Source organism: Streptococcus sp. SCPM-O-B-15304 (M98) (assembly GCF_058200215.1).
This window is the reverse complement of record NZ_JBYQGQ010000011.1, coordinates 1-57,671: the sequence shown is the minus strand read 5'-3', so window position 1 is coordinate 57,671 and position 57,671 is coordinate 1. Positions and strand designations below refer to the sequence as shown.

Below are 57,671 nucleotides of genomic sequence, written 5' to 3'. Positions count from 1 at the left end.
TCTTACAGGTTTTGGATGATGGTGTCTTGACAGATAGTAAAGGTCGCAAGGTTGATTTCTCAAACACCATTATTATCATGACGTCAAACCTTGGTGCAACAGCCCTTCGTGATGATAAAACAGTTGGATTTGGAGCTAAGGATATTCGTTTTGACCAAGAAAATATGGAAAAACGTATGTTTGAGGAGCTGAAAAAGGCTTATCGTCCAGAGTTTATCAACCGTATTGATGAGAAGGTAGTCTTCCATAGCTTGTCAAGTCAAGATATGCAGGAAGTAGTTAAGATTATGGTCAAACCATTGATTGCAAGCCTAGCAGAAAAAGGAATTGACTTGAAACTCCAAGCATCTGCCCTTAAACTTCTAGCTCAGCAAGGCTATGATCCAGAGATGGGGGCTCGTCCACTTCGTAGAACTTTGCAAACGGAAGTAGAAGACAAGCTAGCAGAGCTTCTCCTTAAAGGTGAATTGGAAGCTGGCAAGACTCTGAAAATTGGTGTCAAAGCTGGTCAATTAAAATTTGAAATTGTTTAAAATTGTGAGGTTGGAACAGATTGTTTCAGCCTCTTTTTTGAAAAGTTGTTGCCCAAATAGCTACTTGGAGTGTGCATTTATTTTAAGGCTTTCAAAACAGAATGCTACTGATCAGGTTTTGCATATCAAGTAAAAAAAATCTTATCATGCAGCAATGTTTTTATAAAAAATAATAAAAAAGTCTTGACAAACAGAACAAGACAGAGTATAATGCAAAATATAAAAGTTTATAAAAAGGTTAAACAGATATGAAAAAGAGTATAGCGGTTGTTTTTGGCACCTTTGCTCCCTTACATCAAGGGCATATTGATTTAATCCAAAGAGCAAAACGTCAATGCGATGCTGTATGGGTGGTAGTTTCAGGTTATAAGGGAGATCGTGGTGAACAGGTGGGACTTACACTACAAAAGAGATTTCGCTATATTCGTGAAGCTTTTCGAGATGATGAGTTGACCTATGTTTGTAAACTTGACGAAAGCAATATTCCACGCTATCCGATGGGCTGGCAGGAGTGGTTGGATCAGATGTTACAGGCCATTTCCTATGACCAGACTAGTGAGGAGCTTATCTTTTTTGTAGGAGAGTCCGAATACCAACAAGAATTGTCAGAACGTGGTTTTGAGACTGTTCTACAGGAAAGAAAATTTGGAATTTCGGCTACCATGATTCGAGAAAACCCAAGTAGATATTGGAAATATATCGCTCAACCCTTCCGCCGTCAGTTTACGAAAAAAGTGTTGATTATGGGAAGTGCTAGTAATGGTAAAACAACTCTAGCCAAGGATTTAGCTCGCTTCTATGATGCGCCAGTCAGTCTGGAATATGCTCGTGAGTATCAGATAAAAAATAATGTCCGAGATGATGAGCTTACTCCAAAAGACTATTATTACCTTCTATTGGGGCAATATGACCAAACTTCCAAGTTAATCGATAGCAATGCCAATCGAGGCTTGGTCATTGCAGACACCAACTCATTGGTAACCAAGGGCTACTACGATTACTACATGGAAACTGAAGAGCAGGGGGACTTGTCCGTAGAAACATTTGATAATCTATTCGTTTCCATCTTAGCCAAGGAAAAGTGGGATTTAATCCTCTTTGTGCAACCTGTTGGCTCTTATGTTAATGATGGTTTTCGAGACATGACCATGGCAGAAGACCATATCCGTCATAGTTTTTCTCAGCATTTGGATATGATGAGGGAGCAATATCTGGCTACTATCCCTCATGTTTATCTAGCTGATGACTATCTAGGAAATTATGAAGCAGCAAAAGTAGCTATCGATGCCATTTACCAAGCAGATTAGGAGAAGAAAATGAAAAAAATAACTGAAAAAATCACTCGATTTATCGCAAACTTTAAAAATGTTCACGCAGAAGCTCGTAAAATTGGTTTTGCAGGAGTAATGAGTTTGCTTTGGAAAGACCTCTTTGTGGGACGCAGTCTTTTCCAGTGGCTCTATTTGATTGCTTTATCAAGTGTCCCTCTTATTCTGGAGTTTACACAAAACACGGAAAGTCATGATTGGGTTGGTCTTTTGGCCTCTTGGACAGGGATTGTCTGCGTTATCTTGGTAGCTGAAGGTCGGGCAAGTAACTACCTTTTTGGTGCTATTAACTCTGCTATCTACTTGGTATTAGCCATGGATGCCACTTTCTATGGTGAAGTATTGACCACAGTTTATTTCTTTGTGATGCAGCCTATTGGTCTTTATACTTGGTTATCTAATCGGATCAATGAGCAAGGAAAACCAGAGGAGTCTCACTTTGAAGCTAAGAAACTTGGCCTGATTGATTGGCTCAAATATTTGGCTTTGACAGCCATCATCTGGATTGGTATGGGCTTTGCCTACCAAAGTATCCATAGCGCTCGTCCTTTCCGTGACAGTGTTACGGATGCAACCAATGGTGTTGGTCAGCTCTTGATGACACGTCTTTACCGTGAGCAATGGATTTTCTGGATTGCAACCAATCTCTTTAGTATTTACCTCTGGTGGGGTGAAAATATCCATATCCAAGGTATGTACTGGGTTTATACCATCAATAGTTTAGTCGGTTGGTACCAATGGACAAAAGCTGTCAAGGAGGGATAAGATGACTGAAAGGATAATCCCGGCTGGAATGACAGAAAGAGAATATTTTGAGATTCATGCGACTGAGAAGGAATTTTTAGACTGGTACTGCAAACAGGATCTTCCTCAGTATGAAAAACCGAGCGTGACGGTGGATATGGTAGCTTATTGCTTTGTGGAAGGGAAAATCAAACTCTTGCTGATTCGTCGCAAGGCCCATCCTTATCAAAACTGTTTGGCTTTGGTCGGTGGTTTTATGGATAAGAGTGAAGATGCAAGGCATGCTTGCCAGCGTGAGGTGCGAGAGGAGGTTAACCTCGACCTTCCTTTGGAAAAAATCGAACAGTTGATGACAGTGTCTACCCCAGGTCGTGATCCGCGGGGCTGGACGGTTACTATCGCCCACTTGGTGTATCTACCTAGTCGAGCACTCGAACTCGTTCAAGCTGGAGATGATGCTAAGGATGTAGTTTTTGTCGATGTTGATTTTCAGACGGGCAAGTGCTTCCTAGAGGGACTAGAGTTGGAGGAGCACGCCTTCGCCTTTGACCATTATGCCATTATCCAAGAGTCTATTAAACGAATCCAAGGGCGTCTTGACTGGAATCCGACCTTCCTCTATCTGCTAGAGGAGGAGTTCACTGTCTATGAAGGGACCGAATTAGTCAATCTCATCAACCCAGGACGACCAATCGTCAGCAATAACTTTCTCGTAAAATACGGTGAGTATGTAGAAGAAGTTGGGCTCAAACGAGTGCCTAAAAAGAAACCAAGAAAAACCTATCGATTGAAATAAAAAGCTTTGGGACAGAAATCGATAGACCAAGTCTCGATTTCCTAGTCTCAGTCCTGAGAAGTTTCAACAAATCCGATGGCTAGTTGAAGCTTGAGAATAGAGAAAATAAAGTTTGCGTCACAAGCCAAGTCAGCTATCGTGTCAAAGGTTTATTATTCATAAAAAAGCGAGGTCGGGATTCTTCCCGGCCTCTTTTTGTTGTTATTTTTTGTTTAAGGATGTTTATCTTTTTTAGGATTACTCATAAAACGAATGAATAAATCTTTGTATTTATATTTTAAATAATGTTCGTGTAAGTACATTAGAGCCACATAAACAATCATGAAGATTGTGGTTAAGTAGAACAAATCAAATGTTGTTTGAGCGTAATGAGTAGCAACTCCATAAGAAGAGAATGCACCAATAATCAACCAAGGAAGATATGTGTAATATTTGCTTGACATAGGCCTACACCTCCAATATCCTATTTCAATTTTATTATAGTCCTTTAAGAAAAAAATGCAAGCGATTACACTTTAAAATATAGCACTTTATCAGGAAGAACTTTTGTGTTTTTTTTAAATTATTTACGAATAAAAGATATAGGAGGAGTAAGAAAACAAATGTACTAAAAAATAATTCTAAAAAATTTTAGATAAATAGTTGACAGATTTAAAAACAAATATTACAATAATGTTACAAAAATATTTCTTAACATTTCAAAAATGTTACAAAGGAGCATAAAATGAAAAATAAAACTTCTATCAAATTAATGGCCGCAACTGTACTTGCTTCAACATTGTTATTGGGGGCTTGTGGTAATAAGAAAGAAAACACCACAAGTGATAGTTCTAGCAAGACAACACAAGCATCTTCTAGTTCTAAGGCCAGTTCTTCAAGTCAAGAGAACAAGACTCAGAAATCCTCAAGTTCAACTTCATCAGAAAAAGCTAAATCATCATCTTCTGATCAGTCAACGACTACTGCTAATCAATCGCAAGCAACACCAGCACCAGAAACAAAACAAAATCAAGAACCTTCTGCTAAGCAAACCCCTTCTCAAGCTCCATCCAATCAACAAGGAACACAAGAAAAACAGAATCAGTCAGCTTATGATCCAGCAACTGATCGCAAACTTCAAGACAAGCAGGCAGAACATAACAAACGTTATAAAGGTGTCTTGACTATGGTGGACAAAGATTTTTCAGCTGCAGCTGGGAATTGGAAGGGTGCGAATGGTGAAACTATCACTGTCTCATCAGGCGGTCAATTTACAGTAGAATCTGCTGATGGCAAGAAAGAAAACTACTCTATTCAAAGCTATTCTTATACCCTTGATGATGGGAAATACAATGCTGAAGTAGGTGGTGGAAAAGTCATCCAAATTACAACAGGTGCAGATGGTACTGTTTCAAGTGTTACTTTGATTAAGCCATAGACTTCAGTACTGAAATAATTTGTTTAAAAATAGTTTAGTTGATGAGTACCTACAGCATTTGAAGTTGATAAGACGTCATAAATGAACTCCAGAGATGAGACTAACTTTGAAGTATATCTAATCATGTCTACCTGAACTAACCGTTTTTCACTTAGTTTCTTTTAGAGAAAGTGGTATAATGAAAAAATCAAAGGGAAACGAGTGATGAATCAATGTCAGATAAATTAATTTTACCTCAAAATACACGACTCATGGGATTGTTCCTTGGCTTTATCGGTGGTTCTTTGGATGTGTTCTGTCATATCCAGTACCATAGTTTGGTGGCAACACAGACAGGGAACATTCTCCTACTGATATCAGATTGGCACGATTCACATGTCACCAATACCATGTTGAGATTCTGTTCTATTATATTCTTTTCCCTAGGCTTTCTTTTCGCCTTGTACATGAAAGAATATCGCAAAACAGCCTATTGGCGGGTTAAGATGCTACTTCCCTTATTTATCGGTACCCTTGTTCTTCCCTTCTTTTCCCGCTTTCCTCTATTAGAAGTTCCTTTTATTGCTTTTGGAACTGGAATGATGATGCTAACATTTACGGGTAGTTTGATTGAAGATCATCCCTATGTCATTTTTATGACCTCTGGAAATTACCGAAAGATGTTGACTGCTTTGTATCGTATCGTTAGAGGAGAAGGAGATGTTCAAGAATATCGTCGTCAAGCCTTGAACTATGGCATTGTTGTAGGCAGTTTCGTAGTGGGCGCTATTAGCTTGGCTGTATCTATGCATTTTTTCCATGAATGGTCTATTTGGATTGTCAGCTTCAATTTGTTTGTGATCATGTCCTACTATATTGCTAGAGTGAAGCAGCTAGATTTGCAAGATGAAAATATATAAAAAAGGGCAAATCTCAATTTGAGATTTGCCCTTTTTTATACGTTTATGCTTTATCTAATTGCAATAGGGCCTCTATCTCTGCAAGTGTGCTTGCTTGTGAGATAGCTCCACGGAGTTTAGCTGCACCAGATGTTCCACGGAGGTAGTGAGGAGCGAGTCCACGGAATTCACGGACCGCAACCTTTTCTCCCTTGAGGTTGATTAAGCGTTTCAAATGCTCGTAGGCGATGTTCATCTTATCTTCAAAGGTTAAATCAGGAAGGATTTCTCCAGTTTCAAAGTAGTGATTGATTTGATTGAAGAGGTAAGGATTCCCCATAGCTGCGCGTCCAATCATAACGGCATCAGCACCGACTTCTTCGATGCGTTGTTTGGCTTCTTGGACAGTGCGAATGTCACCGTTAGCGATAAATGGAATTTTTGTCAGAGCTTGTGCAACCTTGTGAAGGGTCTCCAAATCTGCGTGACCAGTGTACATTTGTTCACGAGTACGACCGTGCATAGCAAGTGCAGAGACACCTGCAGCCTCAGCGGCGAGAGCATTTTCCACAGCTAGAGATGGATCAGACCAGCCCGTACGCATTTTGACAGTAAGTGGGATATCAAGGACAGATTGGACCTTGTTAATGATAGAGTAGATCTTGTCTGGATCCTTGAGCCACATAGCGCCAGCTTCGTTTTTGACGATTTTGTTAACTGGACAGCCCATGTTGATATCAACGATATCGGTCTTGGTGTTTTCTTGGATGAATTCTGCTGCGCGTGCTAGGCTGTCTTCATCACTACCAAATAGTTGGATAGAGACTGGGTTTTCTCCTTCATCGATATGAAGCATGTGAAGAGTCTTTTCGTTGTTGTATTGGATTCCCTTGTCAGAGACCATTTCCATGACAACGAGTCCAGCTCCAAGTTCTTTTGCGATAGTACGGAAGGCGGAGTTGGTCACGCCGGCCATAGGTGCTAAAACGGTACGATTGGGAATCTCAACATTGCCAATCATAAAAGGTGTATTAAGATTTGTCATGAATGAGTTCCTCCAGGTCGTTTTCATCAAAATTATAAGTAGTTTGGCAGAATTGACAAGTGATTTCTGCCCCGTGGTCTTCGTCCTTCATTTGCTGCAAGTCTGAGCTTGGAAGACTAGAAAGAGCCTTCATAAAGCGTTCTTTGCTACAGTCACATTGGAAACGAATCTCTTCTTCAGACAAGCGTTTGTATGGTTCGTCACCATAGATGGCTTTAAGAAGAGATTCGATATGGTCTTCACTCTCGAGAAGGGTTGAAATGGCAGGCATTTCTTGGATGCGTTTTTCAAAACGAGCAATCTCTTCTTCCTTGGCTCCTGGTAAGACTTGGACAAGGAAACCGCCTGCGACTTTGACCTTGTCTTCTTCGTCCAAAAGGACATTTAGACCAACTGCTGACGGCGTTTGTTGGCTTTCAGTCAGATAAAAGGCAAGGTCTTCTCCGATTTCCCCAGAGATGAGGGGAGTCATAGAGTTATAAGGATTCCCAGTACCATAGTCTGTGATAACGAGGAATTGACCATTTCCAACAAAAGGTCCGACTAGAACTTCACCAGTTGCAGTCTTTTTGATGTCAACACCAGGATTTTGAACGTAACCTTTGACATTCCCCTTGGTATCTGCGACAGTGATAATGGCACCGAGTGAGCTAGAACCTAGCACTTTTACTGTTAGTTTGGTATTTCCTTTTTCATTGGCTGCGAGAATCTGGCTGGCAATAAGGGTGCGACCAAGTGCTACAGTTGAGCTAGCTTGGGTTTGATGTTTTTCTTGAGCAGTGCGGACGGTTTCAGTGCTATCAAGAACATAAGCACGAAAAGCCCCGCTTTCTGATATAGTTTTAATAATTTTATCCATAGCTATTATTTTAGCATAAAAATGCCCAAAGGGGGAGTGGGGTGTCTACTATCGTTTTAAAGTGATTTATTTACATCAGTGAAATTATGAAGAAAGAACTAAAATAAGCTAAAATCAACTTCCAAAAAATGGTAAACAGTTGAAAATAGAGGGAATAAAGTGGTAAAATGGGAACAAGAAAAAATAGTAATTGTTTGTGGGAAAATTGACGGAAATTTACAGAAAAGAAATCGATCATGGATAGAAAGAAACCATTATATATTTTTTTAGGGCAAACGGTCCTGTATTTTATTGTTTTACTGGGTTTGCTTTATTTCTTTAGTTATCTTGGTCAAGGTCAGGGTGGCTTTATCTACAATGAATTTTAACTTTAAGGAGAAAACGAACTGTGTCTAATAAACCGATAAAAGATATGATTGAAGCGATTGAGTACTTCGCCCAAACTCAGCCTAGCTTTCCAGTCTATAATGTTCTTGGTGAGGAACGTACCTATGGTGATTTGAAGGCTGATTCGGATAGTTTGGCTGCAACCATCGATCAACTAGATTTACCTGAAAAATCTCCTGTAGTCGTTTTTGGTGGTCAGGAGTATGAGATGTTAGTTACCTTTGTAGCTCTGACTAAGTCAGGTCATGCCTACATTCCAATTGACAGTCATTCGGCCTTGGAGCGAGTTTCAGCTATTTTAGAAGTGGCAGAGCCAAGTTTGATTATTGCCATCTCAGACTTTCCATTAGAGCAGGTCTCTACACCAATGATGAATCTAGCTCAGGTTCATGAAACCTTTGCTCAAGGGAATAGCTATGAGATGACGCATCCGGTCAAGGGGGATGATAACTACTACATCATCTTTACTTCAGGGACAACTGGAAAACCAAAAGGGGTGCAAATTTCGCATGATAATTTGCTCAGCTTTACCAACTGGATGATTACGGACAAGGAATTTGCGACGCCAGAGCGTCCACAAATGTTGGCGCAACCGCCCTATTCTTTTGACTTGTCTGTCATGTATTGGGCACCGACCTTGGCTCTTGGAGGAACGCTTTTTGCCCTCCCATCAGCCATTACTCAAGACTTCAAACAACTCTTTGCAACTATCTTTTCTCTTCCGATTGCTATTTGGACTTCGACACCATCTTTTGCAGATATGGCCATGTTATCTGAAGATTTCAATGCTGAAAAGATGCCAGGGATCACTCATTTCTACTTTGATGGGGAAGAGTTGACCGTGAAAACCGCTCAGAAATTGCGCGAGCGTTTCCCGAATGCACGCATTATCAATGCTTACGGTCCAACGGAAGCAACAGTTGCTTTGTCAGCAGTCGCTATTACAGATGAGATGTTGGCAACCCTGAAACGTTTACCAATTGGCTACACCAAAGAAGATTCTCCAACCTTTATCATTGATGAGGAAGGGAATAAATTGCCAAACGGAGAGCAAGGGGAGATCATCGTATCTGGTCCAGCTGTTTCAAAAGGCTACATGAACAATTCTGAAAAAACAGCTGAAGCCTTCTTCGAATTTGAAGGTCTGCCAGCCTATCATACGGGAGATGTCGGAACAATGACAGATGAAGGTCTCCTTCTCTATGGTGGACGGATGGACTTCCAGATCAAGTTTAACGGTTACCGCATTGAGCTAGAGGATGTTTCTCAAAACTTGAACAAATCCAAGTACGTTGAATCTGCTGTTGCAGTTCCACGTTACAACAAAGACCACAAGGTTCAAAACCTCTTGGCCTATGTTATCTTAAAAGATGGTGTCAAAGAACAATTTGAGCGCGACATCGATATCACGAAAGCGATCAAGGAAGACTTGGAAGATATTATGATGTCTTACATGATGCCGTCTAAGTTCCTTTACAGAAAGGAATTGCCACTAACTCCAAATGGCAAGATTGACATTAAAGGCTTAATCAATGAGGTAAATAATAGATGATGGAGCTTCTCAAACAGCTTCCTCATATTGAGCCCTATGGAAATCTACAGTACTTTGTCTACGTGATTACCGCTACCTTGCCCATCTTTATCGGTCTTTTTTTCAAAAAACGTTTTGGCTGGTATGAAATATTGGTTAGTCTCTTCTTTATAGTCACTATGTTGACGGGAGGCAAGACCAATCAATTAGCTGCCTTAGGAATCTATCTAATTTGGCAAATGGTACTGGTTCTTTTTTACAAGCAGTATCGAAAAGTCCGAGACGGCAAATGGATTTTCTATCTCGTTAGTCTGTTGTCGTTACTTCCCATCATCTTTGTCAAGGTGCAGCCTGCTATCAATGGAACGCAGTCTTTGCTTGGATTTTTGGGAATTTCTTATTTGACATTTCGTTCGGTAGGAATCATCATCGAACTTCGAGATGGAGTCATTAAGGATTTGAAGATGTGGGAGTATTTGCGTTTTCTTCTCTTTATGCCGACATTTTCAAGTGGTCCTATTGATCGTTTCAAACGTTTTAATGAAAATTATAAGACGATACCAGAGCGCGATGAGTTGCTAGATATGCTAGCTGAGTCAGTTCGATATATCATGTGGGGATTTCTGTATAAATTTATCCTAGCTCATATTTTAGGCGAGATTTTATTACCACCGCTAAAGAATTTAGCTTTACAAACAGGTGGCGTCTTTAACTATTATGTAGTGGCCATCATGTACACATTTGGTTTGGAGCTCTTCTTTGACTTTGCAGGTTACTCTATGTTTGCTCTAGCTATTTCAAATCTGATGGGGATTCGTAGTCCGATCAACTTCAACAAACCCTTTTTATCAAGGGATTTGAAGGAGTTTTGGAATCGCTGGCACATGAGTTTATCCTTCTGGTTCCGTGATTTTGTCTTTATGCGCATGGTCATGGTGATGACGAGAAAGAAGCTCTTTAAGAATCGAAATGTGACCTCAAGTGTCGCCTATATCCTGAACATGCTCCTTATGGGGTTCTGGCATGGGATAACTTGGTTTTACATCGCCTACGGACTCTTTCATGGAGTGGGCTTAGTCATTAATGATGCCTGGGTTCGAAAGAAAAAAACGCTCAATAAAGAACGTAAGAAAGCAGGGCGACCTCCCTTGCCTGAGAATCGCTGGGCTCAGTTGCTTGGCATGGTGATAACCTTCCATGTCGTGATGGTTTCATTCTTAATCTTTTCTGGATTTTTGAATGATTTATGGTTTAAAAAATAAAAGGAATTAAAAAATGGATATCAAATCAGAAGTTATTGAAATTATTGATGAATTATTTATGGAAGATGTATCTGACATGATGGATGAGGATCTTTTTGACGCAGGTGTCTTGGATAGTATGGGAACAGTTGAATTGATCGTGGAAATCGAAAATCGCTTTGATATTCGTGTCCCAGTTACAGAATTTGGTCGTGACGACTGGAATACAGCTAATAAAATCGTAGCAGGGATTACGGAGTTAAAGAATGCTTAAACGCCTGTGGTTAATCTTCGGGCCCATTCTTATTGCAGGTTTATTGGTTCTTCTACTCATTTTTTTCTACCCTAGTAGTAAGAGTCATAATCTAATGGAGGAAAAATACTCTGCAGCCTCTATAAGTGCAGAAAGTTTCAAAGAGAGAAGACAAAAAGTGAGAGCTCTCACGGATCCTAATATACGTTTTATACCCTTTTTGGGTTCGAGTGAATGGATTCGTTTTGATAGTATGCATCCAGCAGTACTAGCTGAAAAGTATAATCGCCCCTATCGTCCTTATTTTATGGGGCAGGCAGGAGCAGCTTCTCTTAGTCAATACTTTGGGCTGCAACAAATCACATCTGAGCTTGAAAACAAACAAGCGGTATTTGTAATCTCTCCACAGTGGTTTACAAAAGAGGATCATGACCCAACTATTTTTCAAACCTATTTTAACAATGATCAGTTGACTGCCTTTTTAGAGAATCAATCTGGGGATGCAGCCTCTCAATATGCGGCTAATAGACTCTTAAAGCAAAATCCAAGAGTTCCGATGAAGAGGATTGTTGAGAAGCTGGCTAAGAATGAACAATTGTCAGATTTTGATCAAACGGTGGTTAATCTCTCTGCTGAGTTCAATGAAAGACAAGCTGCCCTTTTTGGTCAGTTCTCCATTCGGGGCCGATTAAAGTATAAAGATCATATTGAAAAATATTTGAGCAGTCTCCCAGAGCATTTTTCGTATGAAGAATTGGAAAATATTGCACGTAAGGATGCAGAAGAAAATACGACCAATAATGATTTGGGGATGGATAACCACTTTTACAATACTCAACTAAAGAAAGATTTAAAAAAGTGGGAAGGGTATCAAAAAAATTACAACTTTCTCCAGTCAAGTGAGTACAATGATTTGCAGTTAGTGCTCGATCAATTTGCTAAATCTAAGGTGAATGTGCTCTTTGTCTTTCAACCTGTCAATAAAAAATGGATGAATTATACAGGCTTGAGTGAGGAGATGTATCAACACGCAATTGAAAAAATTCGTTACCAGTTGGAGAGTCAAGGCTTTACCAATATCGCTGACTTTTCAAAAAACGGTGGAGATCCCTACTTTGTTAAGGACACGATTCATATCGGTTGGTTAGGCTGGTTAGCATTTGATAAGGTTGTAAATCCCTTTTTGAGCAATCCAACAACAGCGCCTAATTACCAAATGAATGATCGTTTCTTTAGTCAAGATTGGGCAACCTATGATGGAAATATCCAAGATTTTCAATAATATAGAAAAAGAGTTTGAACTTTTTGTTCAGACTTTTTTTATGAAATGTTGGATAGGTTACCTTCAAAAAGGTTAAAAGTTTTAAAATGATGCTAAATAGCGTATAATGGTAGAAGAAAGAAGAGAAAGGGATTTCAATATGAATAAACGTTTTTTGTTGCCTGTGCTATCGACAGCCCTATTAGCTCCAGCCTTTTTAGCTGGACAAGTCTATGCTGAAGAAAATACTAGTTCTTCAGAAGCTACAGAAGTTGTGAGCACTACAGAAGCACCAGTAGTGACAGCGACTCCTGAGGTTGTTACAAGTCCGGCAACGCCAGTTGAAGAGGCTGCACCTCAAAAAGAAGAAGCAGATACTGTTATCTTGCACACTAATGACGTGCATGGTCGTATTGTAGAAGAAAAAGGAGTAATTGGAGATGCCAAACTCGCAACGGTTATTGAGAAGGAGCGAGAAAAGGGCAACCAAACGACTCTAGTAGTAGATGCAGGCGATGCCTTCCAAGGTCTGCCAATTTCAAACTCTACAAAGGGTGAAGCACGTGCCAAAATCTTAAACGAGATGGGCTATGATGCTATGGCTGTAGGAAATCATGAGTTCGACTTTGGACTTGATGAAGTTAAAAAATACAAAGAAATTTTGAACTTCCCATTGCTCAGCTCAAACACTTATGTCAATGGTGCTCGTTTATTTGAAGCAGCAACAATTGTTGATAAGAACAAGGATGTTGCAGGTGATGAGTTTGTCGTCATCGGTGTGACAACACCTGAAACAGCTACTAAGACCCACCCTAAAAATGTTAAAGGCGTAACCTTTACAGAACCTATTGCAGAGGTTAACAAGGTTATCGAAGAAATTCAAGCTAAAGCCTTGGCAGAAGGCAAAGACTACAAACACTATGTTGTTCTCGCTCACTTGGGAGTTGATACAACAACACCAGTAGAATGGCGCGGTTCTACTCTTGCAGAAGCACTTTCAAAAAATCCTCTTTTGAAAGGTAAGCGTGTCACTGTTATTGATGGTCACTCTCATACAGTAGAATCGACTACTTATGGTGACAATGTAACATACAACCAGACAGGAAGCTATCTCCATAACGTTGGTAAAATCACTTACAAATCTCGCCAATTATTGGGGAATCCTTCACTCATTGCAGCTGCAGATGCTAAGAAATTGGAAGCTAATCCAAAAATTGAAAAACTTGTCAAGGACATCAAACAAAAGTATGACGCTGAAAATGCTATAGAAGTTGTTTCAAATAGTCCAGTTGAATTGAACGGTGACCGTGAAAATGTCCGTGTCCGTGAAACTAACCTTGGAAATGTTGTCGCAGATTCTCTCTATCAATACGGTCAAACAGGCTTTAGTCATCCGACGGATATCGCTGTGACCAATGGTGGTGGCTTGCGTGAAACGATTGCCAAAGATAAGCCAATTACAAAAGGAAATGTCATTGCGGTTCTACCATTTGGGAACACAATTTCACAAATTCAAGTAACTGGTCAGCAAGTTTTTGACATGTTTGAAAAATCACTTGGATCTATTTTGCAGGTTGATAAGGCAGGAAAAACTGTCTTGGATGAAAATGGTCAACCATTGCTAGAACCAAGTGGCGGATTCTTACAGATTTCAGGAGCCAAGGTCTACTACGATACAAATCTAGCTGCAGGCAAACGTGTCTTGGCTATTCAAGTTAAGAATGGTGCGACTGGTCTTTATGAAAAACTAGATTTGGAAAAAGTTTACTACCTAGCAACCAATGACTTCCTTGCAGCAGGTGGTGACGGTTATACTATGCTTGGTGGTGCCAGAGAAGAAGGTCCTTCAATGGATGCCGCCTTTGAAGATTACCTTAAAACAGCTGATTTGACTCAGTATGAAAAGGTAAATCCAAACTCACGCACGATTTCTGTGGATTCAAAAACATTTAAACTGCCAGAAGATCAAGGTAAAGAGCAAGATCCAGCTAAACCAGGAAAAGATTCAGAAACAGATCCAGCAAAAACTCCTACTCAACCAGGAAAAAATCAGGAAACAACTCCGGCTAATTCAGGAAATGATGCAACTAAGCCAGGAAAAGTTCAAAAGACAACTCCAGCTAAATCGGAGCAAGATTCAGCAACAAAAACAACTCCATCAGGAAAAAATCAGGGAACAACTCCTGCTCAAACATCTACTGTAAAAGTTGATTATAAGGTTGCAGATCAGTTTGCTAACAAGACAGTAGTTTCAGAAAAATTACTTCCAAATACAGGTAGTGAGCAATCTATTTTCATGATGCTATTGGGTATGATTCTTGGAGCGACAGCCCTCTGGACTAGTCGTAAACAAGAAAAATAATTCTACAAGATGAAAACATCTCAGGTGTTTTCATCTTTTTTCTTGACTCCTTGCTTGGATGTGATATACTTAACTAGTAAAGGAATGGCGCGATACTCAATAAAAATCAAAGAGCAAACTAGGAAGCGAGACGCAGGCTGTACTTGAGTACGCCAAGACGAAGCTGACGTGGTTTGAATTTGATTTTTGAAGAGTATGAAAACCTTGTATTTATAGAAATTCCGTTCTGAGAAAGGAGCAAATCATGAGACAGTTGGCAAAAGATATCGATCAATTTTTAAATGAGATTATCCTAAAAGCTGAAAACCAGCATGAAATTCTCATTGGTCATTGTACCAGTGATGTAGCCTTGACCAATACCCAGGAGCATATTCTCATGCTTTTATCAGAGGAGTCGCTCACCAACTCTGAGTTGGCGCGTCGTCTCAATGTCAGTCAAGCTGCCGTTACAAAGGCTATCAAATCCCTGGTTAAGGAGGGAATGTTAGAAACGTCTAAGGATCCTAAGGATGCTCGCGTTGTCTTCTATCAATTGACAGACTTGGCTCGACCTATTGCTGAGGAACACCACCATCATCATGAACATACCCTCTCGACTTATGAGCAGGTTGCCACTCAGTTCACACCAAACGAACAAAAAATTATCCAGCGGTTTTTAACTGCTTTAGTAGGAGAAATCAAGTAATGAGATACATCACAGTAGAGGATTTGTCCTTCTATTATGACAAGGAACCTGTGCTTGAGCATATCAATTACAGTGTTGATAGTGGGGAATTTGTCACACTGACAGGAGAAAATGGAGCGGCAAAGACTACTCTTATCAAAGCTAGTCTAGGTATTTTACAACCACGAATTGGGAAAGTAACCATCTCAAAGACAAATATTCATGGGAAAAAGCTAAGAATTGCCTATCTTCCTCAACAGATTGCAAGTTTTAATGCAGGCTTTCCAAGTACCGTTTATGAATTTGTCAAATCAGGTCGCTACCCAAGAAAGGGCTGGTTCCGTCGTTTGAATGCTCACGACGAAGAACACATCAAGGCTAGTTTAAACTCAGTTGGCATGTGGGAACATCGGGATAAACGGATTGGCTCTCTCTCTGGTGGGCAAAAGCAAAGAGCGGTCATTGCACGTATGTTTGCTTCAGATCCAGATATCTTTATCTTGGATGAGCCGACAACAGGGATGGATGCAGGTACCAAGAATGAATTTTATGAGCTCATGCACCACAGTGCCCACCACCATGGCAAGGCTGTTTTGATGATTACTCACGATCCTGAAGAAGTCAAGGATTACGCAGATCGCAATATCCACCTTGTCCGTGACCAAGATTCCCCATGGCGTTGTTTCAATGTCCATGAAAATGACCAGGAGGTGGAGCATGCTTAATCTATTGTCTTATGATTTTATGCAGCGAGCCTTTTTGGCCGTTATTGCCATGAGTCTCTTTTCGCCAGTCCTTGGGACCTTCCTCATCTTGCGTCGTCAGAGCCTTATGAGTGATACTCTGAGTCACGTTTCGCTTTCAGGGGTTGCCTTTGGTTTGGTTTTGGGGATTTCTCCAACCATCTCAACCATTGCCATTGTCTTGATTGCCGCGGTCTTTCTTGAATATCTCCGTACGGTTTACAAGAGCTTTATGGAGATTGGGACAGCTATTCTCATGTCTACAGGACTTGCAGTTTCACTCATTGTTATGAGTAAGGGTAAGAGCTCGAGTTCTATGAGTTTGGACCAATACCTGTTTGGTTCTATTGTGACCATCAGTCAAGAGCAGGTAATTGGGCTCTTTGTCATTGCAGCGGTTGTTTTAATTCTGACCTTCCTCTTTTTGAGACCCATGTACATCTTAACGTTTGACGAGGATACAGCTTTTGTAGATGGCCTTCCAGTGCGTACTATGTCTATCCTCTTTAACATGGTGACGGGTGTGGCTATTGCTCTTATGATTCCAGCTGCAGGAGCACTCTTGGTATCGACCATCATGGTCCTACCAGCTAGTATCGCTTTGCGTTTAGGGAAGAACTTTAGTTCGGTGATGATTCTTGCCAGCGTTATTGGTTTTCTAGGTATGGTGGCGGGACTTTATATCTCCTACTATGCAGAGACACCACCGAGTGCAAGTATTACCATTATCTTTGTAGTTGTCTTTTTGTTAGTCAGCTTACTCAAACGTTTTATCAAATAGGAGAAGAAAATGAAAAAACTAGGCCTACTTTTGGCAAGTCTTGTGACGGTATTCTTAGTGGCTTGTTCCAATCAAAAACAGGCAGATGGAAAATTAAATATCGTCACAACATTCTACCCTGTTTACGAATTTACCAAACAAGTAGCAGGCGATACAGCCAATGTCGAGCTCTTGATTGGGGCAGGGACAGAACCACATGATTATGAACCATCGCCTAAGGCAGTTGCTAAAATCCAAGACGCCGACGCCTTTGTGTATGAAAATGAGAACATGGAAACTTGGGTTCCCAAGCTTTTAGATTCACTAGATGCCAAAAAAGTAAAAACAATCAAGGCTACTGGAGATATGTTGCTTCTTCCAGGTAGTGAAGAAGAGGAAGACCATGACCACGGCGAAGGGGGTCATCATCACGAGTATGACCCTCATGTATGGTTGTCTCCTGCGCGTGCAATCAAACTTGTAGAGCACATCCGTGATAGTCTTTCAGCTGACTATCCAGATAAGAAGGCGACTTTTGAGCAAAATGCAGCAGCCTATATCGAAAAATTGCAAGCCTTGGATAAAGCCTATACTGAAGGACTTTCTAGTGCTAAACAAAAGAGTTTTGTGACTCAACACGCTGCCTTTCGTTATCTTGCCTTAGACTACGGACTCACTCAAGTCTCTATCTCTGGGCTTTCGCCAGATGCGGAGCCTTCAGCAAGCCGCTTGGCAGAATTGACCGAGTACATCAAGAAGAATAAGATTTCTTATATCTACTTTGAAGAAAATGCCTCACAAGCTCTAGCTAATACTCTTTCAAAAGAAACAGGAGTTAAGTTAGATGTTCTGAATCCTCTGGAAAGCTTGACCGAAGAGGACATGAAGGCCGGTGAGAACTATATCTCTGTCATGGAGAAAAATCTCAAAGCCCTCAAGCAAACAACTGACCAGGCAGGGGCAGAAATTGAACCAGAAAAAGCCGAGGAAACTAAAACCGTTCAAAATGGTTACTTTGAGGATGCTGATGTCAAGGATCGTACCTTGAGTGACTATGCTGGTAACTGGCAGTCAGTCTATCCTTTCCTTGAAGATGGTACTCTAGACCAAGTCTTTGACTACAAGGCTAAGTTGACTGGTAAGATGACTAAGGATGAATATAAATCCTACTATCAAAAAGGCTATCAAACGGATGTATCTAAGATTAATATCACGGATAACACTATGGAATTCATCCAAGGTGATCAAAGTAAGAAATATACCTACAAGTATGTCGGCAAGAAAATCTTGACCTATAAGAAAGGGAATCGAGGAGTTCGTTATCTCTTTGAAGCGACAGATGCAGACGCTGGACAATTTAAGTATGTTCAATTCAGCGACCACAATATCGCACCAGTCAAGGCAGAGCATTTCCATATCTTCTTTGGAGGCACTAGCCAGGAAGCCCTCTTTGAAGAAATGGATAACTGGCCAACCTACTATCCAGATGGCTTATCTGGTCAAGAAATCGCCCAAGAAATGCTGGCTCATTAAGATACGATTCACATGATAAAAGCGAACAGGAAAGTTTTCTGGTTATCAGAATCCTCTCTTGTCCGCTTTTTTGAGTTTTGTCAGTTAAAGAGCTTTTGCACTTCTTTTTGTACTTATGGCCTTATTGAATACCAAGTTTTCATTACTTGTCAAAGCCTTGTAAAGCCTTTTCACGTTCTTCTACTTGTCCCTTGGCATCGAGTTTATTACCACCGTAAACTGCTGTTTCCCATGATCCATACATTGGATTTGGGAAGATGATGAATTTTTCACCGAATTCTTTTTGCAATTCTTCAAGCTGTTTATCACGGTCAGATTCAGAAGTCTTAGAAAAATCTGCAAAGTCTACAAGGTTATCACCAAATAGTAACACAAGATTTGTCTTTTCTTGAACCGCTTGTCGACGACCTTCTTTGGATTTTACACCACTTTCTAGGAACATGAGGTGATCACGTCCTTGTACAGGAATACCTTCGCTTTCTAGATTTTTAATGGTAGCATCTACTTGGTCGACTGAACGGTCAGAAATATAGTAGATTTGGACACCGTTTTGATCGGCAAACTGAAGAAAATCTTTAGCACCTGGGACGGCTTTTGCTGCAGCTTTTTGGACCCAAACATCCCAATTTTCAGGTGTGAATACTGTTCCATCTTTGACATTTTGAACTTGATAAGGACTGTTATCTAGGACCGTTTCGTCCAAGTCCAAAACAATCGAATAAGGCTTGTCTGATTCTGTTTTCAGTAATTCCTTTAGACGATCTGTAGCAACATTATAACCTTGTAGATACAAGGCTTTTGTTTCGGCCGCTTTTTGATACCAGAGAGTTGACATGGTATTTTCTCTAGACCGTAGTTGGTCGTAAGTCATTGTAATCTGATTGTCAGATGAGTTATTAGCGGATGTTTGTGTTTCTGTGGATTTTGTGGCGCAGCTGGTCAATAAGATGACAGATGCAAGTGCAGAAACGATTGTAACAGTGGTTTTAGCTGTTTTCATAAAATGTCTCCTGTCTATTAATTTCAATAACAGTATAGCATGAGGGAATAGTTAAGGCAAGCGTTTTCCTAAATATGGACTTGATTTTCCAAAGAAAGATGTAGATAATTAACGGATTAGAGGAAGAGAAAAATATTTTAAAACCTTGAAAAATCTAGCTAAATAGGGTATAATATAAATAATCATTTGTCGTAGGTTTTGTCTGAAATATTGTCCGGACAAGGCTCACAGCAGTTAAATCTCCTGAAAAAGTCGGATTTAGCTGCTCTTTTTGTGCTTTTTTTCAAGTTTTTTGACCTTTGTAACAAAGATTTAAAGATTCTGAAAATTAGTCAAGGGGGATAAGTTGATAGGGTTTTTAGAACCATCTAACGATAATTACTAGCTTAGATCACTAAGCTTGGAACTTTATTTAAAAAGGAGAATCATCTTGGCAGGACATGACGTTCAATACGGGAAACATCGTACCCGTCGTAGTTTTTCAAGAATCAAAGAAGTTCTTGACTTACCAAATTTGATTGAAATTCAAACTGATTCATTCAAAGATTTCCTAGACCATGGTCTGAAGGAAGTGTTTGAAGATGTATTGCCAATTTCAAACTTCACAGACACAATGGAGTTGGAATTTGTTGGCTACGAAATCAAAGAACCTAAATATACGCTTGAAGAGGCTCGTATCCACGATGCTAGCTACTCAGCACCTATCTTTGTAACCTTCCGCTTGATTAACAAAGAAACTGGCGAAATCAAGACACAGGAAGTTTTCTTTGGTGATTTCCCAATCATGACTGAGATGGGAACCTTTATCATCAACGGTGGTGAACGTATCATCGTATCACAGTTGGTGCGTTCTCCAGGTGTTTACTTTAATGACAAGGTAGACAAAAATGGTAAAGTGGGTTACGGTTCAACTGTTATCCCTAACCGTGGAGCTTGGTTGGAACTTGAAAGCGACTCAAAAGACATCGCCTATACTCGTATCGACCGTACTCGTAAGATTCCATTTACGACCTTGGTTCGTGCGCTTGGTTTCTCAGGCGATGATGAAATCTTTGATATCTTTGGTGACAGCGATCTTGTTCGTAACACTGTTGAAAAAGATATTCACAAGAACCCAATGGACTCTCGTACAGACGAAGCTTTGAAGGAAATCTACGAACGCCTTCGTCCAGGTGAGCCTAAGACTGCTGAAAGCTCACGTAGCTTGCTTGTAGCTCGTTTCTTTGACCCACGTCGTTATGACTTGGCTGCAGTTGGTCGTTACAAGATCAATAAAAAACTCAATGTTAAAACACGTTTGCTTAACCAAACCATTGCTGAGCCATTGGTAGACCCTGAAACAGGTGAAATCTTGGTAGAAGCTGGAACAATCATGACTCGTAGCGTGATTGAGAGCATTGAAAGCCATTTGGATGGTGATTTGAACAAGATTGTCTACATTCCAAATGATGCGGCTGTAGTAACAGAGCCAGTTGTTCTTCAAAAGTTCAAGGTTGTAGCACCAACTGATCCAGATCGTGTTGTAACAATCATCGGTAATGCAAATCCAGATGATAAAGTTCGCACTATCACACCAGCAGACATCCTTGCTGAAATGAGCTATTTCCTCAACTTGGCTGAAGGTATCGGTCGTGTGGATGATATCGACCACCTTGGAAATCGTCGTATCCGTGCCGTTGGTGAATTGCTTGCCAACCAAGTACGCCTTGGACTTTCACGTATGGAACGTAACGTTCGTGAACGTATGTCTGTTCAAGATAACGAAGTATTAACACCTCAACAAATCATTAATATCCGTCCAGTAACTGCAGCAATCAAAGAATTCTTTGGTTCTTCTCAATTGTCACAGTTCATGGACCAACACAACCCGCTTTCTGAGTTGTCACACAAACGTCGTTTGTCTGCCTTAGGACCTGGTGGTTTGACACGTGACCGCGCTGGATATGAAGTGCGTGACGTGCACTACACTCACTATGGTCGTATGTGTCCAATCGAGACACCTGAGGGGCCAAACATCGGTTTGATCAACAACTTGTCTTCATACGGACACCTCAACAAGTATGGCTTCATTCAAACACCATACCGCAAGGTTGACCGTGAAACTGGAAAAGTAACTAACGAAATCGTTTGGTTGACTGCTGATGAAGAAGATGAGTACACAGTAGCACAGGCTAACTCTAAATTGAACGCAGATGGCACTTTTGCTGAAAAAGTTGTCATGGGACGTCACCAAGGGGTTAACCAAGAATACCCAGCTTCAAGTGTTGATTACATGGACGTTTCTCCAAAACAGGTAGTTGCCGTTGCGACAGCATGTATTCCTTTCTTGGAAAACGACGACTCCAACCGTGCCCTCATGGGTGCCAACATGCAACGTCAGGCTGTACCATTGATTAATCCAAAAGCACCTTACGTTGGTACTGGTATGGAATATCAAGCAGCCCACGACTCTGGAGCGGCTGTAATTGCTCAGTATGATGGTAAAGTTACTTATGCCGATGCTGACAAGGTAGAAGTTCGTCGTGAAGATGGCTCATTGGATGTTTACCATATCCAAAAATTCCGTCGTTCAAACTCAGGTACTGCTTACAACCAACGTACGCTTGTTAAAGTTGGTGACGTTGTAGAAAAAGGCGACTTTATTGCAGATGGACCTTCTATGGAAAATGGAGAAATGGCGCTTGGGCAAAATCCAATCGTTGCCTACATGACATGGGAAGGTTACAACTTCGAGGATGCCGTTATCATGAGCGAACGCTTGGTGAAAGACGATGTCTACACATCTGTCCACCTTGAAGAATATGAATCAGAAACACGCGATACAAAGCTTGGACCTGAAGAAATCACTCGTGAAATTCCAAACGTTGGTGAAGATGCTCTTAAAGACCTTGACGAAATGGGAATTATCCGTATCGGTGCTGAGGTTAAAGAAGGGGACATCCTTGTAGGTAAAGTAACACCTAAGGGTGAGAAAGACCTTTCAGCTGAAGAACGTCTCTTGCACGCTATCTTCGGAGACAAGTCTCGTGAAGTTCGTGATACTTCTCTTCGTGTACCACACGGTGCCGATGGTGTTGTTCGTGATGTTAAGATCTTTACACGTGCAAATGGAGATGAATTGCAATCAGGTGTTAACATGCTGGTTCGAGTTTACATCGCTCAAAAACGTAAGATCAAGGTCGGAGATAAGATGGCCGGACGTCACGGAAACAAAGGGGTTGTCTCTCGTATCGTTCCTGTAGAAGACATGCCTTACCTTCCAGACGGAACTCCAGTTGATATCATGTTGAACCCACTTGGGGTGCCATCACGTATGAATATCGGTCAGGTTATGGAGCTCCACCTTGGTATGGCAGCTCGTACTCTTGGTATTCACATCGCAACACCAGTCTTTGACGGAGCAAGTTCAGAAGATCTTTGGTCAACTGTTAAGGAAGCAGGTATGGATAGCGATGCTAAGACTATCCTTTACGATGGACGTACTGGTGAACCATTTGATAACCGTGTGTCAGTTGGTGTCATGTACATGATCAAACTTCACCACATGGTTGATGATAAATTGCACGCTCGTTCAGTCGGACCATATTCAACCGTTACCCAACAACCACTCGGAGGTAAAGCTCAGTTTGGTGGACAACGTTTCGGTGAGATGGAGGTTTGGGCGCTTGAAGCCTATGGTGCATCAAATGTTCTTCAAGAAATCTTGACTTACAAGTCTGACGATATCAACGGACGTTTGAAAGCTTATGAAGCTATTACAAAAGGAAAACCAATTCCAAAACCAGGTGTTCCAGAATCCTTCCGAGTTCTTGTTAAAGAATTGCAATCACTTGGTCTTGACATGCGTGTCCTTGACGAAGATGATCAAGAAGTTGAACTTCGTGATCTTGATGAGGGCATGGACGAAGATGTCATCCACGTAGATGACCTTGAAAAAGCACGTAAAAAAGCTGCTGAAGAAGCAAAAGCTGCTTTTGAAGCTGAAGAAGGTGCAAAAGCGGAAGCAACAGAAGAAGCTACTGAACAAGAATAAGTAGCTCACTTAGAATAGAAAGGGAAGAAATAGTGGTTGACGTAAATCGTTTTAAAAGTATGCAAATCACACTAGCTTCTCCAAGTAAAGTCCGTTCATGGTCTTATGGAGAAGTCAAAAAACCTGAAACAATCAATTACCGTACGTTGAAACCAGAACGTGAAGGACTATTTGACGAAGTCATCTTTGGTCCTACAAAAGACTGGGAATGTGCTTGTGGTAAGTACAAACGCATTCGTTACAGAGGGATTGTTTGTGACCGTTGTGGTGTTGAAGTAACGCGTACAAAAGTTCGTCGTGAACGTATGGGACACATCGAGTTGAAAGCTCCTGTATCTCATATCTGGTATTTCAAGGGAATTCCAAGCCGTATGGGCTTGACCCTTGATATGAGTCCTCGTGCCCTCGAGGAAGTAATCTACTTTGCTGCTTACGTGGTGATCGATCCGAAGGATACACCACTTGAGCACAAATCTATCATGACAGAGCGTGAATATCGTGAGCGCTTGCGTGAATATGGCTACGGATCATTCGTTGCTAAAATGGGTGCCGAAGCTATCCAAGACCTCTTGAAACAAGTAGATCTTGAAAAAGAAATTGCTGAACTTAAAGAAGAATTGAAAACAGCAACTGGGCAAAAACGTATCAAAGCTATCCGTCGTTTGGATGTTTTGGATGCCTTTTACAAGTCTGGAAACAAACCTGAATGGATGATTCTTAACATCCTTCCGGTTATTCCACCAGATCTTCGTCCAATGTTGCAGTTGGATGGTGGCCGTTTTGCCTCATCTGACTTGAACGACCTTTACCGTCGTGTTATCAACCGTAACAACCGTTTGGCTCGTTTGCTTGAGTTGAACGCACCAGGTATCATCGTTCAAAATGAGAAGCGTATGCTTCAAGAAGCGGTTGACGCTTTGATTGACAATGGTCGTCGTGGTCGTCCAATTACAGGACCAGGTAGCCGTCCACTTAAATCATTGAGCCACATGCTCAAAGGTAAACAAGGACGCTTCCGTCAAAACTTGCTCGGTAAACGTGTTGACTTCTCAGGACGTTCCGTTATCGCCGTTGGTCCAACTCTTAAGATGTACCAATGTGGTGTGCCACGTGAAATGGCAATCGAGCTCTTTAAACCATTCGTGATGCGTGAAATCGTTGCGCGCGATATCGTGCAAAACGTTAAAGCGGCTAAACGCTTGGTAGAACGTGGAGATGAACGTATCTGGGATATCCTCGAAGAAGTTATCAAAGAACACCCAGTACTTTTGAACCGCGCACCTACCCTTCACCGTTTGGGTATCCAAGCCTTTGAACCTGTCTTGATTGACGGTAAAGCCCTTCGCTTGCACCCACTTGTCTGTGAAGCCTACAATGCCGACTTTGACGGTGACCAAATGGCCATACACGTACCGCTCTCAGAAGAAGCCCAAGCAGAAGCTCGTATCTTGATGCTTGCTGCTGAGCATATCTTGAACCCGAAAGACGGTAAACCCGTTGTTACTCCATCTCAGGACATGGTTTTGGGTAACTACTACTTGACCATGGAAGAAGCTGGTCGTGAAGGTGAAGGAATGGCCTTCAAAGACCGTGACGAAGCTGTTATGGCTTACCGCAATGGCTATGTTCACCTCCACTCACGTGTTGGTATCGCAACAGACAGCCTCAACAAACCATGGACAGAAGAGCAAAAACACAAAATCTTGCTTACAACTGTTGGTAAGATCCTCTTCAACGACATCATGCCAGAGGGTCTACCATACTTGCAAGAACCAAACAATGCCAACTTAACAGAAGGCGTTCCAGATAAATACTTCTTGCCACTTGGTGGAGATATCAAGGAAGCAATCAGCAATCTTGAACTTAACCCTCCATTCAAGAAGAAAAACCTTGGAAATATCATCGCTGAAATCTTCAAACGTTTCCGTACGACAGAAACTTCTGCCCTACTTGACCGTATGAAGAACCTCGGTTACCACCACTCAACTCTTGCAGGATTGACAGTGGGTATTGCCGACATTCCAGTCGTTGAAGACAAGGCTGAAATCATCGAAGAATCACACAAACGTGTAGAACAAATCACGAAACAATTCCGTCGTGGTATGATCACAGACGACGAGCGTTACAATGCTGTAACAGCTGAATGGCGTGCTGCCCGTGAAAAGCTTGAGAAACGATTGATTGCCAACCAAGATCCTAAGAACCCAATCGTTATGATGATGGACTCTGGAGCCCGTGGTAACATCTCAAACTTCTCACAGCTTGCCGGTATGCGTGGTCTGATGGCTGCTCCGAACGGACGTATCATGGAATTGCCAATCCTTTCAAACTTCCGTGAAGGTTTGTCAGTGCTCGAAATGTTCTTCTCAACTCACGGTGCTCGTAAAGGTATGACCGATACGGCCCTTAAGACAGCCGACTCAGGTTACTTGACTCGTCGTTTGGTTGACGTTGCCCAAGATGTGATTATCCGTGAAGATGACTGTGGAACTGATCGTGGTCTCTTGATCCGTTCTATCACTGAAGGTAAAGAGATGATTGAGTCTCTTGAAGAACGTCTCAATGGTCGTTACACTAAGAAAACTGTTAAACACCCAGAAACTGGTGCAGTTATCATTGGTCCAAATGAATTGATCACAGAAGACAAGGCGCGTGAAATCGTCAATGCTGGTGTTGAAGAAGTAACTATCCGCTCAGTATTTACATGTAACACTCGTCATGGTGTTTGCCGTCACTGTTATGGTATCAACTTGGCGACTGGTGATGCGGTTGAAGTTGGTGAAGCAGTTGGTACAATCGCTGCCCAATCTATCGGGGAACCTGGTACACAGCTTACAATGCGTACCTTCCACACGGGTGGGGTTGCCTCAAATACCGATATCACTCAGGGTCTTCCTCGTGTCCAAGAAATCTTTGAAGCCCGCAATCCTAAAGGGGAAGCGGTTATCACAGAAGTCAAAGGACAAGTTACTGCTATCGAAGAAGATGCTTCAACTCGTACTAAGAAAGTCTTCGTTAAGGGTGAAACTGGAGAAGGCGAATACGTGGTACCATTTACAGCTCGTATGCGTGTTGAAGTTGGGGACCAAGTCTCTCGTGGTGCAGCATTGACAGAAGGTTCAATCCAACCAAAACGTCTCCTTGCTGTACGTGATGTCTTATCAGTTGAAACTTACCTCCTCGGTGAAGTACAAAAAGTTTACCGTAGCCAAGGGGTAGAAATCGGTGACAAACACATCGAGGTAATGGTTCGTCAAATGATCCGTAAAGTTCGTGTTATGGATCCAGGAGACACAGATCTTCTCATGGGAACTCTTATGGACATCAACGACTTTACAGATGCTAATAAGGATGTTCTCATCGCAGGTGGAGTGCCAGCGACTGGTCGTCCAGTCCTTATGGGAATCACCAAAGCCTCACTTGAAACAAATAGTTTCTTGTCAGCAGCTTCCTTCCAGGAAACAACTCGTGTCCTTACAGACGCAGCTATCCGTGGTAAGAAAGACCATCTCCTTGGTCTTAAGGAAAATGTTATCATCGGTAAGATTATCCCAGCTGGTACAGGTATGGCACGTTACCGTAACCTTGAACCACAAGCTATCAATGAAGAGTCTTACCTAGCATCTTCTCAAGAAGAAGCTTCAGTAGATACGACTGTAGAAGAAGTCGTTGAAACTGTTGAAGTAAGTGAATAAAATAATGCTTAAACAAAAAGAGGGTTATCCCTCTTTTTTTGTATTAAATATATAGAAAAGGTATATTGAATTTTATATGATTTACTGAATAATTTGAACTATAAAAGTAGAAATTTTTTTCAGAAAAATTGAGCAAAATGCTTGGTATTCAACGGCTGACATGATAAAATATAACAGCGAGTAGTTTACGAAATATAATGGATAGTAAATACATATTTATTCTAAACTAAGTTAAATTTTATGCAACTCGGAGGTAATATTAGTGAAAAATGATCTGTTTAATGATCGTATTAGTCGATTTTCAATTCGTAAGTTAAATGTAGGAGTTTGTTCAGTTTTACTAGGAACTTTAGTTATGCTTGGAACTGCTACAGGAGTAGCAGCTGAAGAAGTCGCTGAGAATAAGCAAACTGACGAGGTTGCTGTGACAACTGAAAAGGAACAGCCAGAATCTCTTTCTACGTCTCAAGCTGAGAAAGAAGATGCTACAACTTATCAGGCAACTCCAGTTGTCCCAGTTGCAACTGAGACTAAGCCTGAACTAGATCAAACAAGATTACAAGCCTATATTGCTGAGATTGAGACAAACCTGACAAATGGTAAATATAGCAATAAGACTGATGAAAGTATTGATGCTTTAAAAGTAAGTCTTGTTAATGCTAAGAATGTTCTTGTCTCTGCTGAAAGTCAAGCTGAGTTGGATGCTGCTTATCAATCACTTGTAACAACGGTAAATGCAAAACTTAAAAATAAGGTAGTAGCAGAAGCAAAACCAGTTGTGGAAGCTAAGGCTGAAGTTACTGAAAAAACTGAAGAAAGTATCGGAAAACCAGCAGCAAATACTCAGCCAGCAGAAGGTACAAATGCAATCGCAAATACAGGTCAGAACGATCCTCGTAATGGTAAGGAGATTAATAAAAATACAGCATTTCGTGCGGATACTGCAACAGCTACTGGAATTGGTGCAGACGTTGAAGACGCAACTTCAACTCCAAAGGTAGAAAAACCTGGCTTTACAACAAATATCAATGCTAAAGACATAGCCAGCCAAATCTCTTGGTTGGACTTTGGCGATGTAGCTAACTGGACAGGAACCACAACAACATCAAAAGGTGACCTTGCTCTCCAAGTTGGGGCTACCTATACTAAGGAAATTATGCCGGGTTATGTGGTTACCATCAAGGTTAAATCTTTGAAACCCTTCCAGGCGACAGAACTTTATAAAAAACGCCTTGAAGACCGAGGAGCAACAGAAGCTGAAAAAGCGACCTATGATCCAAATGCAAGAAATGGTTATGGGAATGCGACTAATACACCTGCTACGAGAGTAGCTTTTACTGCTGGTGAAGAAGCTAAAGTTATTGCCGAAGCTCAAAACCGTTGGACTGAAATTAAAAAAGAAGGTATTGACACTGGTACAACTAAGAAAACTACTATCAGTTCAGAACTTGAAGGTGGGAATATCGGTGTTCAGTTTGAAGTTTCTGCGACCTTCCGTGGAAAAGTGGTCAAACCTGCCATTGTCATGGCGGATGGTGAGTCCGCTAACCCTGGTGAAATGGTTATGTTCACCACAAACGGAGAAGGTTGGCAACATATTGGGGAATGGCCCAAGGGCAATAATAAAACTTATATTCCACAAGATACAGACAATTTATTCGGTCCAAACCCTGCCACTAATATAGATGGCATGGGCTACTATAAGTTGAACCTTGACCTACTTCGACGTTCAAATCAAGTTGGGCCAGATAAAAAAGCGGTTGCTTGGAAGTACTTTGGAAGTGCCGATTTAACAACTGGAGGTCTCGGAACAGGGGTCTTTGGACCAAATATTTCAAGTATTGCTGCTGTTCCCCTTGTTATGACACGTGGAGCGTCCGAAGTTGGCTTGTATATCGCATCTTCAGGTAAACAATCAGCCATGCTTGGATTCTTCCCACTTGATGAAGGAGATGCTCCTGAATCATACGGCAAGGCAGTTCATTCAATTGCAACTGTGGATGGGATTACCGGTAAGAAAGTAAACCAACCTTATCTCGGCCACTTGAGTCCTGATATGGATGAAAACAATACCCTTGATTGGACTGGTGACGATAAAGCGACAACGGCTGATGAAGGAATCGACCAATTGCTTCCAGATAATCTTAAAGGGAAAACCAATGAGATGATCAAGATGGACCGTACCAAACCAGGTAATTATAAGATTTCTGTTGAAGCCCATACTGATGGGGCTGCACAGGCAAATATCTACGGTTGGGTAGACTTCAATCAAAATGGAACCTTCGATGAAGACGAGCGTTCAAATTTAGCTACTATTACGAAAGATGGTATAGTTGAGTTAACATTTGCAAACAGCAAAACTTATATTGACCCTAGTGTTACTGAATTAGGGGTTCGTCTTCGTATCCTAAGAATGCTAAAGAAATTGAAAGCCCAACAGGTATGGCCTTCTCAGGAGAAGTAGAAGACTTCAAGACTCAAATTACGCACCCACCAAAAGGGGAATTCAAGGAAACTTCTGGTCTTCAAGCTGCTAAACAAACAGCAACTGTAGCCTTTACTGCTCGAGGTTTGCAAGGCTATAGCTTAACTGAATCAGCAAAAATTGATGAAACAGTAGCACCATACATTGTCGATGCAAATGGGAACAAGGCTATTTTGGATGCTGAAGGCTACTATGTCGTACCAGGTCAAGGTAAATATAAAATTACCGCAAATGGTAAAGACGTAGATGTAGAATTCATCCCTGAAGATAATTTCTTAGGAACAGCTGATGGAATCTCTATCCGTCGTACAGATAGTAATGGCTACGACACAGGTTGGTCAACTAAATTTCCAGCCAATGAAGCTAATGTTGATACTTTGATAAATACAATGGATGGACTTTATATCCCAACCGTTACTCCAAAGGATATCGAAGGTGAAAATAAAACTTCAACAGATGTTCAAGGAGCTAGTCAAATAGCTACTCCAGAATTTGCTCTTGAAGGAACAAATAGTAATGGTGAGAAAGTTAAAATCACACCTGATTTTGATTATCCAGCTAAGTTTGTGAGTCCTACGACTGGCAAGGTTATCAATGACCCTGTTCTAACTGTAGAAGGGGAAGGGATTTACTACTTAGACGATTTGACTGGGAAAGTTACCTTTGTGCCGGAACCAGGATTTACTGGCACTGCTAAGGGAGTAACAGTTTCACTTACTGCACCAGTTGGACGAGATAAAAATAAACAAGTTCAGTCAGAATTTATAAAAACAGCTACTGCTAAGTATACTCCAACAGTAACCCCAGCCACAATCAGCTCTACTAATAAGGTTTCTGAGGATGTGCAAAATGTCCCTCAAACTCAAACACCTACATTTGAGTTAAGCAATGACAAGGCTACGAAGATTACTAGCAGGAAATTAGTAGATCCAGCAACTGGCCAGCCTACTGATGAAACCAGTGTGAAAGTAGCAGGCGAAGGAACATATACAATTGATCCTACTACAGGAGCGGTTACCTTCGCACCTGAAAAAGACTTTGTTGGAACTGCAACAGGTGTAACAGTTCAAGCAACTGCGACTATTACAAATGCGAACGATAAGACGGCGACAATCACTTCGGATGCAATTTATACACCAACAGTTGTAGCGGCTGTTCCAACAGCTCAACCAGCTACATCTAAAGATATCCAAGGTGCCACTCAAACAGGCACACCAACCTTCGCAGGAACAACTGTCCAAGTAAATGGTCAAGATAAACCTGTAACCATTAAATCAAATAGTTATAAGCTCTTGGATAAAGATGGTAATGAAGTTACAACTACGCCAGCTTATGCTGCAGATGGTACAACGCCAATCGGTACTTTCACGATCGATCCAGCAACTGGTACTGTAACATTCACACCAACTGATAAATCATACACAGGTGCAGTCACACCAGCCAAGGTTCAAGCTGAAAGCTCAAACGGTATTAAGGTTGATACAACCTACACACCTGAAATTGTTCCAGTAACCCCAACAACTACACCATCTGAATCAACTGACATCCAAGGTGCAACTCAAACAGGTAAACCTGAATTCAAGGGTGGAACTGTAACTGTTGACGGTGTCGAGAAGACTGTTGAGATCAACGAAGCTGTTCCGGCAACATTTGATGATGGTTCAACGACTAAAACTGTGGAAGGTGTTGGTACATATACAGTAGCTGCAGATGGAACAGTAACTTTTGTTCCTGAAAAGTCATTCACAGGTAAAGCACCGGCCGTAACGGTTGTCCGTGAAGATAAGAACGGAACCAAAGCATCTGCAACCTACATACCAACAGTAACACCGGTTAAACCAACTGCAGCACCAGCTGAATCAACAGATGTTCAAGGTGCCACTCAAACAGGTAAACCTGTATTCACTGAAGGTGACAGCCGTGTACCAATGAACGGTGACGTTCCAGCTATTTTCGACGATGGCTCAACTATCAAGACAGTTGACGGTGTTGGTACATACACAGTAGTAGCAGATGGTACAGTAACCTTCGTACCTGAGAAATCATTTACTGGAACTGCTTCAGCTGTGACGGTTGTTCGCGAAGATAAGAACGGAACAAAAGCCTCTGCAACTTACACACCAACCGTAACACCAGTAACACCGACAGCAACACCAGCTGAATCAACAGATATCCAAGGTGCGACTCAAACAGGTAAACCTGAATTTACTGAAGGTAATAGCCGTGTACCAATGAACGATGATGTTCCAGCAACATTTGACGATGGTTCAACGACTGAAACTGTGGAAGGTGTTGGTACATATACAGTAGCAGCAGACGGAACTGTGACATTTGTTCCAGAACCAAGCTTTACAGGTACTGCACCAGCCGTAACCGTTGTTCGTGAAGATAAGAACGGAACCAAAGCCTCTGCGACTTATACACCAACTGTAAATCCGGTTACTCTTACTCCAACAAATAAAGTTTCTGAAGACATTCAAAATGTTCCTCAAACAGAGACTCCTACATTTGCATTGAGTGATGATGAGACTGCTCAAATTACAAGTAAGAAATTGATTGATCCTGCAACAGGTCAACCAACCGATGAAACAACTGTGACAGTAGCAGGCGAAGGAACATATACAATTGATCCTACTACAGGAGTAGTAACCTTCACTCCTGAAAAAGACTTTGTCGGAACTGCAACAGGTGTAACAGTTCAAGCAACTGCAACCATTACAAATGCCAATGGTAAGACTTCAACCATCACTTCAGATGCGACTTATACACCAACTGTTGTAGCTGCTGTTCCAACAGCTCAACCAGCCACTTCAAAAGATATCCAAGGTGCGACACAAACTGGAACACCAACCTTTGAAGGTGCAACTGTTCAAGTAAATGGTCAAGATAAAGCGATTACGATTAAAGAAGATAGCTACACACTTTTGGATAATGATGGTAATGAAGTAACAAGCACACCAGCTTATGCTGAAGATGGCACAACTGAAATTGGTACTTATTCAATTGATCAAGCAACTGGACAAGTAACCTTCACACCGACGGATAAATCATACACAGGTGTAGTAACACCAGCCAAGGTTCAAGCTGAAAGCTCAAACGGTATCAAGGTGGATACAACTTACACGCCTGAAATCGTTTCTGTCACACCAACAGCAACTCCAGCTGAAACAACTGATATTCAAGGTGCCACCCAAACAGGTAAGCCTGAATTCAAGGGTGGAACAGTAACTGTTGATGGCGTTGAGAAAACAGTAGCTATCAATGAAGCTATTCCAGCTACGTTTGATGATGGCTCAACTACCAAGAAAGTTAACGGCGTTGGTACCTACACAGTAGCAGCCGATGGAACAGTAACCTTTGTTCCAGAAAAATCATTCACAGGTAAGGCACAAGCTGTAACGGTTATTCGTGAAGATAAGAACGGAACCAAAGCCTCTGCGACTTACACACCAACTGTGACACCAGTAACTCCGACTGCGAAAGATACAACATCAACAGGTAAGCAAGGTCAAACTCAAACAGGTAAGCCTGAATTTATTGAAGGCGACAGCCGTGTACCAATGAACGATGACGTTCCAGCTACGTTTGATGATGGCTCAACTACCAAGAAAGTTAACGGCGTTGGTACCTACACAGTAGCAGCCGATGGAACAGTAACCTTTGTTCCAGAAAAATCATTTACTGGAACTGCTCCAGCAGTGACGGTTGTTCGTGAAGATAAGAACGGAACCAAAGCCTCTGCAACTTACACACCAACTGTAACTCCTGTCACACCGATAGCGACACCAGTTGAAACAACAGGTAAGCAAGGTCAAACTCAAACAGGTAAGCCTGAATTTACTGAAGGCGACAGCCGAGTACCAATGAACGATGACGTTCCAGCGACATTTGAAGATGGCTCAACGACTAAGACAGTTGATGGCGTTGGTACATACACAGTAGCAGCCGATGGAACAGTTACATTTGTACCTGAGAAATCATTTATTGGAACTGGTCCAGCAGTGACGGTTGTTCGCGAAGATAAGAATGGAACCAAAGCATCTGCAACTTACACACCAACTGTAACTCCTGTCACACCGATAGCGACACCAGTTGAAACAACAGGTAAGCAAGGTCAAACTCAAACAGGTAAGCCTAAATTTACTGAAGGCGACAGCCGAGTACCAATGAACGATGACGTTCCAGCAACATTTGAAGATGGCTCAACGACTAAGACAGTTGATGGCATTGGTACATACACAGTAGCAGCCGATGGAACAGTTACATTTGTACCTGAGAAATCATTTACTGGAACTGCTCCAGCAGTGACGGTTGTTCGCGAAGATAAGAATGGAACCAAAGCATCTGCCACTTACACACCAACAGTAACTTCAGTTACTCCAACTGCAACTCCGGCAGAATCAACTGGTCCTCAAGGTCTTGTTCAAACTGGAACCGTAACCTTCACAGAAGGTGATGAAGTAGTACCAATTAACAAGGATTCAATTACTCTCCTTGATGAATCTGGTCAACCAGCAGCCTCAGTAGAGGCGAAATCACCAGCAGGTGATGTGATTGGTACTTACACAGTTGATAAAGATACAGGTGTAGTTACTTTCACACCAACAGATAAATCTTATTCAGGTGATGTTGTTCCAGTTAAGGTTCAAGCAGCTGATGCAAATGGAACTACAGTTGAAACAACTTATACACCGAAGATTACTCCAGTTGTTCCAACTTCTGAAGATGCGACATCGACAGATATTCAAGGTCAAACACAATCTGGAAAACCAACCTTCACAGAAGGTGATCCAAATGTGCCAATGGATGATGATACACCTGCAACCTTTGAAGATGGTTCAACCACTAAGACAGTAGATGGTGAAGGAACATACACTGTTTCTCCAGATGGAACAGTAACTTTCGTTCCAGAAAAATCATTCACTGGAACTGCTTCAGGCGTAACGGTTAAACGTGTTGATAAAAACGGTACTGAAATCACAGCTAAGTACATTCCAACGGTGACTCCAGTTACCCCAACTGCATCACCAGCTGAATCAACAGATGTTCAAGGTGCAACGCAAACAGGTGAACCTAAATTTACTGCAGGTAATAGCCGTGTGCCGATGAATGATGATGTTGCCGCAACATTTGACGATGGCTCAGCAACTAAGACAGTTGATGGTGTCGGTACCTACACAGTAGCAGCAGACGGAACTGTGACATTTGTTCCAGAACCAAGCTTTACAGGCACAGCACCAGCAGTTACAGTCGTTCGTGAAGACATGAATGGTACAAAAGCTTCAGCGACCTACACACCATCGGTAACGCCAGTTACAATTGCACCTACTAATAAGGTTTCTGAGGATGTTCAAAACGTTCCTCAAACTCAAACACCTACATTTGAGTTAAGCAATGACAAGGCTACGAAGATAACTAGCAAGAAATTAGTAGATCCAGCTACTGGCCAACCAACTGATGAAACAAGTGTAACGGTAGTGGGCGAAGGTAGCTATACAATTGATCCTACTACAGGAGCGGTTACCTTCACACCTGAAAAAGACTTTGTTGGTACTGCAACTGGTGTAACAGTTCAAGCGACTGCGACTATTACAAATGCGAACGGTAAGACTGCGACAATCACTTCGGATGCAACTTACACTCCAACTGTTGTAGCAGCTGTTCCAACGGCAAGCCCTGCAACTTCAAAAGATATCCAAGGTGCCACTCAAACGGGTAGACCAACCTTTGCAGGAACAACTGTTCAAGTGAACGGTGAAGATAAAGCCATTACCATTAAAGATAATAGCTACACACTTTTGGACAAAGATGGTAATGAAGTGGCGACTATGCCAGCTTATGCGGCTGACGGTACAACTGAAATCGGTACTTTCACAATTAATCCAGCCACTGGCCAAGTGACTTTCACACCGACTGATAAATCATACACTGGTGCTGTAACACCAGCCAAGGTTCAAGCTGAAAGCTCAAACGGCATCAAGGTGGATACAATCTACACACCTGAAATTGTTCCAGTAACCCCAACAGCTACACCAGCTGAAACAACGGATATCCAAGGTGCGACTCAAACTGGAAAATCTGAATTCAAGGGTGGAACAGTAACCGTTGATGGTGTTGAGAAAACAGTAGCTATCAATGAAGATGTTCCAGCTACGTTTGATGATGGCTCAACTACGAAGACAGTGGATGGTGTTGGTACTTACACGGTAGTAGCAGACGGAACAGTTACATTCGTTCCTGAAAAATCATTCGTTGGAACTGCACCAGCGGTAACTGTTGTTCGTGAAGATATGAACGGAACTAAAACTTCTGCGACATATACACCAACTGTAACACCAGTAACTCCAACAGCAGAAGATGCAACTTCAACTGATAAACAAGGTCAAAAACAATCTGGTAAACCAACCTTCACACCAGGAAATGAAAACGTCCCAATGGATGATGATACACCTGCAACCTTTGAAGATGGCTCAACAACAAAGACTATTTCAGGTGAAGGAACTTACACAGTAGCTCCAGATGGAACCGTAACATTTGTTCCAGAAAAATCATTCACTGGAGAAGGTACAGGCGTATCGGTGAAACGTGCCGATAAGAACGGTACTCCAGTTACTGCTAAGTACACACCAACAGTAACACCAGTAACTCCAACAGCAACACCAGCTGAATCTACTGGACCTCAAGGTCTTGTTCAAACTGGAACTGTAATCTTTACTGAGGGAGATTCAGTTGCTCCAATCGACAAAGATACCATTACCCTTCTTGATGAAAATGGCCAACCAGCAGCATCAGTAGATGCGAAGTCACCAGCAGGTGATGTGATCGGTACCTTCACCGTTGATAAAGAAACAGGTATTGTGACCTTCACGCCAACGGATAAATCTTACTCAGGTGATGTTGTTCCAGTTAAGGTTCAAGGTAAAGATACAAACGGAACAGTTGCTGAAACAACTTACACACCGACGATCACTCCAGTTGTACCAACTGCTGATCCAGCAACATCTACAGACATCCAAGGTCAAACGCAAACAGGTACACCAAGCTTCACACCTGGTAACCCTGCAATCCCAATGGATGATGATGTGCCAGCAACCTTTGAAGATGGTTCAACAACTAAAGTTATTCCAGGAGAAGGAACTTACACAGTCGCTCCGAAAGGAACTGTAACCTTCGTACCAGAAAAATCATTTACAGGAGAAGGTACAGGCGTAACGGTTAAACGTGTTGATAAGAACGGTACTCCAGTTACAGCAACTTATACACCAACAGTAACCCCAGTAACCCCAACAGCTGAACCAACAACATCAACAGGTAAGCAAGGTCAAACTCAAACAGGTAAGCCTGAATTTACTGAAGGCGACAGCCGAGTACCAATGAACGATGACGTTCCAGCAACCTTTGAAGATGGCTCAACGACTAAGATAGTTGATGGCGTTGGTACATACACAGTAGCAGCCGATGGAACAGTTACATTTGTACCTGAGAAATCATTTACTGGAACTGCTCCAGCAGTGACGGTTGTTCTCGAAGATAAGAACGGAACCAAAGCCTCTGCAACTTACACACCAACCGTAACCCCAGTAACACCAACTGCAACACCAGCGGAATCTACTGGTCCTCAAGGTCTTGTTCAAACTGGAACCGTAACCTTCACAGAAGGTGACCCAGTTGCACCAATCGACAAAGCTACCATTACCCTTCTTGATGAAAATGGTCAACCTGCTGAATCAGTAGTTGCTAAATCACCAGAAGGCAAGGTTGTTGGTACATTCACAGTTGATAAGGATACAAGTGTTGTAACCTTCACACCGACTGATAAGTCTTACTCAGGTGATGTCGTTCCGGTTAAGGTTCAAGCCAAGGATGCCAACGACACTCCAGCTGAAACAACCTACACACCGACGATCACTCCAGTTGTACCAACTGCTGATCCAGCAACATCTACAGACATTCAAGGTCAAACACAAACAGGTAGACCAACCTTCACTGAGGGCGATAGTCGTGTGCCAATGAACGATGACGTTCCAGCAACCTTCGATGATGGTTCAACTTCGAAGACAGTTGATGGTGTTGGTACTTACACGGTGGCTTCAGATGGTACGGTGACATTTGTTCCAGAAAAATCATTTACAGGAACAGCACCAGCAGTCACAGTCGTTCGTGAAGACATGAACGGCACTAAAGTCTCTGCGACTTACACACCAACTGTGACACCAGTAACTCCGACTGCGGAAGATACAACATCAACTGGTAAACAAGGTCAAACACAAACAGGTAGACCAACCTTCACTGAGGGCGATAGTCGTGTGCCAATGAACGATGACGTTCCAGCAACCTTCGATGATGGTTCAACTACGAAGACTGTTGACGGCGTTGGTACATACACAGTAGCAGCCGATGGAACAGTAACCTTTGTCCCTGAAAAATCATTCACAGGTAAAGCGCCGGCCGTAACGGTTGTTCGTGAAGATAAGAACGGCACTAAGGCTTCAGCGACCTACACTCCAACAGTAACACCAGTTACTCCAACTGCAACTCCGGCAGAATCAACTGGTCCTCAAGGTGTGGTTCAAACTGGTAGAGTAACCTTAACAGAAGGTGACCCAGTTGCACCAATCGACAAGGCCACCATTACTCTTCTTGACGGAAATGGTCAGTCAGCAGCGTCAGTAGATGCGAAATCACCAGCAGGTGATGTGATCGGTACCTTCACCGTTGATAAAGAAACAGGTATTGTGACCTTCACGCCAACGGATAAATCTTACTCAGGTGAGGTTGTTCCAGTTAAGGTTCAAGGTAAAGATACAAACGGAACAGTTGCTGAAACAACTTACACACCGACGATCACTCCAGTTGTACCAACTGCTGATCCAGCAACATCTACAGACATTCAAGGTCAAACGCAAACAGGTACACCAAGCTTCACACCTGGTAACCCTGCAATCCCAATGGGTGATGATACACCTGCAACCTTTGAAGATGGCTCAACTACGAAGACTATTCCAGGCGAAGGAACATATACTGTAGCTCCAGATGGAACGGTTACATTTGTACCAGAAAAATCATTTACAGGAACAGGAACAGGTGTGACTGTTAAACGTGTAGATAAGAACGGAACAAAAGCTTCAGCAACTTACACACCAACTGTAACGCCTGTTACACCAACTGCAAGCCCAGCAGTATCTACTGATGTGCAAGGTCAAACTCAAACAGGTAAACCTGTATTTACTGAAGGCGACAGTCGTGTACCAATGAACGATGATGTTCCAGCAACCTTCGACGATGGTTCAACAACTAAGACAGTTGACGGCGTTGGTACCTATACAGTTGCAGCAGACGGAACAGTAACATTTGTACCAGAAAAATCATTCACTGGTGAAGCACCAGCCGTAACAGTTGTTCGTGAAGATATGAATGGCACTAAGGCTTCTGCAACTTATACACCAACTGTAACTCCGGTTACACCAACTGCAACACCAGCGGAATCTACTGGTCCTCAAGGTCTTGTTCAAACTGGAACCGTAACCTTCACAGAAGGTGACCCAGTTGCACCAATCGACAAAGCTACCATTACCCTTCTTGATGAAAATGGTCAACCTGCTGAATCAGTAGTTGCTAAATCACCAGAAGGCAAGGTTGTTGGTACATTCACAGTTGATAAGGATACAAGTGTTGTAACCTTCACACCAACTGATAAATCATACTCAGGTGAGGTCGTTCCAGTTAAGGTTCAAGCCAAAGACACTAACGGAACGGTTGCTGAAACAACCTACACACCGACGATCACTCCAGTTGTACCAACTGCTGATCCGGCAACATCTACAGACATTCAAGGTCAAACGCAAACAGGTACACCAAGCTTCACACCTGGTAACCCTGCAATCCCAATGGATGATGATACCCCAGCTACATTTGAAGATGGATCAACAACGAAGGTGATTTCAGGCGAAGGAACCTACACAGTAGCTCCAGATGGAACAGTGACCTTCGTCCCAGAAAAATCATTCACAGGAACAGGAACAGGCGTAACTGTTAAACGTGTCGATAAGAACGGTACTCCAGTTACTGCTAAGTACACACCAACAGTTACACCAGTAACTCCAACAGCAACACCAGCTACAACTATTGGATCAAAAGGTCAAGAACAGTCTGGTAAACCAGCATTCAAGGAAGGCGATAGTCGTGTTCCAATGAATGATAATGTACCAGCAACCTTCGAAGATGGTTCAACAACGAAGACTATCCCAGGTGTTGGTACTTATACGGTAGCAGCAGACGGAACAGTAACCTTCAAACCAGAACCTGAATTCACAGGTACAGCTCCATCTGTAACAGTTGTTCGTGAAGATGTAAACGGGACTAAGGCTTCTGCAACATACACCCCAACAGTAACACCAGTTACTACATTTGTAGATAAAGCTGGCAATTCAATTCCAGGATATCCAAGTGAAGATGGCGAACAACCTAAGAAAGCAATCCCAGGTTATCGCTTCGTAGAAACGAAGAAACTTCCAAACGGAGATACCGAGCACGTCTACGAACAAGTTAAGACATCATTCAAGGATAAAGAAGGAAACGAGATTCCAGGCAATCCAAGTGAAGATGGTGAACAACCTAAGAAAGAAATTCCAGGTTACCGCTTCGTAGAAACGAAGAAACTTCCAAACGGAGATACCGAGCACGTCTACGAACAAGTTAAGACATCATTCAAGGATAAAGAAGGAAACGAGATTCCAGGCAATCCAAGTGAAGATGGCGAACAACCTAAGAAAGCAATCCCAGGTTACCGCTTCGTAGAGACTAAGAAACTTCCGAACGGAGATACAGAGCACGTCTACGAAAAGATTACGACCTCTTATGTTGATGAAAATGGAAATCCAATTCCAGGATATCCGACTGAGAATGGTGAACAGCCTAAGAAAGAAATTCCAGGTTACGAGTTTGTGAAGACAGTTGTAGATAAAGATGGTAATATCCAACACATCTACAAGAAGGTGGTAACACCGAATCCGGTGCCGACACCAGATTCGAAACCAACGCCAGATCCAGTTCCGACACCAGAACCAAAACCAATCCAAGTTCCAGAAACACCAAGTAAATCAGCTCTAGTAACTGAAACAGGAGCTAAGACAACTACTCCTCAGTTGCCAAATACTGGTACTAAAGACCATGCTGGTCTTGCTGCCCTTGGTTTAGTAGGTATCTTGAGTGGATTCGGACTTATGGCTCGTAAAAAGAAAGAAGACTAATCAACTCTGTAAAGTATTGATAACAGTCAACTTTCTAATAAGAAACTAGTGCATCGTACGATGCACTAGTTTTTTTGATGCTTGTATTAAGGATAGAACTATGCTACAATCATCTAATACTCTTCGAAAATCAAATTCAAACCACGTCAGCTTCACCTTGCCGTACTCAAGTACAGCCTGCGGCTCTCTTCCTAGTTTGCTCTTTGATTTTCATTGAGTATAAAAAACAAGGATATCAAAATATGAAAACTGAATATCAAAAAATGATTGCGGGGGAACCCTATCACCCGTTTGATCCAGAACTCCGTGCCTTAGCGCAAACAGCGCGACAAAAGCAAGCAGCTTTTAATGAAGAAGTCGACCCGGTAAAAGGTATGGAAATCATCAAAGGTTGGTTTGGTTCTACTGGTGAAAATCTCTACATCAACACTCGCTTGATGGTAGATTACGGGGTCAATATTCATCTGGGAGAAAATTTTTATTCCAATTGGAATTTAACTATGCTAGATGTTTGTCCTATAACCATCGGTGATAATGCCATGATTGGTCCTAATTGTCAATTTTTAACACCCCTTCACCCACTGGATCCCGACGAACGAAACTCAGGACTAGAATTTGGCAAACCCATCACGATTGGTAAGAACTTTTGGGCAGGTGGTGGTGTCATTGTCCTACCGGGTGTTACTTTAGGGGATAATGTCGTTGCAGGAGCAGGAGCGGTCATTACAAAATCCTTTGGTGACAATGTTGTTCTAGCAGGAAATCCAGCACGAGTTATCAAAGAGATTCCAGTTAAAGGAAATTAAAGGTTGAGATAGAGAAGATGTAGTCTTTTTCACAAGAACTCTTTGGAATCGAAAAGCCTAACCAGTCTCAGTATCAAAAACTTATTGCTAGCAAAAAACGAGGTCGGAATTTTTATCCGAGCCTCGTTTTTCGTTTTTAGAGATTCTTTCTCTTTTTAGCTTTTTTAGTTAATGCCACATCGCATTGATCGATATTCTGTGTAAGGTAGCTAGTCACTTGGAAATCATCAACCTCTGTTTTTAGCTCGACTTCATAGACAATGCTAAGGTTGTCCCCTGCATTTGTGCTATTGATTGTAATCATGTCAATTTCTGAGCAGAATTGGTCAAGAGCTGATTGGATAGCACCTTGAATTTTCTCTTGATTAGCTACCGTGATTGTCAAAAGTCTACGGCGTTGATTGTCAGTTTTAATCTGTTGATTTTCCAAAAGGAACCAAACACCCAAGATAAAGAGGGTGAAGAGAATAGCCAAGAAGAGATAGCCTGTTCCACAAGCCAAACCGATAATCATGGCTAGGAAAATTGCAATCAGTTCTCTTGAACCACTCGTTGCAGAACGGAAACGGATCAAACTAAAGGTTCCGGCTACAGCAATCGAAGTACCCAAGCTTCCATTGACCAGAAAAATAACCAAAGTCATAAGGCAGGGAAGCAGAGTCAAGCTGATAGCAAATTCTCTGGTGTAGAGGGTTCTATATTTGTAAGTCCAAGTAAGTGCCAAACCGAGGACGAGACTGACTAGAAGTGCCAGCAGTAGTTGGAAGGGGTCTGCACTTGCAGTGGCGTTGTTGAAAATTGAGTTAAATAGATTAAGCATAAGCGGTACCTGCGCTTTCTATACTGGGACGTGGTGCATAAGGAAGCCCTTGAGATTTGTGGTAAGCACAACTGTATTTTGAAAATTTGTGCTCCATCAAACTATACTTGTCTAGGATGTCTTGTAACCACTGAGGTTTGTTTCCAGGAGCTTTAATCTCCATAATCACAGTATTATCATCTAGTAAAGCATCTCCATGGTTTCCAGCGAAGAGACTGACATTTTCATCTCTATAGATTAGATTTTGGTCAATGGTGATACGAATTTTATTATAGTCGTAGCCCTCGATGTATTTTTTTTCCTTTAATGAAAACAGATCATAGTAGATGTACATACGAGGCTGGATTGCTTGCTTGTAATCCTGATGAAGTTTTTTCACTTTTTCAATGACGACTGTATCAGTAATGCTAGCATCCAAGTGCCCTTTGGTCATAAAATTAAGGATAGAACTAGGAGTTGAGAGTAGTCTAAACTTGCGACCAACTCCTTCTTGGTCCTTGGTTTTGATTTCTAAAAATACTTGACTATCTGCTTTGGGTTGACTGAGATAGGTCCGCATCCGAACCTTTTCTTTTCGCTTATTTCCAAAATCATCATCTTGGAGCACAGCAAAGTCTTCCGTATCAAAGTAGATATTTGAAATAGTTGAAATTGGATAGTCGTCTTCTACTAGATATTCCTTTAAATCTTGAATCAGTTTGTCTAGTTTATCTTTGGAAACAATATATTTGGTTTCAATCCGTTTGAAAGTTGTTTCTAATGGTTTCATAAGTATTTCTCCTCTTGCTTTCAGTTATACTATTTTTAAACAAGGTGAACTTGCTTGTCTACAATTCTAGAGGGAATTTCTAAAACTTTTGTTAAATTTAACTTAATTGAAACTAAACTTAAGAAAACTTTCAGAAAAAGTTTAGGCTTCTTTTAGGAAAGACCCGTAGACTAAGAGCATGTAAAATGAAAGACGAGGAAACGAGCATGAAAGCAAAAAAATGGACATTCCTATTAACAAGTATAACAACTCTAGCACTGGTAACAGCATGTGCCCAGTCAACCTCAAATACAACAGCTAGCAATAGTACTGCAACGACAACAGTAACTACCAATAAGAAAACATCTAGTTACTTTACAGATAAGGACTATGATACTTCTTATGATGAAAAAACAGCAGCAACTGTAACTCTGTCAGAATCAACGGCGACGGTATCAGGTGATGGAGTAGCCGTATCAGGTTCTACCGTTACAATCTCTAAGTCAGGAACTTATGTAATTTCTGGTCAATCCGACGGAGTTCAAATCAAGATTGAAGCTGGAAGTTCAGATGACGTACATATCATCCTAAACGGTGTAACCATGACCAATACCAATGCAGCTATTTCAGCAACATCAGCTGGACACGTCTACCTGACACTAGCAGACGGCACCACCAATAGCCTGTCAGATTCAGCTTCAAATAGTGATGACAAGGCTGACGCGGCCCTCTTTTCTAAAGTAGACTTGACCATCAACGGTAAAGGAACTCTCAATGTAGATGGTAAGAAAAACAATGGTATCAAGGCAAATGATACACTTCACATCACAGGTGGAAGCTACAACATCACAGCAGTCGGGGATGCCTTTAATGTTAATGATGAACTCAACATTACCGGCACAACTATGACTATCGATGCCAAGGAAGACGGAGTTAAGGTCGACAATGATGAGGACACATCTGTAGGAACCATGTATCTCTCTGACAATACCATCACTGTTACTGCTGGAGATGATGGTATCCACGCATCAGGTGATTTGGTTATTGATAGTGGTACCTATACCGTTAAGAATTCTACAGAAGGGCTTGAAGGTAAGTCAATTACTATCAACGGTGGAGATATCGCCATCTATTCAACGGATGATGGTGTCAATGCAGCCAACAAAAATGCTCAACAAAGTGAAATTTTCTTCACTATGAATGGTGGGAACTTGACGGTTGAAGTTGGTCAAGGGGACACGGATCCAATTGACTCAAATGGTAACATTACTGTTACGGGAGGAACCATCAAAATGACTGGTCAAACTGGTTTTGACTTTGATGGAACAGCGACTCACACAGGCGGAGACATCTATTTCAATGGTGAAAAACAGACTGAGATTGTCAATTCGATACCTGGTGGAGGTGGACCTCAAGGAAATGGAGGCCCTGGTGGACGACCATAAAAAAATCTCCTTTCTCGAAAGAGAAGGGAGATTTTTTTTCAATTTTCTACTTTCTACTTGACAAGTGAGCGTTCACTCACTATAATAGTCTCATGATTAAAAAGTGAGTAAACACTCACCTGAGAGGATTCAAATGAAAAAATTGTTACATTTAAAAGATTTAGAAAAATCTTTTGGTCGTCAAATGGTCTTAGATCACGTTGGTTTTGATTTAAAGCCTGGAGAAATCATTGGTCTAATCGGTCCATCAGGTGCTGGTAAATCAACTATGATTAAAACCATGCTAGGAATGGAAAAGGCGGATAGCGGTATCGCTTTAGTCTTGGACCATACTATGCCAAATCGTCATATTTTAGGTGATATTGGCTATATGGCTCAGTCTGATGCTCTTTATGAGGCCTTGTCAGGTCAAGAAAATCTAGAATTTTTTGGTCAGCTAAAAGGGCTATCCAAAAGAGATCTGACAGCTGAAATTGCCCATGTGGCTCAAGTTGTGGATCTGACAGAGCATTTGAATAAAACGGTATCCGGTTATTCTGGAGGAATGAAGCGACGCTTGTCTTTAGCCGTCGCGCTTCTGGGGAATCCTCAGCTCTTGATTTTGGACGAACCGACAGTTGGAATCGACCCTTCTCTTCGAAAGAAAATCTGGAAAGAATTATTCGCGCTTAGAGACAATGGGGTAGGGATATTAGTTACTACCCATGTTATGGATGAAGCAGAGTTAACGGATAAGGTCGGCTTATTATTAGGTGGAAAAATCATTGCTTTTGATACACCGCAACACTTAAAAGATAGTTATCAAGTTTCAAGTATTGAAGAAGTCTTTTTGAAAGCAGAAGGAGAGTAAGATGAGAACCATTGCTATTGCTAAAAAAGTTATCAAAGAATTGCTTCGTGACAAACGAACCTTGGCTATGATGTTTGTAGCGCCGGTATTTATTATGTGGCTGATGAACCTCATGTTTTCAGCTAGTACAACCGTGAATGTCAAGTTAGCGACACAAGATCTACCAACTGGTTTGGTAACAAAAATGGATGAGCTCGATCATGTGGACGTCGAGACTTATCAAGACTTAGATCAGGCTAAAAAAGCTCTAGCTGACGAGAAAGTAGATGCAGTCATATCGTATAAAGATGGTGAGTATCAGGTCGACTACGCAAATACGGATGCTTCTAAAACAACTATGACACGACAAGTGTTACGAACAAGTATCGTCAATGAAGGCACCGATCAGTTATTATCTCGTGTCAAACAAGCTCTTCCACAATTGAAATTAGATGAAAAGGCGCCTGAAATCAAAGAATCTTACCAATATGGAGATAAAAATACTGGATTCTTTGCACGTATGATTCCAATTTTAATTGGCTTTGTGGTCTTCTTCTTTGTCTTTTTGATTTCTGGTATGGCACTGTTGAAAGAGCGAACAAGTGGAACCTTGGATCGCTTGTTAGCAACCCCAGTGAAATGTTCTGAAATCGTCTATGGCTATATGTTGTCTTACGGTATTATTGCGATTTTTCAAACGGCAGTTGTCGTTTTAGCAGCAATTTGGCTACTAGATGTAGAAGTTGTAGGAAATATTTTAAATGTTATAATAGTTAATGTGGTACTGGCTCTTGTAGCACTAGCTTTTGGAATTCTCTTGTCTACTCTAGCAAAATCAGAATTCCAAATGATGCAATTTATTCCTCTCGTGATTATGCCCCAACTTTTTTTCTCAGGAATTATTCCATTGTCATCCATGGGAGAATGGGCTCCAACTGTGGGGAAATTTTTGCCATTAACCTATTCTGGTGATGCAATAAGCCAGATTATTCTTTACGGACACAATCTTGGTGATATTTTGTCAAATCTTGGTGTTTTAATGATTTTCTTGATCATTTTAACAATTCTCAATATTGTTGGATTGCGTCGTTATCGTAAAGTTTAGAAATCAACATAAATAATGCTAAAAAGGTGTGAAGATTGGATGGATAAGACTGTTTTTGAATCGTTTGAAGATTACTTAGAAGAAGCGAATTACCCTCAAGGAAAGAAAAAAATCATGCAGGCAGCAGTGGATCTCATATCAACCAGGAGTTACCATGGGACCTCAACTCTTCACATAGCTGAGCGTGCTGGACTAAGCCAGGCAACTTTGTTTAAGTATTTTAAGACGAAGGATGATTTACTGACGGCTATTTTACATCCTGTAGTCCCAGGCATTCTCGGTAGTTTTTTTGAGGAACTCTTAGCTTTTGAAACGACAGAAGAGAGGGTTCGTTATCTCGTCCATAATCGTATGAGCTATCTCAAAAAAAATCGTGCCTTGATGAAAATCATTCTACAAGAGAGTTTTTCAAATAAAAAACTAAAAAATGAACAGATTTTTATCTGGAATGCTATTCAAGATAAACTTCGAGTGCTTCATAAGGAATTGCTAGCAGATCCACGTGTAAATCCAGAGATAACGATTCCTCAAATGGTTCGCATCTGTATAGGTCCATTGTTAGCTTACTTCTCTCAACTATATATCATTGGTGACAATGTCGAAATTAGTGAAGAGGACTTAGGCTTATTGGAAAAACAAATCTTAGGTGGTTTGTGGAAATAGGAGGAGTATAGGAATTAGTTCTTTTTGCTTTAGGTTGAGCAACACATCATAAGAAGTATTTTCTAATATTAAAAAACATAATAATTTAAAGAAAAAACTCTTATCCCTAGCATATTAACAGCTTGGAATAAGAGTTTCTTATGTTATTAGGACGAGAAAGAATTATTCTCCGTCTTTTTTAAAGATGTTTTTTACGCCAGATACTGCACCTTCGACAGCTTCTTTTGCATCTTCAGCAACTTCTTTAGCTTTTGAAGCTACTTTTTCTGCAGCTCCTTCTGCTTGAGTTTTTGTATCGCCAGTTAGTTTACCAAAACCTTCTTTAACAGAACCTTTAGCTTGGTTGAATTTTTCTTCGATTGACATGGGGGATACCTCCGTTAATTTTTTGTATTATCTAAATTACATCAGATATTAATTTAAGTATATACCCTTTTATGCTAAAAAGCAAAAAACTGATACGAAAAGCATCAGTTTATTTTTTAATAGGTTACAACATTCAATTGACCTTTATCATATTCAGCAATAAAGATATTTGAGACTTCTTCGAAACCTTCTTCTTTCAATTTCTCAGTTAGCCACTCCTCGGATTTGCCAATGGTTTCTAGGATTTCAACTTGGACGACACCGTCGGTAATAATTGGATACTTAGGATTTTCATCGCCCATTCTTACGACAATCAGCTGTCCATTTTGCTCAATCACAGCTCTCTTGACATCCTTCAGTTGGAAGATTCCTTGAGAGCGCAATTTAAGAGCTACATCTGCGGCTGCAAGACCTTTTGAGCGACAAGCTTCTGGATCTAATGTTCCATTTTTAATGATAATCGTAGGTTTTCCGTCAATCAGATGTTTGATGAAGGAAACATTGGTATTCAACCATTTAAGGAGTAAAATGAGAATAGTCCAAATAATGAGGATAACAATGTATTGGATGATGGTAATAGAACTATTGTAGATAACCCCACCGATAATACCCCCGAGAACAAAGTTCTGAATTTGGTCCACTGCAGAACTTGGTGCTAGATTTCCTTTACCTGTTACGTTAATAACAAAAACAAGAGAAAGAAGCCCCAAGGCCAATTTAATTGCAATTGTAGCAAAAAAGCTTATCATTTTTCAACCTCCACGAGTTCAACATCTGATTTATAGAGTTCCATTTTTTCTAATAAATAGCTATCTTGGTCAGTCCCGCTAATGGTACGATAAAAATGTTCGCCAACCTTAATAATAGCTCCATCAGTTACTGCTGAGGTATTGACATAGACCTCTTTTTTATCTACACCTAATTCTTTTGAAACGACTTCGATAAAGTTTAGGGAAGAGCGGAATTGATTATCATTGGATTGACTGTTTTGAAGATTCGTAATGCTTATCAAAACGAATGCGATTAAGGTCAAAATAGAAATGAGCGATAATTCACGGAACTTGCTCCCTTTTTTATCTTTGAAAGCTTTAAATGCAAAAAATCCAGTCACGATAAGCAGTAAAGCTGATACGATAATCATGACCCAATTCTGTTGACTAATCTGACTGAGCACATAGTCATAGGAATAGAATTTCATAAAACTCCCTCACTTTTTTAAATTCAATCTATTATAAAATAATTCCTAAGCTATAGCAAGTTTATTATGACGAAAAAAGCATTTAATTGTTGTTTCCTACTTAAGGTAGGTTTTTTCTGATTTGACTTAGGCTTCCGTCTTGACTTTCGTTTTGCTTTTGTTATAATAGTACAAATTTAGAGGAGGTACTCTATGATTCAAAAACATGCCATTCCTATTTTAGAGTTTGATGATAATCCTCAGGCAGTCATCATGCCAAATCACGAAGGATTAGATTTACAGTTGCCAAAGAAGTGCATCTATGCATTTTTGGAAGAAGAGATTGACCGCTATGCTCAGGAAGTAGAAGCAGAGTGCGTAGGGGAGTTTGTTTCTGCCACTAAAACCTATCCTGTCTATGTCATGAGTTACAAGGGTGAGGAAGTATGTCTGGCTCAGGCTCCTGTTGGTTCTGCCCCTGCGGCTCAGTTTATGGATTGGTTGCTTGGCTACGGTGTAGAGAAAATCATCTCCACGGGAACCTGCGGGGTGCTGAGTAATATAGAAGAAAATGCCTTTCTGGTTCCAGTCCGAGCCCTGCGTGATGAAGGAACTAGTTACCATTATGCGCCGCCTTCTCGTTATATGGATGTTCATGTAGAAGCTGTTTCAGCCATTGAGCAAGTCTTGGAACAATTAGGGGTTCCTTATGAGGAAGTGATGGCCTGGTCGACAGATGGTTTTTACCGAGAAACAGCTGAAAAAGTTGCCTATCGCAAGGAAGAAGGCTGTGCAGTTGTGGAGATGGAGTGTGCAGCTCTTGCAGCAGTTGCCCAGCTTCGAGGAGTCGTTTGGGGACAACTTCTATTTACAGCCGACTCTCTAGCAGATTTAGAAAATTATGATAGCCGCGATTGGGGTTCAGAAGCTTTTGACAAGGCGCTAGGTCTCTGCCTTGAGATCGTTAGTCATATGTGAGTATTCTCAGATTTTTGTGGTACAATGTAGCTATGTTATTAAAATCAATTGTTGAAAAAATAAATACCATTCTAGGACGTTTATCACCCGCTCGGAGAATCTTTTTAAGTTTTGCTTTGGTTATTCTCTTGGGGTCTCTCCTTTTGAGTCTGCCATTTGCACAATCTCCAACATCTCATGCCGGTTACTTTGATCATTTATTTACAGCCGTATCTATGGTCTGTGTGACAGGACTTTTTACCTTACCTGTCGCTTCGACCTACAATGTCTGGGGGCAGCTGATCTGTATGTTCTTGATTCAGATTGGTGGTTTGGGTCTCATGACCTTTATCGGAATTTTCTATATCCAGGGCAAGCAAAAACTCAGTCTTCGAGGTCGAGAAACGATTCTGGAGAGCTTTAGCTTCGAAGAAACCCAGTCTCTGAGGGATTTTCTACGTTCCATCTTCGTGACGACTTTTCTAGTAGAAGGATTCGGAGCCTTTCTGTTAAGTTTTCGCTTTGTCCCCGAGTTTGGTTGGGGCCGAGGAATTTTTACTTCCATTTTCGTAGCAATTTCAGCTTTCTGTAATGCTGGATTTGATAATTTTGGAAGTACAAGTTTAGTAGCTTTTCAAACTGATCCTTTGATTAATTTAGTGATAGCAGGCTTGATTATTACGGGTGGTCTAGGTTTCATGGTTTGGTTCGACTTGGCTACCCAATTAGGAAAGAAGAAAAAGCGTCGGCTTCGCTTCCATACTAAGCTAGTCCTCTTCTTAACAGCGGGGATTTTATTTGCTGGAACAGTTTCAACCCTCTTGATAGAGTGGAACAATTCGGGAACGATTGGCAATCTCAGCTTCCCAGATAAATTGCTGGTTAGTTTCTTCCAAACTGTCAGCATGCGGACGGCAGGATTTGCTTCTATTGATTTTACTCAGGCTAGGCCTGTTACCTTGATGATCTATATTTTGCAGATGTTTCTGGGTGGGGCACCTGGCGGTACAGCAGGGGGACTAAAAATCACAACCTTCTTTGTCTTGTTGGTATTCGCACGCAGTGAGTTTTTAGGGTTACCTCATGCAAATGTGGCTAGAAGAACGATTGAACCTCGGACAGTCCAAAAATCATTCAGTGTCTTCATTATTTTTTTATTGACTTTTCTGGTTGGCTTGATTTTACTAGGAATAACAGCAGAAGGGAATCCGAAATTTATCTACCTGATGTTTGAAACTATTTCAGCGCTTGCCACGGTTGGAGTAACTGCTAATTTGACACCAGAGTTAGGTAAGCTAGCACTTAGTGTCATTATGCTACTGATGTTTGTTGGGCGAATCGGACCTCTGACGCTATTAGTTAGTTTGGCTGAGTATCGACCAGATAAGAAAGATATGATCCACTATATGAAAGCAGATATTACCATAGGATAAGAAAGGATAAACTATGTCAGATCGGACAATCGGAATTTTAGGCTTGGGTATTTTTGGGAGTAGTGTTCTGGCTGCTCTCGCCAAGCATGATATAAATATTATCGCTATTGACAACCATGAGGAACGAATCAATCAATTTGAACCAGTCTTGGTGCGTGGTGTTGTTGGAGATATCACAGATGAGGACCTCTTGCTATCAGCTGGAATTGATACCTGCGATACCGTAGTCGTCGCAACTGGTGAAAATCTAGAGTCTAGTGTTCTTGCAGTCATGCATTGCAAGAGTCTAGGGGTACCGACTGTTATTGCTAAGGTTAAAAGCCATACAGCAAAAAAAGTCCTTGAAAAAATCGGTGCAGACTCAGTCATTTCACCAGAGTTTGAGATGGGTCGTTCGTTGGCACAGACGATTCTCTTTAATAACAGTGTAGATGTCTTTCAGTTGGACAAGAATGTCTCGATTGTCGAGATGAAAATTCCACAATCGTGGTCAGGTAAGAGTCTAAGTCAACTTGATCTTCGAGGACGGTACAATCTCAATATCCTCGGTTTTCGTGACTACGAAAATGCTCCCTTAGATGTACAGTTTGGACCAAATGATTTATTAAAACCGGATACCTATATCATGGCAGTGATTAATAACCAATATTTGGATGCCCTAGCAAGCCTCAGTGAGTAGAAGAGGAATGACTATTCTTTTTTCAACGACTATTGAGTCAATATAAGTATTTTATAAGAGGGATTTAAGAAAAATTTTAACTTTTTCTTAATCCTTTTTAATTTTAGGAGATTATACTAGAGTCATCAAATAAAGAAAAACTCTAAGGAGAATCCTATGAAATTCAATCCAAATCAGAGATATACTCGTTGGTCTATCCGCCGTCTTAGTGTCGGTGTTGCCTCAGTTGTTGTGGCCAGTGGCTTCTTTGTCCTAGTTGGTCAACCAAGTTCTGCGCGTGCTGATGTGGTCAATCCGACCACTGCTCAAGTCGTGCCAGATGCAGATTCGGTGAGTGAAAAGAGCGACTTACCAGCAGAGCTACTCAAAGAAGCAGTGGATACTACTCTTCCTTCAGAACAGGCAGACTCAACACCTAAAGCAAGTTTGGATACGACAAGCTCTTCAGAAAAATCGGACGCAACTGCTAAAGAGCCGGTAGTAGCACCAAAAGAAGAAGTGCAAGCACAACCTGACTCTAAGAAACCAACAGAAGATGCAGTTAAACCTGTGGAGAGTCCTGCGTCTACAGTTTCTGGACAAGACCGCGAAGCCAGTGAAGCTCAACCAGCAACTACTCCAGCTGAAGTGCAAAAAGGCGTAGCCGACAACACCAAAGATACAGTGGACGTCCCAGCAACTTACCTGGACAAAGCTAACTTCCCAGGCCCATTCACAGCTGGCGTCAACCAAGTCATTCCATACGAATTCTTCGCTGGTGACGGTATGTTGACTCGCCTTATCTTGAAAGCGTCCGACAAGGCTCCATGGTCAGACAATGGCTCAGCCAAAAATCCTGCTCTCCCACCAGTAGAGAAATTGGGCAAAGGCCTTTACTTCTATGAAGTAGATTTGGCAGGTACTCAAGGAAAATCTGATAAAGACTTGTTAGACTTGTTAAAACAAAACGGCACTCAAAGCTATAAAGCAACTATCAAAGTGTACGGTGCAAAAGATGGCAAGGCTGATTTGAGCAACCTCGTAGCGACTAAAAATTTGGATGTCAACTTGAACGGCTTGACCACTCCAGCTGAAGTGCAAAAAGGTGTGGCTGATAACACCAAAGACACAGTAGATGTCCCAGCTACTTACTTGGACAAGGCCAACTTCCCAGGCCCATTCACAGCCGGAGTCAACCAAGTGATTCCATATGAATTCTTCGCCGGGGATGGTATGTTAACTCGCCTTATCTTGAAAGCCTCAGACAAAGCCCCATGGTCCGACAACGGCTCAGCCAAAAATCCGGCCCTTCCACCAGTAGAGAAATTGGGCAAAGGCCTTTACTTCTATGAAGTAGACTTGGTAGGTACTCAAGGCAAATCAGATAAAGAGCTTCTTGACCTCTTAAAACAAAACGGCACTCAAAGCTATAAAGCTACTATTAAAGTGTACGGTGCGAAAGATGGCAAAGCAGATTTGACTAACCTCGTAGCGACTAAGGATTTGACAGTGAACTTGAACGGCTTGACCACTCCTGCTGAAGTGCAAAAAGGTGTGGCTGATAATACCAAAGACACAGTTGATGTTCCAGCTACTTACTTGGACAAGGCTAACTTCCCTGGCGCATTCACAGCCGGTGTCAACCAAGTCATTCCATATGAATTCTTCGCTGGTGACGGTATGTTGACTCGTCTGATCTTGAAAGCATCCGACAAGGCTCCATGGTCAGACAATGGCTCAGCTAAAAATCCGGCCCTTCCACCAGTAGAAAAATTGGGCAAAGGTCTTTACTTCTATGAAGTGGACTTAGCAGGTACTCAAGGCAAATCTGACAAAGACCTTCTTGACCTCTTGAAACAAAACGGTACGCAAAGTTATAAAGCTACCATCAAAGTGTACGGTGCAAAAGATGGCAAGCCTGACTTAACTAATCTTGTAGTCACTAAAAATTTGGATGTCAACTTGAATGGCTTGACCACTCCAGCTGAAGTTCAAAAAGGCGTGGCTGATAATACCAAAGACACAGTAGATGTCCCAGCTACTTACTTGGACAAGGCTAATTTCCCTGGCCCATTCACAGCTGGTGTTAATCAAGTTATTCCGTATGAATTCTTCGCCGGAGACGGTATGTTGACTCGTCTTATCTTGAAAGTCTCAGACAAGGCCCCATGGTCAGACAACGGTTCAGCTAAAAATCCTGCTCTCCCACCAGTAGAGAAATTGGGCAAAGGTCTCTACTTCTATGAAGTGGATTTGGCAGGTACTCAAGGTAAATCAGATAAAGAGCTGCTTGACTTGTTAAAACAAAACGGCACTCAAAGCTATAAAGCTACTATTAAAGTGTATGGTGCGAAAGATGGCAAAGCAGATTTGAATAACCTCGTAGCGACTAAGGATTTGACAGTGAACTTGAATGGACATCAGTCTCTTATTCCGATGCAGTCAGGTTTCGTTCCATCTTCTAATGGTTCAGCTATGCCGACTCCAATGATGAATAGTCATCAAGGTACTTCTAATATGAAAGCTCAAATGCCAGCTGCTAGCCAGGATAAGATGATGCCTAACAAAGAGCGAGACAAAACCATGAATGTTAGTCAGCTAATGGCAACTCCAAGTATGAAGCAAGACCAAGCTCCAGCAGCCTCAAGCAAAATGTCTGATGAAGGCAAGATGGCATCTAATAATAAGGTATCAAGTCCAATGATGGCTGATCAAATGAAAGAACCAAAAGGCATGCTTCCATATACTGGTGAAGCCCAAACATCAATGGCTACTATTGGATTCTTTGGCCTCGCCTTGGCCGGACTGCTAGGTGGTCTCGGTTTGAAAGCTAAAAAAGAGGATAATGACTAGTCTAGCTACAGACTTTATATCTAGGATTTAAAAAATCTAGATATGGTTTAGAATGCTCGTAAAGCGATTAAAATAGTGTTATACTATTGTGGTATAGCACTGTTTTTTTCAAAGGAGAGACAGATGGGAAAGACCATTTTACTCGTTGACGACGAGGTAGAAATCACAGATATTCATCAACGTTATCTGGTTCAGGCGGGTTATCAGGTTTTGGTGGCTCATGATGGAGTAGAGGCTTTAGAAATCTTCAAGCGAAAATCGATTGATTTGATTATTACAGATATCATGATGCCTCGGCTGGATGGCTATGATTTGATTAGTGAGGTTCAGTATCATTCTCCAGATCAGCCTTTTCTCTTTATCACGGCTAAGACCAGTGAGCAAGACAAGATTTATGGCCTGAGCTTGGGGGCAGACGACTTTATTGCCAAGCCCTTTAGCCCACGTGAGCTAGTTTTACGTGTCCACAATATCTTGCGTCGCCTTCATCGTGGAGGTGAGACAGAGGTCGTCAGTCTCGGGGATTTACGGATGAATCACGGTAGTCATGAGGTCCAAGTCGGAGATGTAGCACTTGATTTGACAGTCAAATCCTTCGAGCTTTTATGGCTTTTAGCCAGCAATCCAAAGCGGGTTTTCTCTAAGACAGATCTCTATGAAAAGGTCTGGCAAGAAGACTATGTGGATGATACCAATACCTTGAATGTTCATATTCATGCTCTTCGACAGGAGTTGGCTAAATATGCCAGTGCAGAAACGCCCACCATCAAAACCGTTTGGGGCTTGGGCTATAAAATTGAGAAAGCACGAGGTAGTCAATGAAATTAAAAAGTTATATTCTAGTGGGTTATATCATTTCAACACTCCTAACGATTATCGTAGTTTTTTGGGCGGTCCAGCGAATGTTAATTGACGAAAGAGAGATTTATTTCCTAGTGGGAATGACTCTCATGGCAAGTTTTGTTGGTGCTGGGATTAGTCTCTATCTCCTATCACCGGTCTTTACTTCATTGGGTAAACTCAAGGAACATGCCAAGCGAGTAGCGGACAAAGATTTTCCTTCAAATCTGGAGGTTCAAGGGCCTGTAGAATTTCAGCAGTTAGGTCAGGCTTTTAATGAAATGTCACATGATTTACAGGCGACCTTTGATTCCTTGGAAGAAAGCGAACGGGAAAAGGGCTTGATGATTGCCCAGCTGTCGCATGATATCAAGACCCCCATCACTTCGATCCAAGCGACGGTAGAAGGGATTTTGGACGGGGTTATCAAAGAAGGAGAACAAGCCCATTATCTAGCAACCATTGGACGCCAGACAGAACGGCTTAATAAACTGGTTGAAGAGTTGAATTTTTTAACCCTTAACACAGCTAGAAATCAGGCGGAGACGACTAGTAAAGACAGCATTTTTCTGGATCAGCTCTTGATTGAGTGCATGAGTGAATTTCAGTTCTTGATTGAGCAGGAGGAGCGAGATGTCCACTTACAGGTAATTCCTGAGTCTGCTCGAGTTGACGGAGATTATGCCAAACTTTCTCGTATCTTGGTGAATCTGGTCAATAACGCTTTTAAATACTCTGCTCCAGGAACCAAACTGGAGGTGGTAGCTAAGCTGGAGAATAGCCAGCTTTCAATCAGTGTGACCGATGAGGGGCAGGGAATTGCCCCAGAGGACTTGGAGAATATTTTCAAACGCCTTTATCGTGTCGAAACTTCGCGCAATATGAAAACAGGTGGTCATGGCTTAGGTCTTGCTATTGCGCGTGAATTAGCCCATCAATTAGGTGGAGAAATCACAGTTACCAGCCAGTACGGCCTAGGAAGTACCTTTACCCTCCTTCTCAACCTTTCTGGTAGTGAAAATAAAGCTTAACCCCCCTTTACAAATCCAGCCATTCATGGTAGAATGGATTTTGTGTGAAATATCAGCAGGAAAGCATGAAGCTCGTCAACAGGTGTCTTATAATAAGTAACCTTGGCTGTTTAGGCGAAGGGCATCTGCACGAATCAGGGCTTTCTAAGTGACTATTTCCACCGAAATATTATTTATATCAGGAGGACATTCACATGTCACGTTATACAGGACCATCTTGGAAACAAGCTCGTCGCCTTGGCCTTTCACTTACAGGTACAGGTAAAGAATTGGCACGTCGTAACTACGTACCAGGACAACACGGACCAAACAACCGTTCTAAATTGTCAGAATACGGTTTGCAATTGGCTGAAAAACAAAAACTTCGTTTCACTTACGGTGTAGGTGAAAAACAATTCCGTAACTTGTTCGTACAAGCTACAAAAATCAAAGGCGGAATCCTAGGTTTCAACTTCATGCTTCTTTTGGAACGTCGTTTGGATAACGTTGTTTACCGTCTTGGTCTTGCGACTACTCGTCGTCAAGCTCGTCAATTCGTAAACCACGGCCACATCCTTGTTGACGGAAAACGCGTTGATATCCCATCATACCGTGTAACTCCAGGTCAAGTGATCTCAGTTCGTGAAAAATCATTGAAAGTTCCAGCTATCCTTGAAGCAGTAGAAGCAACTCTTGGACGTCCAGCATTCGTATCATTCGATGCTGAAAAATTGGAAGGTTCATTGACTCGTTTGCCAGAACGTGACGAGATCAACCCAGAAATCAACGAAGCCCTTGTCGTTGAATTCTACAACAAAATGCTTTAATTTTAAGATTTGTTTTACAAAAAGCCTACAACAGTGGGCTTTTTGCTTTGTCTGAAAATTAGACTATGAAAAACTAGCAAGCTTTATGTGAATTACAAACTGATAATCAATAACATTACAGACATGAAAAAACACAAGATAGGAAAGACGACTCTTCTTTCCCCCTTTCACTGCTATACTACAAGCAGAGAAAGGGGGAAAGCAAATGCTTGAGAAGTACTATGAGAAGGTAAAAGGAATTGTTTATAAATGTAGAAAAGATTACTATCTTCACCTGTGGGAGAAAGAGGATTGGGACCAAGAGGGAATGATCTGTCTCCATGAACTTTTAGAACAC

41 protein-coding genes and 1 pseudogene (1 of these 42 running past the window's edge) are annotated in these 57,671 nt (G+C 41.6%); 33 read left to right on the top strand and 9 right to left on the bottom strand.

Features of this window, described 5'->3' with window-relative positions; translation table 11 throughout:
- The 4 genes from AC3E7H_RS07545 to AC3E7H_RS07530 form a co-directional block, all read left to right on the top strand.
- Positions 1-533, top strand: partial view of an ATP-dependent Clp protease ATP-binding subunit gene (locus tag AC3E7H_RS07545; protein ID WP_490676334.1) — the end only. The gene continues 1,900 nt to the left of window position 1, outside the view; 533 of the gene's 2,433 nt are visible here — the last part of the coding sequence; its start codon lies beyond the left edge, outside the window; the stop codon is at positions 531-533.
- Between the two features lie 248 nt (positions 534-781).
- Positions 782-1,840 (top strand): AAA family ATPase, encoded by a 1,059-nt coding sequence (locus tag AC3E7H_RS07540; RefSeq protein WP_000748153.1) that lies wholly within the window; start codon positions 782-784, stop codon positions 1,838-1,840.
- A 9-nt stretch (positions 1,841-1,849) separates the two neighbouring features.
- A complete protein-coding gene (gene pnuC / locus AC3E7H_RS07535) occupies positions 1,850-2,626 on the top strand; it encodes a nicotinamide riboside transporter PnuC (protein WP_000724356.1) in 777 nt (258 codons plus the stop codon).
- A gap of 1 nt (position 2,627) precedes the next feature.
- Positions 2,628-3,401 carry an NUDIX domain-containing protein gene (locus tag AC3E7H_RS07530; RefSeq protein ID WP_000140040.1) on the top strand — a complete coding sequence of 258 codons (774 nt, stop codon included), beginning with the start codon at positions 2,628-2,630 and terminating at the stop codon, positions 3,399-3,401.
- Positions 3,402-3,613: 212 nt separating this feature from the next.
- Here AC3E7H_RS07530 and AC3E7H_RS07525 read toward each other — a convergent pair whose 3' ends face one another.
- Positions 3,614-3,844 (bottom strand): hypothetical protein, encoded by a 231-nt coding sequence (locus tag AC3E7H_RS07525; protein ID WP_000096276.1) that lies wholly within the window; start codon positions 3,842-3,844, stop codon positions 3,614-3,616.
- A gap of 281 nt (positions 3,845-4,125) precedes the next feature.
- Here AC3E7H_RS07525 and AC3E7H_RS07520 point away from each other — a divergent pair, with 281 nt between their 5' ends.
- Together AC3E7H_RS07520 and AC3E7H_RS07515 are read left to right on the top strand one after the other, a co-directional pair.
- The gene (locus tag AC3E7H_RS07520; RefSeq protein ID WP_000792405.1) at positions 4,126-4,818 is read left to right on the top strand and encodes a hypothetical protein; all 693 of its coding nucleotides are present in this window, start codon (positions 4,126-4,128) and stop codon (positions 4,816-4,818) included.
- A gap of 212 nt (positions 4,819-5,030) precedes the next feature.
- Positions 5,031-5,717, top strand: a complete 687-nt coding sequence (locus tag AC3E7H_RS07515) for a YoaK family protein (protein ID WP_001280921.1) — start codon at positions 5,031-5,033, stop codon at positions 5,715-5,717.
- 43 nt (positions 5,718-5,760) lie between these two features.
- Here AC3E7H_RS07515 and dusB read toward each other — a convergent pair whose 3' ends face one another.
- Both dusB and hslO read right to left on the bottom strand, forming a co-directional pair.
- On the bottom strand, positions 5,761-6,741 hold the full coding sequence (gene dusB / locus AC3E7H_RS07510) for a tRNA dihydrouridine synthase DusB (RefSeq protein ID WP_000183319.1): 981 nt from the start codon (positions 6,739-6,741) through the stop codon (positions 5,761-5,763).
- Positions 6,728-7,600, bottom strand: a complete 873-nt coding sequence (hslO, locus tag AC3E7H_RS07505) for an Hsp33 family molecular chaperone HslO (protein WP_000357869.1) — start codon at positions 7,598-7,600, stop codon at positions 6,728-6,730. Before hslO ends, dusB begins: the two co-directional genes overlap by 14 nt.
- 236 nt (positions 7,601-7,836) lie before the next feature.
- Between hslO and AC3E7H_RS07500 the strand changes: the two genes are divergently transcribed.
- The 10 genes from AC3E7H_RS07500 (at position 7,837) to AC3E7H_RS07455 (ending at position 18,335) form a co-directional block, all read left to right on the top strand.
- Positions 7,837-7,968 carry a teichoic acid D-Ala incorporation-associated protein DltX gene (locus tag AC3E7H_RS07500; RefSeq protein ID WP_000375187.1) on the top strand — a complete coding sequence of 44 codons (132 nt, stop codon included), beginning with the start codon at positions 7,837-7,839 and terminating at the stop codon, positions 7,966-7,968.
- 20 nt (positions 7,969-7,988) lie between these two features.
- Positions 7,989-9,539 (top strand): D-alanine--poly(phosphoribitol) ligase subunit DltA, encoded by a 1,551-nt coding sequence (gene dltA / locus AC3E7H_RS07495; RefSeq protein ID WP_007555757.1) that lies wholly within the window; start codon positions 7,989-7,991, stop codon positions 9,537-9,539.
- Positions 9,536-10,780: a D-alanyl-lipoteichoic acid biosynthesis protein DltB gene (dltB, locus tag AC3E7H_RS07490; RefSeq protein ID WP_075228390.1), complete on the top strand. Its 1,245-nt coding sequence runs from the start codon at positions 9,536-9,538 to the stop codon at positions 10,778-10,780. Before dltA ends, dltB begins: the two co-directional genes overlap by 4 nt.
- A gap of 13 nt (positions 10,781-10,793) precedes the next feature.
- The gene (gene dltC, locus AC3E7H_RS07485; protein WP_000351968.1) at positions 10,794-11,033 is read left to right on the top strand and encodes a D-alanine--poly(phosphoribitol) ligase subunit DltC; all 240 of its coding nucleotides are present in this window, start codon (positions 10,794-10,796) and stop codon (positions 11,031-11,033) included.
- A complete protein-coding gene (gene dltD / locus AC3E7H_RS07480; protein ID WP_075228391.1) occupies positions 11,026-12,294 on the top strand; it encodes a D-alanyl-lipoteichoic acid biosynthesis protein DltD in 1,269 nt (422 codons plus the stop codon). The genes dltC and dltD overlap by 8 nt, the downstream gene beginning before the upstream one ends.
- Before the next feature lie 139 nt (positions 12,295-12,433).
- Positions 12,434-14,635: a cell surface ecto-5'-nucleotidase Nt5e gene (nt5e, locus tag AC3E7H_RS07475; RefSeq protein ID WP_001042068.1), complete on the top strand. Its 2,202-nt coding sequence runs from the start codon at positions 12,434-12,436 to the stop codon at positions 14,633-14,635.
- Positions 14,636-14,879: 244 nt separating this feature from the next.
- A complete protein-coding gene (gene adcR, locus AC3E7H_RS07470; protein WP_001249315.1) occupies positions 14,880-15,320 on the top strand; it encodes a zinc-dependent transcriptional regulator AdcR in 441 nt (146 codons plus the stop codon).
- Positions 15,320-16,024, top strand: a complete 705-nt coding sequence (locus AC3E7H_RS07465) for a metal ABC transporter ATP-binding protein (protein ID WP_001269493.1) — start codon at positions 15,320-15,322, stop codon at positions 16,022-16,024. Before adcR ends, AC3E7H_RS07465 begins: the two co-directional genes overlap by 1 nt.
- A complete protein-coding gene (locus AC3E7H_RS07460) occupies positions 16,017-16,823 on the top strand; it encodes a metal ABC transporter permease (protein ID WP_000933416.1) in 807 nt (268 codons plus the stop codon). Before AC3E7H_RS07465 ends, AC3E7H_RS07460 begins: the two co-directional genes overlap by 8 nt.
- 9 nt (positions 16,824-16,832) lie before the next feature.
- On the top strand, positions 16,833-18,335 hold the full coding sequence (locus AC3E7H_RS07455) for a zinc ABC transporter substrate-binding protein AdcA (protein WP_000733019.1): 1,503 nt from the start codon (positions 16,833-16,835) through the stop codon (positions 18,333-18,335).
- Between the two features lie 142 nt (positions 18,336-18,477).
- On the opposite strand, the gene AC3E7H_RS07450 is transcribed toward AC3E7H_RS07455, so the two are convergent.
- Positions 18,478-19,335, bottom strand: a complete 858-nt coding sequence (locus AC3E7H_RS07450) for a 5'-nucleotidase, lipoprotein e(P4) family (protein WP_000844832.1) — start codon at positions 19,333-19,335, stop codon at positions 18,478-18,480.
- Positions 19,336-19,765: 430 nt separating this feature from the next.
- Here AC3E7H_RS07450 and rpoB point away from each other — a divergent pair, with 430 nt between their 5' ends.
- The 5 genes from rpoB (at position 19,766) to AC3E7H_RS07425 (ending at position 41,603) form a co-directional block, all read left to right on the top strand.
- Positions 19,766-23,368, top strand: a complete 3,603-nt coding sequence (gene rpoB, locus AC3E7H_RS07445; RefSeq protein WP_075228392.1) for a DNA-directed RNA polymerase subunit beta — start codon at positions 19,766-19,768, stop codon at positions 23,366-23,368.
- A gap of 32 nt (positions 23,369-23,400) precedes the next feature.
- The gene (rpoC, locus tag AC3E7H_RS07440; RefSeq protein ID WP_490676333.1) at positions 23,401-27,063 is read left to right on the top strand and encodes a DNA-directed RNA polymerase subunit beta'; all 3,663 of its coding nucleotides are present in this window, start codon (positions 23,401-23,403) and stop codon (positions 27,061-27,063) included.
- 262 nt (positions 27,064-27,325) lie between these two features.
- Positions 27,326-29,527, top strand: a complete 2,202-nt coding sequence (locus tag AC3E7H_RS07435) for a CshA/CshB family fibrillar adhesin-related protein (protein ID WP_490676332.1) — start codon at positions 27,326-27,328, stop codon at positions 29,525-29,527.
- Positions 29,506-40,797, top strand: coding sequence for an LPXTG cell wall anchor domain-containing protein (locus AC3E7H_RS07430; RefSeq protein ID WP_490676331.1), 11,292 nt, complete (start codon positions 29,506-29,508; stop codon positions 40,795-40,797). Before AC3E7H_RS07435 ends, AC3E7H_RS07430 begins: the two co-directional genes overlap by 22 nt.
- A 242-nt stretch (positions 40,798-41,039) precedes the next feature.
- Positions 41,040-41,603, top strand: coding sequence for a sugar O-acetyltransferase (locus AC3E7H_RS07425; RefSeq protein ID WP_007554540.1), 564 nt, complete (start codon positions 41,040-41,042; stop codon positions 41,601-41,603).
- Between the two features lie 136 nt (positions 41,604-41,739).
- Here AC3E7H_RS07425 and AC3E7H_RS07420 read toward each other — a convergent pair whose 3' ends face one another.
- The gene (locus AC3E7H_RS07420) at positions 41,740-42,423 is read right to left on the bottom strand and encodes a DUF4956 domain-containing protein (protein ID WP_490676330.1); all 684 of its coding nucleotides are present in this window, start codon (positions 42,421-42,423) and stop codon (positions 41,740-41,742) included.
- Complete coding sequence (locus tag AC3E7H_RS07415; protein WP_490676329.1) at positions 42,416-43,192, bottom strand: polyphosphate polymerase domain-containing protein; 777 nt, start codon at positions 43,190-43,192, stop codon at positions 42,416-42,418. The genes AC3E7H_RS07420 and AC3E7H_RS07415 overlap by 8 nt, the downstream gene beginning before the upstream one ends.
- Positions 43,193-43,398: 206 nt before the next feature.
- On the opposite strand from AC3E7H_RS07415, the gene AC3E7H_RS07410 reads away from it, so the two are divergent.
- From AC3E7H_RS07410 to AC3E7H_RS07395, 4 genes are all read left to right on the top strand, one after another.
- The gene (locus AC3E7H_RS07410) at positions 43,399-44,616 is read left to right on the top strand and encodes a carbohydrate-binding domain-containing protein (RefSeq protein ID WP_490676328.1); all 1,218 of its coding nucleotides are present in this window, start codon (positions 43,399-43,401) and stop codon (positions 44,614-44,616) included.
- Between the two features lie 133 nt (positions 44,617-44,749).
- Positions 44,750-45,466 carry an ABC transporter ATP-binding protein gene (locus AC3E7H_RS07405; RefSeq protein WP_042759577.1) on the top strand — a complete coding sequence of 239 codons (717 nt, stop codon included), beginning with the start codon at positions 44,750-44,752 and terminating at the stop codon, positions 45,464-45,466.
- A 1-nt stretch (position 45,467) separates the two neighbouring features.
- Positions 45,468-46,550, top strand: a complete 1,083-nt coding sequence (locus tag AC3E7H_RS07400; protein WP_490676327.1) for an ABC transporter permease — start codon at positions 45,468-45,470, stop codon at positions 46,548-46,550.
- A 39-nt stretch (positions 46,551-46,589) separates the two neighbouring features.
- On the top strand, positions 46,590-47,213 hold the full coding sequence (locus AC3E7H_RS07395; RefSeq protein WP_049530157.1) for a TetR/AcrR family transcriptional regulator: 624 nt from the start codon (positions 46,590-46,592) through the stop codon (positions 47,211-47,213).
- 162 nt (positions 47,214-47,375) lie between these two features.
- Here the strand turns inward: AC3E7H_RS07395 and AC3E7H_RS07390 are convergent, their stop codons facing one another.
- From AC3E7H_RS07390 to AC3E7H_RS07380, 3 genes are all read right to left on the bottom strand, one after another.
- The gene (locus AC3E7H_RS07390) at positions 47,376-47,579 is read right to left on the bottom strand and encodes a CsbD family protein (RefSeq protein WP_000020982.1); all 204 of its coding nucleotides are present in this window, start codon (positions 47,577-47,579) and stop codon (positions 47,376-47,378) included.
- A 116-nt stretch (positions 47,580-47,695) separates the two neighbouring features.
- Positions 47,696-48,328, bottom strand: coding sequence for a DUF421 domain-containing protein (locus AC3E7H_RS07385; protein ID WP_414267865.1), 633 nt, complete (start codon positions 48,326-48,328; stop codon positions 47,696-47,698).
- The gene (locus AC3E7H_RS07380) at positions 48,325-48,777 is read right to left on the bottom strand and encodes a DUF3290 family protein (RefSeq protein ID WP_490676326.1); all 453 of its coding nucleotides are present in this window, start codon (positions 48,775-48,777) and stop codon (positions 48,325-48,327) included. Before AC3E7H_RS07380 ends, AC3E7H_RS07385 begins: the two co-directional genes overlap by 4 nt.
- Before the next feature lie 192 nt (positions 48,778-48,969).
- On the opposite strand from AC3E7H_RS07380, the gene AC3E7H_RS07375 reads away from it, so the two are divergent.
- The 8 genes and pseudogenes from AC3E7H_RS07375 to AC3E7H_RS07340 all read left to right on the top strand — a co-directional run.
- Positions 48,970-49,734, top strand: coding sequence for a nucleoside phosphorylase (locus tag AC3E7H_RS07375; RefSeq protein ID WP_490676325.1), 765 nt, complete (start codon positions 48,970-48,972; stop codon positions 49,732-49,734).
- Positions 49,735-49,766: 32 nt separating this feature from the next.
- Positions 49,767-51,146 (top strand): TrkH family potassium uptake protein, encoded by a 1,380-nt coding sequence (locus tag AC3E7H_RS07370; protein ID WP_490676324.1) that lies wholly within the window; start codon positions 49,767-49,769, stop codon positions 51,144-51,146.
- Between the two features lie 13 nt (positions 51,147-51,159).
- Complete coding sequence (locus tag AC3E7H_RS07365) at positions 51,160-51,825, top strand: potassium channel family protein (RefSeq protein ID WP_490676323.1); 666 nt, start codon at positions 51,160-51,162, stop codon at positions 51,823-51,825.
- Between the two features lie 156 nt (positions 51,826-51,981).
- Positions 51,982-54,657 carry an SSURE domain-containing protein gene (locus tag AC3E7H_RS07360; protein WP_490676322.1) on the top strand — a complete coding sequence of 892 codons (2,676 nt, stop codon included), beginning with the start codon at positions 51,982-51,984 and terminating at the stop codon, positions 54,655-54,657.
- 123 nt (positions 54,658-54,780) lie between these two features.
- Entirely contained in the window at positions 54,781-55,479 is a 699-nt protein-coding gene (locus AC3E7H_RS07355; protein ID WP_490676321.1) for a response regulator transcription factor, read from the top strand.
- Positions 55,476-56,528 (top strand): sensor histidine kinase, encoded by a 1,053-nt coding sequence (locus AC3E7H_RS07350; RefSeq protein WP_490676320.1) that lies wholly within the window; start codon positions 55,476-55,478, stop codon positions 56,526-56,528. The genes AC3E7H_RS07355 and AC3E7H_RS07350 overlap by 4 nt, the downstream gene beginning before the upstream one ends.
- 194 nt (positions 56,529-56,722) lie before the next feature.
- Positions 56,723-57,334: a 30S ribosomal protein S4 gene (gene rpsD / locus AC3E7H_RS07345; protein WP_000092756.1), complete on the top strand. Its 612-nt coding sequence runs from the start codon at positions 56,723-56,725 to the stop codon at positions 57,332-57,334.
- Between the two features lie 205 nt (positions 57,335-57,539).
- Positions 57,540-57,671 (top strand): annotated as a pseudogene (locus AC3E7H_RS07340) (sigma-70 family RNA polymerase sigma factor); the annotation flags it as partial.

Bases quoted from the DNA above. Each gene is read 5' to 3' on its own strand.
- AC3E7H_RS07540 (WP_000748153.1), top strand. From the start codon at position 782: ATGAAAAAGAGTATAGCGGTTGTTTTTGGCACCTTTGCTCCCTTACAT.
- pnuC (WP_000724356.1), top strand. From the start codon at position 1,850: ATGAAAAAAATAACTGAAAAAATCACTCGATTTATCGCAAACTTTAAA.
- AC3E7H_RS07530 (WP_000140040.1), top strand. From the start codon at position 2,628: ATGACTGAAAGGATAATCCCGGCTGGAATGACAGAAAGAGAATATTTT.
- AC3E7H_RS07525 (WP_000096276.1), bottom strand. From the start codon at position 3,844: ATGTCAAGCAAATATTACACATATCTTCCTTGGTTGATTATTGGTGCA.
- AC3E7H_RS07520 (WP_000792405.1), top strand. From the start codon at position 4,126: ATGAAAAATAAAACTTCTATCAAATTAATGGCCGCAACTGTACTTGCT.
- AC3E7H_RS07515 (WP_001280921.1), top strand. From the start codon at position 5,031: ATGTCAGATAAATTAATTTTACCTCAAAATACACGACTCATGGGATTG.
- dusB (WP_000183319.1), bottom strand. From the start codon at position 6,741: ATGACAAATCTTAATACACCTTTTATGATTGGCAATGTTGAGATTCCC.
- hslO (WP_000357869.1), bottom strand. From the start codon at position 7,600: ATGGATAAAATTATTAAAACTATATCAGAAAGCGGGGCTTTTCGTGCT.
- AC3E7H_RS07500 (WP_000375187.1), top strand. From the start codon at position 7,837: ATGGATAGAAAGAAACCATTATATATTTTTTTAGGGCAAACGGTCCTG.
- dltB (WP_075228390.1), top strand. From the start codon at position 9,536: ATGATGGAGCTTCTCAAACAGCTTCCTCATATTGAGCCCTATGGAAAT.
- dltC (WP_000351968.1), top strand. From the start codon at position 10,794: ATGGATATCAAATCAGAAGTTATTGAAATTATTGATGAATTATTTATG.
- dltD (WP_075228391.1), top strand. From the start codon at position 11,026: ATGCTTAAACGCCTGTGGTTAATCTTCGGGCCCATTCTTATTGCAGGT.
- nt5e (WP_001042068.1), top strand. From the start codon at position 12,434: ATGAATAAACGTTTTTTGTTGCCTGTGCTATCGACAGCCCTATTAGCT.
- adcR (WP_001249315.1), top strand. From the start codon at position 14,880: ATGAGACAGTTGGCAAAAGATATCGATCAATTTTTAAATGAGATTATC.
- AC3E7H_RS07465 (WP_001269493.1), top strand. From the start codon at position 15,320: ATGAGATACATCACAGTAGAGGATTTGTCCTTCTATTATGACAAGGAA.
- AC3E7H_RS07460 (WP_000933416.1), top strand. From the start codon at position 16,017: ATGCTTAATCTATTGTCTTATGATTTTATGCAGCGAGCCTTTTTGGCC.
- AC3E7H_RS07455 (WP_000733019.1), top strand. From the start codon at position 16,833: ATGAAAAAACTAGGCCTACTTTTGGCAAGTCTTGTGACGGTATTCTTA.
- AC3E7H_RS07450 (WP_000844832.1), bottom strand. From the start codon at position 19,335: ATGAAAACAGCTAAAACCACTGTTACAATCGTTTCTGCACTTGCATCT.
- AC3E7H_RS07430 (WP_490676331.1), top strand. From the start codon at position 29,506: ATGGCCTTCTCAGGAGAAGTAGAAGACTTCAAGACTCAAATTACGCAC.
- AC3E7H_RS07425 (WP_007554540.1), top strand. From the start codon at position 41,040: ATGAAAACTGAATATCAAAAAATGATTGCGGGGGAACCCTATCACCCG.
- AC3E7H_RS07420 (WP_490676330.1), bottom strand. From the start codon at position 42,423: ATGCTTAATCTATTTAACTCAATTTTCAACAACGCCACTGCAAGTGCA.
- AC3E7H_RS07415 (WP_490676329.1), bottom strand. From the start codon at position 43,192: ATGAAACCATTAGAAACAACTTTCAAACGGATTGAAACCAAATATATT.
- AC3E7H_RS07410 (WP_490676328.1), top strand. From the start codon at position 43,399: ATGAAAGCAAAAAAATGGACATTCCTATTAACAAGTATAACAACTCTA.
- AC3E7H_RS07405 (WP_042759577.1), top strand. From the start codon at position 44,750: ATGAAAAAATTGTTACATTTAAAAGATTTAGAAAAATCTTTTGGTCGT.
- AC3E7H_RS07400 (WP_490676327.1), top strand. From the start codon at position 45,468: ATGAGAACCATTGCTATTGCTAAAAAAGTTATCAAAGAATTGCTTCGT.
- AC3E7H_RS07395 (WP_049530157.1), top strand. From the start codon at position 46,590: ATGGATAAGACTGTTTTTGAATCGTTTGAAGATTACTTAGAAGAAGCG.
- AC3E7H_RS07390 (WP_000020982.1), bottom strand. From the start codon at position 47,579: ATGTCAATCGAAGAAAAATTCAACCAAGCTAAAGGTTCTGTTAAAGAA.
- AC3E7H_RS07385 (WP_414267865.1), bottom strand. From the start codon at position 48,328: ATGATAAGCTTTTTTGCTACAATTGCAATTAAATTGGCCTTGGGGCTT.
- AC3E7H_RS07380 (WP_490676326.1), bottom strand. From the start codon at position 48,777: ATGAAATTCTATTCCTATGACTATGTGCTCAGTCAGATTAGTCAACAG.
- AC3E7H_RS07375 (WP_490676325.1), top strand. From the start codon at position 48,970: ATGATTCAAAAACATGCCATTCCTATTTTAGAGTTTGATGATAATCCT.
- AC3E7H_RS07370 (WP_490676324.1), top strand. From the start codon at position 49,767: ATGTTATTAAAATCAATTGTTGAAAAAATAAATACCATTCTAGGACGT.
- AC3E7H_RS07365 (WP_490676323.1), top strand. From the start codon at position 51,160: ATGTCAGATCGGACAATCGGAATTTTAGGCTTGGGTATTTTTGGGAGT.
- AC3E7H_RS07360 (WP_490676322.1), top strand. From the start codon at position 51,982: ATGAAATTCAATCCAAATCAGAGATATACTCGTTGGTCTATCCGCCGT.
- AC3E7H_RS07355 (WP_490676321.1), top strand. From the start codon at position 54,781: ATGGGAAAGACCATTTTACTCGTTGACGACGAGGTAGAAATCACAGAT.
- AC3E7H_RS07350 (WP_490676320.1), top strand. From the start codon at position 55,476: ATGAAATTAAAAAGTTATATTCTAGTGGGTTATATCATTTCAACACTC.
- rpsD (WP_000092756.1), top strand. From the start codon at position 56,723: ATGTCACGTTATACAGGACCATCTTGGAAACAAGCTCGTCGCCTTGGC.